Below are 48,108 nucleotides of genomic sequence, written 5' to 3'. Positions count from 1 at the left end.
TGTCTCAGTCTCTTTGCATTCAACATATTATTTAACAAGTATACTTCCTACGTATTGAGCAGTACCACTTGAGGTTGTAAAGGTAACTTCCAACACATATCTACCTGTACTTTTAGGCATTTCAAATTCTCGATTTTCATTCATTTTAAGTTCAACCTTTTGCTCTTCCTTCCAAAGATTAGCTGCTATAGTTGGGTTCGTCCAAATATCTCCACCGTTTTCTTTGTTTTCTTCAAAATCTAGAAATACTTTTTCATTTCTAGAAGCGTTAATGTCCTTTTGTGATAAGGCGAACTCCCAAATATCATCTACCGTTTTACTTACATCTCCGCTTGATGAAGCCCAGCTAATATTCGCTTCTGTTAACCTTACAGACGAAGCATTTTCTGCGTAGAGATGCGCCGTAGGTGGACCCACATCATAATCTTCAGCTATACACGCAGTGACGATAAAGATTAAAAACACTCCTATGCTTAACCAAGAAACTTTTCTCATCGTATCCCCCTGCTGCATTATTTGAGTTTTACATTCTGTATTAAACTATTCAGCGCAATTTTTTTAGTCAGCTTTTGTTAATAATTATAGACAGCTTATAGTTAGCATGACCGTTTAAAGATTCTAAAAATTGGTCCAGCTCTTGATTGGAAGGAAAATTACATTCTAATAGATAACAGCCGTCTCCGCTAATTTTATAGTTGTGAACGACGTAGTCACGCTGCGTGTTAATAAACGATAAATAAGGCTCATGATAAGGACTGGTTGTATAAATAGTGATCATTGCATGAACATGATAGCCAAGCTTTTGCTGATTTACTTTAATCGTATACTGCTCAATAATACCAGCGTCCTCTAACTTTAAGACTCTCGATGCAGCTGCTTGTCCAGTTAAATGTACCTTTTCACCCAGCTCTTTCATCGTAATCCGACTGTTTTTGGATAGCTCTTTTAGTATGGACAAGTCGGTTTGGTCTAACATAATTTCAAATCCTTTCATTAATCAAGTAAAACGGTGAAAACACTTGATTTTCACTATGTAATATTGGGTTACTTTTACTATAAACTATACGTAAATTAAAGAAAAGGAGCTAAAAACATGAAGATCCAACAAATTCGAAATGCAACTCTTGTTCTTACCTATGCAAATAAAACCTTTTTAATTGATCCTATGTTAGCGGATCAAAGTACGTACCCTCCATTTCCAAACTCTGTACGACAAGATCAACGTAATCCACTTGTGCCGCTACCAGTACCTGTAACACAATTATTAAATGTAGATGCAGTGATTCTCACTCACCTGCACTTAGATCATTTTGATGAGACTGCTAAAGAACTATTAGACAAAGAAATAAAGTTATTCGTACAAAATGAAGCGGATAAAGCTGAAGTAAAAAAAGCTGGTTTTACAAACATTGAAGTGTTAACTGAACAGACAAAATTTGCAGGCATACAGCTAATTAAAACAAAAGGTGAACATGGCCGCGGTGAGATTCTTAAGCTAACTGGGGAAGTGTGTGGAATTTTCTTTAAGCATGAAGATGAAAAAACGCTGTACGTTGCAGGTGATACAGTTTGGTATGAAGGAGTAAAAGAGAATCTCTCAGCCCACCAGCCAGACGTTATTGTTGTAAATGGTGGAGATAATCAATTCCTTGAAGGCGGTTCACTTGTGATGGGGAAAGAAGACATCCTGCATGTTCATCAGTTTGCTCCTAAAGCAACTATCATTTCCGTTCATATGGAAGCCGTAAATCATTGGACGCTATCAAGAGCTGAATTAAAGCTTTTTGCTACTGAAAAACAATTCAGTAATCATCTTCTCGTTCCAGAAGACGGTGAAGCTTACTCCTTTTAATAGATTAATGAGCCAGGTTTTTCAGAAGAACCTGGCTCATTTACACTTTTATCTAATGTCCTTCTCACATCATTTAGAAGGAAATCTCAATTACAATATGTAACTACATAGAGAAAGGATTAGATAATTTCAAAAGATCTGAACGATGGCGGAGGGAACTACATTGAATACGAATATTTTAAGCGTTATTAGCGATATCCAAAAGAAAGTTAACTTTTCTGGAAGTATTCTTATTAAAGATGAACACCATATACTGGCTGAAAGTAGCTACGGCTACGCCAATCGAGCTGACCAAATAAAAAATAGCCTTGCTACGCGATATGGTATTGCATCTGGCTGTAAGCTCTTTACAGCTATTGCGATTTGTCAGCTTGTAGAAGCAGGCGTCCTTTCGTTTGAAACAAGGTTAAAAGATTGCCTTGATATTGATTTTCCTCGTTTTGATGAAACCATTACTGTTCATCACCTTTTAACGCATACAGCTGGAATACCTGACTATTTTGATGAAGAAGTGATGGATGATTTTGAAGAGTTGTGGACAAAAACCCCAATGTACAAAATAAGAAACTTAGAAGAATTTCTTCCATTTTTTCAATATGAACCGATGAAGTATAAAGTTGAAGAGCAGTTTCATTATAATAATGCCGGTTATATCCTACTCGGCTTAATTATAGAGCAAACAACTCAGCTTTCATTTCATACATACGTAGAAAAAGAGATCCTACATAAAGCACATATGACAAGCTCTGGCTATTTTGAACTCGATGCTTTGCCAAATCATACAGCACTTGGCTACATTGACTTTCCAGACGACAAGTGGAAAACAAATATTTACTCCCTTCCTGCTAAGGGAGGTGCAGATGGCGGGGCGTTCGTAACGGTTTGTGACATGAACCGCTTGTGGAACTCTCTTTTGAATCATCAGCTACTCAGTAAGAAATATACTACGCGTTTGCTTACCCCTCATACTGAAACCAATAATGAAAATAGTTTTTATGGCTATGGGGTGTGGATAGAGAAAAGAGAAAGAGCTATTTTCAAATATCATATTATGGGTTATGACCCAGGGGTTAGCTTTCACTCTGCTTTTTATCCAAAGTGCTCTGTCACTGCAGTTATTTGCTCAAACAAATCACATGGGGCCTTTCCTATCATGAAAGCTGTTGAAGAAGAATTTTTCAACTCTTATTAAATGCTTATGTAAATAAAAAAGCTCAACGTCTAATTAACGTTGAGCTTTTACGCTATTATTGATTGCCTTGCTTTACCCATCCAGCTACTGTTACTGTACGCTTTGCTTGATGCTTCACTGTTGCTTCCACATCTTCAACCATTTTCCCATTTTGATCAACCGTTACGCTTGTTCCGTAAGGGTTCCCACCTGAACTAAAAATGACTGGATCTGTGTATCCTGGTGATGCAACAAGCGCGCCCCAGTGATGCATTGTTGTGTATAGAGATAAAAGAGTTTGTTCTTGACCACCGTGTGCGTTTTGTGCAGATGTCATCGCACTAACAACTTTGTTTGCTAATTTACCGTTAAACCACAGTCCACCCGTTGTATCTAAGAACTGCTTAACTTGTCCTGGTACATTTCCGAAACGAGTTGGAATGCTAAAGATAATTGCATCAGCCCACTCTAAATCAGCAAGTGTTACTTCTGGTACAGAAGATGTTTCTTCTACGTGTGCTTTCCAAGCTGGATTTGAATCAATTGCTGCTTGTGGAGCTGTTTCAGGTACTTTTAATACTTTTACATCTGCACCTGCTTCTTTTGCACCGTCTGCTGCCCACTGCGCCATTTGGTAGTTTGTACCTGTTGAACTATAGTAGATAACCGCTAATTTTACATTTTCCATTTTTTCTTCCTCCTTAGTCGATGTTCCAAATAATTTATCTAAAAATCCCATTTTTCTTCACCTCTATATGCGTATTCATACCGCTGTTTCATCTGGATGAGTAAAATCACCCCCTTAAGTCGGTATTCTGTTTTATTTCTAAGATGTATTGTTTCTCATTGAACTGTTATTATTCTGGTCGTGCAATTGTAAAAGTCTTACCAAGCTTAGCGTAGTCATTGCCGGCTAAGCGGCTAACAGCTTTAAGACCGTGTGGATCAATTCGCCCTTTATCATATAGCTGATCTTCAATGTGATACTGAACAACTTTTCCAATAAGCAAGTCGGTACTTGTTTCTTCACCTTCTCCTAATGAAATTGCCTGTTCAAGTATGCATTCAAAGCGAATTTTTGCTTCTTTTACCCCAGGTACCGAAATTTTTTCACTTTCGGTCAACATTAATTTAGCTACTTCAATCTCACTTTCGTCAGCCGGCAGGTTAGCTGCCGTCATATTCACCTGCTCGATATTGTCTTCATCGACGATGTGAATCACAAATTCTTTTTTCTCCATAATGTTTCTTGCCGTATCTTTCATTTCGCCGCTTTTACGCTGAACTGAAATCGAGATCATCGGCGGGTTTGCAGAGACAATATTGAAATAGCTAAAAGGTGCTGCGTTAATTATTCCGTTTGTTGACTGAGTTGTCACAAAAGCAATCGGTCTTGGAATAATGCTTCCCGTTAGAAACTTATAGTTTTCTCTTTCCGTTTGTGCAGATGGATCAATTGATAGCAATGAACTCACTCCTACTTCGTTTTACTATTTAATTCCACGGTCATAAAATGCATAAACGCCAATCTCTATATCATAATTCTCGAATTCGAGATATTTGTCGAAAAAAATATGCATTTAACTTTTGTAAGCTGTAAAAAGAAGTTGTTATTATCTTGAATTCGAGATAATTATAAAACGAATGGTTATCTTCTGTCAACATTAATTTAGCAGATATTTCTTAAAAAAGCGATAAAATAAGTAGCAAACACTTATGTTTACTACTTATTTTATCGAACTACTATCACTCTTTCTTTCCAAAAGAAAAAGTACTCACTTCGTAAAAGTAGCCTCTTCATTGCTTTTGGTAACAAGATACTTCCTAAAATTCCTGTTAATTCATATATCAGTTGTTGATTATATTTTCCAATGAAATAACCAATTGTCCCAATACAACAATCATACAATAAGACATTTGTAATCTGCTTTTTAGAAACCGAAGTAATCAATATTTTAGAAGGCGTCACAATACGCATTGGTGTCCCTCACTTCTTGTTGTTATGATGACTTCTTATCAGCAATAGTACCACCAGAAGAAAATTGTAAATAATACGTTAATAATACCGATTGCTAGAAACGCTGCGCGCCAATCGAAATGCGTAATTAACACCGCAACCAGCGGTGCACCGGGTACATTCGAAAACTTGGCAGCAGAATCAAATAATGAATTTGGTAAGCCTCTTTCATTTGGTGGAAACCATATAGATGTTGCTTTAGAAGCTGCTGGAAATGCTGAGGCGCTCGTAATTCCAATTAGAAATCTTACAAGATATAAAAGCAGCTTTCCTTGTAAAAAAGCCATCGAAATAGTAAGGAGACTCCAAAGGTGCCAACACTTTTTCCAAAGTCATAGGTTTGAAATTATACTCAGACCTAAGGCGTAGAAAAAAGCATAGGCTTCAACCTATGCTTTGTTATTTTTATTCTTTTGTAAGCTCGCTTTCTGTGACCCACTTATGATTTTTTACTTCTTGACTGTCAGTGGTAGACGTGTAATCTACCATGTATACCGTTGTTTTCTCAGCAGAATCAATCGTTGCTTCTGCACCTTCCATGCCTTCCATATGATTTGCTTCAAGAACCACTTTTGTTCCTGCTGGTATCTCTTCTTCACCCGCGTCTTTTATTTCTTCCTGAATGACCCACTTATGACCAGTTACTTTCTCTCCGCCGTTTGTAGGCGTGTAAGATACCACATATGCTGTTGTATCATATGCACCGACAATGGTTGCTTCTGCACCTTTCATCCCTGGCATATGATCAGTTGTCAGCGTTGCTTTACTTCCCAATTCATACGTTGGGCTTTTAGCTTCTTGTAAACCTTCTGGTACTTCACCTGAGCTAGAATGATTCATATGTGCATGATCTTCTTCTTTTTGCTCTTGTTTTTGATTATCTTCTGAATTCATCTCTTTGCTCTCATCGTTGTTTCCTGCACATCCGGCTAAACCAAGCATTGTCGCTAGCCCAATCAGAAATAGTGATTTTTTCATCTTCATCCCTCTTTTACAAATTTCTCATTCGCTATCTAGATTTTTACGAATGGTTTAACGATATACGTTTAGTGTAAAAAAGAAGTGTGCAGATTTTATGAAGAAACACAATTTATTGTGTGATTATTTATGAAGCGTCCCATTTATATCCTACTCCCCACACAGTTTGAAGATGTTGCTCGATTGGGAAACCAGCGCTTCTGAGCTTTTCTCTGACGTTACGCAGATGGGAATCAACTGTTCGCCCTTCAATTTCCGTATCATAGCCCCAAATGAGCATAACTAAATCTTCGCGAGGAAAAACGCGATTGGGATGCTTTAAAAATAAGCAGAGTAGCTCAAATTCTGTTTTTGTCATTGAAATGCTTTCACCAACATAAATAACTTCCCTGCTTTCTTCATTTACGTAAAGCTCCTTATAGGAAATACCTTTCTTTTCTACACCTGTTCTTCTCAATACAGCCTGTATTCGAGCCAGTAGCTCTTCTTCGCTAAAAGGCTTTGTAATATAATCATCCGCTCCACTATTTAAACCTTTTACAACATCCTCAGTTTGGTCTCTAGCAGTCAGCATGATGATAGGGACTTTAAACTTGGCTCTGATTTCTTGACAAACTGTCCATCCGTCTTTTTTGGGCATCATCAAGTCGAGCAGCACTAGCTGAATCATTGGGTTCTTTTCTAGGTACTTTTCTACTTCTGTAGAATCTTCACACTTCATGCATGAAAAACCATGTGGAGCTAGATACAGCTCTAATAAATCCAGCATTCTCACTTCATCGTCTACTAATAAAATCGTAGGCATATTAACGCTCCTTTGGCAACGAAATGCTCACGGTTGTTCCTTTTTCTGCTATGCTTGTCATCTCCACTTTTCCACCGTGCGCTTCCACAATATCTTTTACAATCGATAACCCTAAACCGTAGCCTCCATTCTTCCGAGACCTTGATTTATCTACGCGATACAATTTATCAAACACATATGGTACATCTTCACTCGGAATTCCCACTCCGTAGTCTTGAATGGACAGCTTGACGCGCCAATTGTCCTCTTCAACGCTTATTAAAATCTTTTTTGTTTCAGAATATCTTAAGGCATTATCTATAACGTTTATAATGACTTGCATAAAGCGCTCTTCATCAATTAGTACATTTACATACTTTGGACAGTTCACCTCAATATGAACATTCTTTTCGCTTAGAGCTAATTGAAATGCTTCACAAATTTTAGATAAATAGGACTGAAGCTCAACTTCTTGCTTTTCAATGAGAAACGTATTTTTATCTAAACGAGCAAGCTGAAATAAATCTTTTACAAGCTTTGAAATTCTCTCAGCCTCTTCCTCAATGACCCCTAAATATTTTGTGCGGTTTTCTTCACTTGTTTCATGGCGCTTTGCAATGTCTGCATAGCCTTTTACATACATCAGCGGCGTTTGCAATTCGTGCGAAATACTGCTCAAAAACTCGTTTCTCTCTTTTTTCAAGCGCTGCAGTTCATTCGCAAGCGCTTGAATGGATGTTCCTAACTGTCCAACCTCATCACGAGAATGAGCGCCAAGTTTTACCGTCAAATGCCCTTGGCTAATCTTTTCTGTCGCTTGCTTCATTTGTACTAAAGGTGCCGTGATTAGTTTTGATAAAGCAAAAGTTGTAACAACTGCAAATACAATTGAAATAATACCAGCTATGTAAAAGTGATGCTGGAGACGATCAATCATTCCTTTGATATCTTTCGTATCTTTAAACATATACACTGTGCCAACTTGATTATCATTTACTTCAATTGGAGAAGCTGTTGCAATATAGGGGGAAGTTTCCCAATCTCTTTGCAAAATTTTCCCCTCATAAGGGAGCTTCTTATCTCTCCACTCATTCACAGCCGCTTTTGCTCCTGTAATAAGAGGTGTTGAAGCACTCAAAACTTCCCCGTTTATGTTAGTAATGACAACATCCGTATCGGTTTCTGACTCCATTAACGCGACGTGACTAAGCGTTATGGAATCACGGTGCTGCTCTAATACTTCTCGGTGGCTATTCCCTCTTACTCTTAAACTCTCTAACTCTTCTGAGATGCGAGTGTTCGCTAACCCCGTATATAAATAGAAAAATAAACCTGCTTCAATAATTAAGATAAAAACTAAAAACAATAGTCCTAATTTAATGGATACTTTATTCACTTCTTTCACTTCCCCTGTAAATGTACATCTATTATAAAGGATAGATATGGAGAAAGTGTGCAGACTTAAGTTGAATTAAATACGAAATTAAGATTCACACCTATACTTGATGTACCCTATTAATTTGTCTAAAAAGTAAATACTGCTCTGAATTTTAATTTGGTGTCGTTCCCTTTAAAAAAGCTTTAGCTCGTCAACTATTTCACGAGAACGTGTCCAATGAAGGTAGTGATGTCCGTTCAACATCACCACTTTATTATGATGCTGCTTTGCAATTTCCTGCTCATAAAATGATAGTGTTGATTTACCGTTTGTTTCTTTCTGAAAGTTCTTAGCAAAAATTAAGACTGGTACTTTATTTGGAATCGTTAAGGATTCTGTTTTATTCACGTTTCTTTCTGTCTCATTCATTTCCATAATGATGTTTTTGTTGTATCCTTTTATGCTGGTCTTTGCCTTTATCATTTTTAACTCTCGGCTGGAATACATCCCTGGTTCAGCGATAGGTAAATAAGACTCATCATCAAGCTCAACTGCTAGACGAGCAATCCCTGTTGGAGCGACAAATCGAAAAATACTTGGCATCGTTGAGGGAGCTTCACCAAAACACCTCAGCATCTTTGGTAACGTTGGATCAATGCCAACAATGGCTTCCACTTCATCAGGATAGTGATTGGCATAATACATTGCATAAATGCCTGACACCGAATGAGACATAAGAATATATGGACCTTGTATGTCTGCTTTTTTCAATGGATTTCTTACTTCTTCAACAATATTTTCAACCGATCGTTCACTCTCTGTAAAATCACTCCAACCATAACCAAAAGGCTCCACAACTACGACTTTGTACGTATGTGATAACTCAAAAATCAACAGCTGGAGCAGGTGTTCCAAGGCCAGCTAATAATACAATTGTTTGTTTCCCTTTACCTTTTTGATAGATATGCATCTGCTTTCCCTTTACTTCTACAAGCTCTCCTAATGGTGGATATCGTTTGTCTTCCACAACAGTCAACACTTGATGCAAGGTTATCCATGTTACACACGCTACAGCTAAAGATATACTTACTCTTTTTATTATTTTTTTAAACATATAAGCCCTCCTACGATTTAACTATTAATAAAACGTTTGAAGACTCATTTAGTTGCTTATTCATGTACTCACTTTTTCTACACTAACGTTTTTTCTTTGAACAAGTACCCGTAAGCTACAAGTCCATACTGTCAAAGCTACAATAATCATTAAAGCAGCTCCTATTATAACGACCAAGCGTATGGAGATCACTTCTACTAAAATGCCAAACAATGCGGTTACAATAATAATACATAGACTTTCTACTAATCCATATAGGCTTCCAACTCGCCCCATTATTTCAACTGGAATATACGTTTGATAAAACGTATAAAATGCCGCGTTCGCAAATGCCATTGCAAACGATATCAAGGCGCATCCGCAGGCAGCTATAAAAAATGTAGTTGAATTTGTAAATAACATATACCCTCCAGCTGTTAGCATGCTCCCCATACCAAGGAGCCAAGATGTAGGAATTTTTTCAACTATTATGGTATTAAGAAGCGCACCGATAAGTACACCTCCACCAGCTATGCTAACCAATAGTCCATACTCTCCCTCTGTTAAACCTAGTTCCTTTACTGAAAAAGCAGCTTCGAGTGAATCAGTTGCGGTCATCAACACCGTCATGAAACTAAAGAGTAAATAAATAAGCATAACTCCCACTGCGTGCCGGCTAAAAGAAAATACAAGATGCCAATCCTGTTTAATCATGTAAAATGATAACCTTTGAACCTTTTGTGTAGTAAACCCCTTTGGCTCTATATTTGGCACAAACCAAAGCAGCAGCGCCGAAAGCACTAATGCGATACTGTTAATGCAAATAGCAGTTGCTGGTGTACCGACCATCACTAATAAACCCGCAACGGCTGGTCCTGTAAAAAATGCTCCTGCATCAAGAAGACTTCTAAGTGAATTGAATCTTTTACGCTTCTCTTCTGGTAAAAACTTTGTTATATACGCCATAGATGTTGGTTCATACGCTGCGCCTACAGCGGTTGTAATTCCAACCAGTACATAGATTACGAGAAGTGAATTTGAAAAAGCCAACCATAAAATAACAGCGGCTTGGATCAGGTTTAATCCAATCATTACGTGCTTTTTGTTTAAACGATCAATGAGACTCCCAGCCCATAGGTTCGTTAACATCGCAGCTGCTGCTCTAACAATATAAAGAGTTGAAACGGCTAGGGCTGAACCAGTGATTTGTAACACAACTAAGTTCAAAGCAATAAAGTAAATCCAACTCCCGATTCCTGAAATGCCAATACTTGCTAGAAGTAATAATCGTCCGCGCAATTCTGTCTTCTTCATTAATTCTCTCCTCCTTTAATCCATAAAAAAACTCGCCCCCAAGACATAATACTGTCTTGGGGGCGAGTTTTTACCGCGCTGCCACCCCAGTTTATTGACATGTCACCACATCAATCTCATCAGGTACAATCATACCTTAGCTCTGTAACAGGAGCACCCGTCATATCATCCCCTCATCGGTTCCGATATGCCTCTCTGAGACTTGATTCAACAAATTAGCTTTGACCCGTTTTCAGCTACCGGGTTCTCTGTACAAAGCTTACTTATTTACTCTTCTCTTCATCGTGTTTGAATTTTCTATATATTACCACAAACTATTAAAATATGCAATTAAAAAAAGAAAGAGAATGCGCTCTTTCTTTTTATTTATTCGCAAGTGCGCTTTGTTTTAGCGTACGCTTTTGCCACACCATCGTAATACCAAGCGTTACAAGTAATAAAACAAAACCTAGTACAAATGGATACATAATTTGCACATCAAATAAAACACCAGCAAGAGTTGGACCTAAAACGTTTCCAATACTCATATAAGCATTATTCATTCCCATTGCAAACCCTTGTTCATTTCCGGCCATTTTTGAAATAAGCGTATTTAAGACTGGACGAAGAATAGACGTTGCAAGGAAAATAATAAGCGAAATGACAAAGAATAAGCTGTAGCTCCCTGTGAATAGTGACAATAGAAATCCAAGTGCTGCCACGCCGATAAAAATGTTTAATACCGCTATTTCACCAAATATACGAACGATGCGATCTACTAGAAACAGCTGTACAATCACGCTAACAATCCCTGTTGCTGTAACCATTAAAGCAATTTGCTGTGGCGTAGCCCCATACTGTTTATCTAAAAATAGACCAAGAACTGACTCATACGCCATTAGCCCAAAGCTCATCACAAGAGTAATAACCAGCGGTATAAAATAAGGCATCTTAACAGAACGTGCTAGTTTCGAAACCATAGATTCATTATCTTGAATAGCTGCTCGTGCTGCTGTAGCTTCTTCTGTTTCACTATTTTCTAATAGCATCATTGAAAATAAAACAGCTACAAGAGATACAAGTGCTGAGACTAAAAATGGAATCTTCAAGCCAAAATCAGCTAAAAAGCCACCAAGTCCAGGCCCAATTACAATTCCTAGAGACATAGCCGCTGATACAAGACTGTTTCCTTTTGCACGCTGCCCCATCGTTGTAATATCCGCAACATATGCAAAGATAGCAGGAATAAGTAAAGCTGCACCCACTCCACCAATGACGCGAGATGCATAAAGTAACCAAATGGAATTGACTGCGTAAAAGATAAACATAGACAGCGTTAAGCCAGCAAGTCCATATATAATCATTTTTCGTCGTCCGTATTGATCGGACCACTTTCCTGCAATTGGTGAAAAAATAAGCTGAGCACCTGCAAAAATAGCAATCATTAGCCCCGCTGCAGTTCCCCCCTGATTAATTGACTGTAAATAAGCAGGTAAGATTGGAATAATGATTCCAAAACTTCCAACCGCAATAAATATATTAATCATTAAGATAATGATTTTTTTTCTTTGTTCTCCCGACATTCGAGCTGTCTCTCCTCCTATTAGAACACAAAAATAGCATGCTACAGCAGTATACTTCATGTTCATTTTTTTCTACACGTAGTATAACTTATACTGATAGACATGCTGTTGTCAATTAGTTAATTTATTCTTTTTTTCATATAATAAGCGGTAGCGCCGTTAAGAAACGAAGCGCTACCGCTTATGTATGACGGGATGCTGAACATGTATCAATTTGCTTCTCGTTTAATATGTCTAATCTTTCTTTGAGACTGCTGAAACAAATAAACAAGGTAAGAATGTAATTCGAAGCGATCACCTTGAATGAAGTCACCAAACATTAACTTTTCCTGTTTTACCATTTCTGTTTCATCTCCTCTACTGTTCAATTAACCACAAATATTTCCTATCCATTATGTTTATTTTATTAGCCATTCTTTTTCAATTAAATAATGTTGTGAGAGCAATCAGCTCTTCTGCTTTCATTATAAACGAAATCGCTTACAATGTAAAATAATAATATCAGAAAATTTAGAATAAACACAAAAAAGAGGGCATAGTAATATGTCCCCTTTTTTCCTTTTATTTAAACCAACCTTTTTCTTTAAAACGCGTAATAGCTTCAATGCGATTTTTCACTTCAAGCTTATCCAAGATGGTGGAGATATAGTTTCTTACGGTACCGGTTTTCAAAGACAGCTCTTCTGCAATTTCTTTTGTATTTTTCCCATCAGCTACAAGCTGCAGTACTTCTTTTTCGCGCTCCGTTAGCGGATTTTCTTCCGCATATACATCATCCACAAGCTCAGGAGCATAAATTCGTCTTCCTTGCATTATACTTCGAATGGAACTCGCTAGCTCTTCACTTGGGCTATCCTTCAGCAAGTAACCGCTAACTTTTGCTTTTAACGCTCGTTGAAAATAACCAGAGCGTGCAAAAGTCGTTAAAATAATCACTTTGCAATCGAGTTCTTCCAGCTCTTCTGCTGCTTCTAGCCCTGTTTTAAGAGGCATTTCGATATCCATGATGCAAACATCGGGATGATGCTGACGCGCAAGAGCTACTGCTTCTTCTCCATTCGATGCTTTCCCAACGACTTCCATATCATCTTCTAAGCTTAGCAAAGAGCCTAAAGCACCTAACAGCATCCGCTGATCTTCCGCTATAACGATTCGAATCATTTCTCTTCCTCCTTTTCCACTTGCTTACGCACGCTCGGAACTTTCACAATAATCTTTGTTCCTTCATCTGATTGAATATCTAGCGTTCCGTTTACAAACTCTAATCTTTCTCTCATACCAATAAGTCCATTTCCGTGTTGAAAAGCATCTTTACTTGCAATGCCTTGTCCATTATCTTGAATGGTAATCATAATTTCATCTGTAGATTGTACAATATTCACTTCACAGCAAGAGGCTTTACTATGCTTTACAACGTTTGTTACCGCTTCTTTTAAACACATGCTTAAAATATTCTCTGTCAGAGGAGAAACGTTTGATAAAGCCAATTCGTTATGAATAAACTCTATTTCAGCTACGCTAAGTATTTGTTCTACGCGTACGAGTTCCTCTTTTAATCGAATCCCCCTCATCTGAGACACTAGTTTACGAACTTCATTTAACGCAGTTCGTGCGGTTTGCTGAACGTCTTTTAACTCTGCTCTTGCCTGCTCTGGATCTTTATTGATCAGCTTACGTGCCAAGTCACTTTTTAATCCAATTAGGGATAGCTTTTGCCCAAGCGTATCGTGAAGGTCACGAGCAATTCGCTGTCTTTCCTCTTGTTTGACCAGCTCTGAAATTCGCTTATTTGCGTCTTCTAACTGCTCCTCTAAGCGCTCTCTTTTCTTACGGTTATAGATTGTAAATGGAAAGATGATTACGCTCATATAAATGATAATCATAACCGGAAGTTGGCGAACAAACAGCTCTTCTTGAGCAACCATATTATAGTTTAGTGAAATGGCTGTGCTGACTAAATGAATAATATAAAGCGTAATAAATGTAAGCCATTTTTGAACATTTCCTATGAAATAAGCGAGAAAAAAAGCAAAGTAAAAGGAAAAATAAACGTAGCTAAAAAGCGTCGTCATCGCGATGGATATACTAATGAGGAGAATTGTCCATACATAAATAGGCCAGCCTTTTGATATAAAAGCAATGCGATAAAAAATAAAGAAGAGAATCGTTAACAAAATACCTAACACAATCTCATTCATTGAAGAAGACTGAAAAACAAAGTAAAAAGGCAGTAAACTAAAAACTGTCCATATGTAAGGAGACATTCCCGTTATCTTTTGAAAAATTGTATCCTTTTTCTTCATGACGCAAACCCTCTTTTACTTTCATAATTAATGCCATATATGATTATCGTATCATAATCACATATGGCATTGAGTATTATTTTACATTTGCTCTAGAATATACCGCTACTCTTTTTTGTCGTTCTTCACGGCTAAATGTTTTTAGATGGTTAAAACCAACAAATTTCTTTTGATCTTCGTCCCATAAATGAAAGCGTAAAGACTCTAAGCTGGTGCGAAGTGTAATGGTCGGTACATTTTGAAGCGGCTCGGTATTATTATGAGCAGCTTCTAAGTGATAATTCGGAACCCGAGGGCTCAAGTGGTGAACATGATGGTAGCCAATGTTACCCGTTAACCACTGTAACACTTTCGGAAGTTTGTAAAAAGAGCTCCCTTCAACTGCTGCCTGCACGTACTCCCACTCTTCATCTGCCTCAAAGTACGAATCTTCAAACTGATGCTGTACGTAAAATAACCAAACACCCAGTGAACCTGAGATTAAGAAAATCGGACCTTGAACCATTAAAAATGACTGCCATCCTAGTGTTAAACATCCAACTGTCACAATAAGCGCAATCGCAACGTTTGTAATGTACGTATTGATGCGCTCAGCTCGCTTAGCTCCTTTACGATTAAAGCGATTTGTAATCAAGAACACATAGATAGGACCTATCACAAACATCACAAATGGATTGCGGTATAAACGATAAGCAATGCGACGTGAGCGAGGTGCTTCCAAGTATTCGTCTACTGTTAAAATCCACAGGTCACCGATTCCACGCTTATCTAAATTTCCGCTCGTAGCATGGTGGATAGAATGACTGTGTGCCCATTGGTTGTATGGAAACAAAGTTAAAACTCCTGTAATGGTACCAAGAACTTTGTTGTAGCGTCGATTCTTAAAGAAAGAGTTGTGGCAGCAATCATGGAAAATGATAAAAATTCGAACTAAAAAGCCAGCGGCAACCACTCCAATTGCTAAAGTTAATACATATGAAATCGCTAAGCTTTGATAAGCAAGAAACCATAAAGCAAAAAACGGAACAATAGTATTAATCAGTTGAACGACACTGCTTTTCTCATTTGGCTTTTCATAAGGTGCCATTGATTGTCTCAACATTTTTTGTTTTTGTTTTTGTTTAATCATTTGGATTTCCCTTTCACATTCATAATTTATTTAAAATTATAAATATAAAAAGAAACCATGTGTAGTAGTACATGTCACATGACAAATATGACAAATGTCATATTGGCACTCGAAAACCCTTTCATATCCTTAGCATCCATTGTGTTGGTACCTTCGTTTATTTACTTTTATTAATTGTTTGTAAACACATCAACCTCTCTAGAAGCCTGTTGTTTCCTGTGTTTTATCCTTAACATCTTTTAATGATGTGAACATTTTGTGACCGTTTGATTAAGCTTGCATGATTCTTTTCATCCACCGTCATAGCTTCAAGTTGCTCGTGTTTAGTACACCTCCACCTACTTCTATTATTCTTTTGTGTAAGATAGAATGATTCACACATTTAGCAACTAAAGTTATCGAAATCATCTTATGCAATACTAGTAACAAGAACATTCATGGAATAGAGACAAATAATATTGGAATGCAGTTAATTACTGGTTTTGCGCAATGTGCAGAGAATAAAGAAGTAAAGCAGTATTTTGTAAGAGGAAAAGAACTTGCTAAGCTCAATAAAACCAAAACCGCATTCACAAAATAGTAATCAAAAAAAGCCCGTAAGCCTTCTACATAAAGACTTCTGCGGACTCTTATTGACAAATATTCTCTTCTACATTCAACTGGTCTTTTAAATCGAAATGGCACTTGGCTGGCGCTTGTCATACGTAAAGACGTAGCGGAATCCGCATTCCTTCGCAAGCGCTATTGCTTCAGAAATATGGTCGCCAACCGTTTCAACTTTATGAGAGTCAGAACCTACCGTTAGCAGTTCTCCTCCAAGCTCTTTATATAATTTTAATACAGCTTGAGAAGGTAGGGGCTCCGCTAAGCTGCTTCGCATTCCCGAAGTGTTAATTTCAATTCCAATATTGCGTTCAATCGCTTTTGTTAAAATGTCCTTTAGCTGTGGCTTAAATTGGTCAAAGTCATAATTCCCGTGCACTTTTATTGCATAGCGCTTCATTAAATCAATATGAGCAAGCACATCGATATCAGCATACTTCACTAGATTGTAGAGTTCTTCAAAATAACCACCGTATACTTCTTCTACTGTTTTATGTTGTAAATATAAGCGGAGCTTTTTGTCATTGATGTTATGAACAGATCCTAAGATAAAATCTAGCTGAAGCGGCTCTAATACCTTTTGATACTCACTTTTTAATAAATGCGGCTCACAAATTTCAATTCCTGCTTTTATAACTAGCTTTCCTTCAAACTGCGCACGACACTGTTCAATGTCTTTTATATAACGTTTTAAATTAATATGTCCATATGTAGGAGCAAGTGGATTAAGTGAATAATGTTCTGTAAAGCAAATTTCGTTAATATTACGATGGATAGCTTCTGTGCATACCTCGTTCATAACCGCTTTTGAATCGAATGAATGATTCGTATGATGATGATAGTCCATAATGTACATGTTTCGTTCCTCCTATTCTTCTCCTGAAATCGTATCTTAGCAAAGCTTCCCGCTCTTTACAATACTACCCGTTATAGGACTAACTCAACTATTCAAACTAGACAATTAGGTGGATATTCACAAATCCTTTTATATTAAACTATTTTCTGTAAAAGTTGAGTGCATGCAAATTTATTTTCTTAAGACAAAATTGGAGTGGTACTATGAGTTCATCCTTGTTGCAGCTAAACACAATTTTTATCAGTATCCTAATTGAAGCCCTTCCTTTTGTGTTATTGGGTGTATTTATTTCTGGAATTATTCAAGTGTTTATTACAGAAGAAATGATGGCAAAAGCCATACCAAAAAATAAAGTAGGCGCTGTTTTTTTAGCAACTTTTATAGGCGCTTTATTTCCAGCTTGTGAATGTGGAATTGTACCTATTACAAGGCGATTAATGGCAAAAGGCGTACCACTATACGCTGCGATTCCGTTTATGTTTACAGGTCCTATCATTAACCCAGTTGTTTTGTTTTCTACATATGTAGCGTTTGGAAACAACTGGGCCGTTGTATGGGAGCGTAGCTCTGTGGCGCTCGTCGTAGCAATTGTAGTCGGCATGCTGCTGACGTTTCAATTTAAAACAGATCAAACGAAGCATAGCGTATGCGTTGACGTTCAGAAAAAGACATTTGGCCAAAAGTTAGTAGGAACCATCCAGCATTCCATTGATGAGTTTTTTTCAGTCGGTAAATATTTAATCATTGGAGCGCTTATTGCGGCTAGTATGCAAACGTTTATGAAAACATCCATCCTGTTAGACCTTGGGCAACAGGATTGGTCGGCTCATTTCGTAATGATGGGACTAGCATACCTTTTATCACCGCTTTATTTTTACCAATTTCCAAGCTAGATTCTAAGATTGTTGAAGCGCAGGGATTTAATTTTCCAATCTATGAAAAAAACAGCCCTTACGATCAGCATCAATTCCTGGAACCTGATGACCCTTACGTTTATCGAAACAATCAATGATAAAAAAATCACGTAACGTTTTCCATGTTACGTGATTTTTTCTTATCGACTTTTTTGCTGAGCCTCGAGTAGCTGCGTGTATAAATGCTGTACTGCCGTTGAGATCGAGTCATCATATCCCACATGATCATAATAGACAGCAATATTTTTTAACATCTCGTACGTTTGCGGGTCTAAGCTCACTTCAAGCGTAACCTTCTTTGAATCAAAAGGATTTGGCACTTCTGGCTCTTCCGCATCTAAGGACGCATGTTCCGCAATTTGAATTGCTTGTTCGACATTTTCAATTTTCCCGTACTGCTGCACCCACTTGCGCCCCATAAAAACAGTATCCTGAATAAATTGCCGATTAGTAGGCGTATCCTTAATATTAAACTGATGATTATGCACATATACAGATTGATATAAGATGACGCTAATAACTTCATCTTTTAATTTTAACTTTCTCAATTCATCAATTAAGTCCGCCACATACTTTGGAAGCGGACAAAACGTTCCCCTTACTTCTTTTATTAAATCCATTGCAATTGACTCTGTTGAATTGCGCTTAAACGCTTTTATAATATCAACCATTGCCGACTCGTTTGTCATACCTACACCACCATTATGGTTAAATACTGTCGTTAGTAAATTCAACCAAAAATTAATTATACAAATCTATTATATAAAAAATATGTGAAAGTTTGTATAGGATGAATGATTGATTATACAATTTATTGAGTAAGCACTTCGCTAATAATCCGACCGAGATCTGCAATTAGCCTCCGTCCATACTCGTTATGTTCAAGTCCATCAATTAATACCACAGCATAGCACCTTTTATGATGCGTAAACAGCACACCGCAATCGTGCGTTATTCCGCGCAAATGTCCAGGTTTATTTAAAATAAAACACTCTTCATTCAGCATAGAAGGTAGTTTATCCCGCATTCGCTGGTTAAGTAAGCTTCCTTTTAAAAAGTCACGCGAATCTTTAGAAAGAACGTCCTCTCTATAGAGTACTTTCAGACATGTAAGTAAGTCCGCTGCTGTTATGACGTTATCTCTTCCTTCCACAGCCGCTTGAGCATCCATCATCTGACGATTGAGCTGGGTGTTTTCTAACCCTAAATCATTAATACAAGCTTGTATGCGGTCTTGTCCCAAAAGGTCAATTAACATATTTGTAGCCGTATTATCAGAAAGAATGAGCATCAACAAAACTAGCTCTTTCACTGTAACGGTCGGTAAGTAGGGATACACATGTAAGATTCCATCTCCTCCTACAAGATCCGATTGTTTAACAGCGATGGTCTGCTGAACTAAAATAACGCCGGAATCAATTTGGCGACACGCTTCAACTGCAATGAGCAGCTTAATAGTACTAGCAGACGGATACACGTTTGTCGCTCCTTGCTCGATCCTTTCTTCAGGAGTTTCAAAGAGATAGCTCACTCTCCCCCTATACATGGACGACCATTGCCGAACGGTAAAACGAATTTTTTCTTCCACTAGACTCATAGTTTGCTTGCTGCAATTTCAGAGGTTAAATCTACAATCCCTTCGTTATAAAGGTGACACGCCACAAAATGATTCTCTCCAACCTCCTGCCACTCCGGTTTCATATTTGCACACGCATCCATCGCAAACTGACATCGCGTTCGAAATACGCATCCAGATGGCGGATCAATTGGGCTTGGTAGCTCTCCTTGTAGTACAATGCGTTCGCGCGCATCTTCAATATCAGGGTCTGGTATTGGAATGGCGGATAAAAGGGCTTTTGTATAAGGGTGTAATGGTTTGTTATATAATGAATTACTTGTTGTCAGTTCAACGAGATGACCTAAATACATAACGCCAATACGGTTGCTAATATGCTTAACCATTGACAAGTCATGAGCAATAAATAAATACGTAAGCCCTTTTTCTTCCTGCAATTTCTTCAGTAAATTAACAACCTGAGCCTGAACCGATACGTCCAAAGCGGAAATGGGCTCATCTGCAATAATACATTCGGGGTTTAGAGCTAAAGCCCGTGCAATGCCAATTCTTTGACGTTGCCCCCCACTAAATTCATGAGGATAGCGATTGGCATGATCACGATTCAAACCAACATCTTCTAAAAGTTCATAAACGCGCTCTAAGCGCTCTTTTTTATTAGAATATAACCCATGAACCTCCATGGGCTCTGAAATGATTTCCCTTACTGTAGACCTTGGGTTTAAGGACGCATACGGATCTTGAAAAATCATTTGCATATTTCGCTGAAACGTAAATTTCTCTTTTTCAGATAGTTTATGCACATCTTTCCCTTTATAAAGTACTTCACCGCTCGTTTTCTGATAAAGACCAATAATCGTCCGTCCTGTCGTTGACTTTCCGCATCCAGACTCTCCTACTAATCCAAACGTTTCACCTTTTTGAATGGAAAACGAAACATTATCTACAGCCTTTAATTCTTTATTTTTAGCAACAGGAAAGTACTTTGTCATATTTTTCACTTCGAGAATAGGCTGTTTCTTTGTCATTTCATTTCCTCCTTATGTCCAGTAGCGACGTATTGCGCAAATTTCATCTTCGTATTCCATTCCTTTAATAGGAATAACCTCAACAGTTTTACCCGTTTTCGGCGAATGAATGATTTGACCATTTCCATAGTACATAGCCACATGATGTACAAAACCCTTTCCTTGTTCGTAAGCAAAGAATAATAAATCTCCTGGCTTCATTTCTTCATATGCAACCCCTTTGCCACTTGTAGCCTGGTCGCTTGCATCGCGAGGAATCGTATATCCATTCGCTTTATGAAGGGAGTAGGTAAAGCCTGAACAGTCAAAGCCATATGAGCTCATTCCTCCCCATAAGTAGGGAAGGTCTAGAAATCGCTTTCCCTCCAACACGAGATGCTCTCCCGATTTTGTTGGATGCTGTTCTGTATCAGCTTGAACTACATTAACATCCTTAGTCAGGAGGAGACCTTTTCCAAGCGGCGTCTCTACTTCAACATGTTCGTTTAGGTGTTGAAGCACAGGTAAAGTCGTTCGATAGCTAAGCATCAGCTCTGTTTGATTATTAATTACTAAAAGCGTTTTTTTGGCCACTACCTGAGCATATGAGTCTTGTTTTTGTACCTCTACTGACTTTAATTGACTTGCGGGAACCCAACCAGGATACCCTGCATCATTCTTTTTAGAAGGCTGACTTGGAATAAGGACGTAGCACCAATCTCCCTCCTGCTTAATAACCTCGACCTTTTCACCAAATAAAAGCTGCGTTTGGACAAGGTTTTCGTTGCATAAAGCGAGACGTTTTTCATACGTTAAACGATATAACCACTCTTCTATATCAACAGGTGCTTCTAGTGCGACCTTATCAAGGCTGCGAGGTGATTCTGTAGATGTCCACACCGTTGCAACTGACACTGTGACAACGTATCTCTTAGCATCCATTGTATCCTCTCCCTTTATTAATCTACTTTCACGCCGGCTTCTAACTCTACCATTCGCTCATAGGTTGACATTGTTGCATACGCCCCAACAGGCACCGCAATTTGTGGCGAGCAGTGTCCGATTAAGAACCCTTTCATAATCGGCTTTTTCAAACCTTTTAACGGCTGTAATAAAGCTTCTTCTAATGATAAAGAGTTTTCTTTTTTTAACGGTTCACACTTATGAAAATCGCAAAGCATAATGCCTGCTGCATCTTCAAATTTCCCAGCAAGCTTTAACTGCGTCATCATCCTGTCAATGCTGTACGGCTCTTCTTCAATATCTTCAATAAATAAAATCTTGCCCTTTGTATCCACTTCAAACTCTGTACCGAGTGAACTTGCTAATAACGTCAGGTTACCACCAATTAGCTGGCCGCTTACCTCCCCCTGTTCGATAATCTGGAGCGGGGTAATTTGGTCAGTATAATATGTTGGCTGAGGGGTAAAAAGCTGTTGAAAAGACTGCTTTGTTTGTTCTTTTACATCATCTTTTCCGATATCAGATGACAGCATTGGCCCGTGAAACGTAATAAGTCCTGTTTTTTGAGAAATAGCCGTATGTAAAAATGTAATATCGCTATAGCCCCAGAATATCTTTGGATTGTCTTTAATGAGCTCATAGTCTAGTAAATCTGCCATTCTAGCCGTTCCGTAACCACCGCAAGCACAAATAATCCCCTTGACGTTTGGATTAGCAAAAAAAGCATTAATATCCCCTGCACGCTGTTCATCTGTTCCTGCAAGGTAGCCATTTTTTTCATAAACTGATTTTCCAACTTGAACCTGAAGTCCTAAGCTTTCTAGGTACGCAATTCCCTTTTTTAACCGCTGTTCTTTTGGTGGGCTAGCTGGTGATACAACGCCGACGATATCTCCTTTTTTTAAAGCAGAAGGTTTCATCATTTAAAAGCACCCTTTCCCTTTATGTAATGAAGAGGCTGTGCGAAATAGAGAAATTGCTCCCATTTTGCACAGCCTGCTTATTCACTACTTTATGAACGATGTTTATTTTTTATCCGCCCATTTTAACTCTAAGTAACCAACTGGATGACGAACAATTCCAGATACGTTTTCGTTTGTCAAAAATACGTAGTTATAGAAGTGAATTGGGATAATTGGCATTTCATCAAATAATAGTTTTTCAGCTTCATACATTAGCTCAAATCGTTTCTTTTCATCAGCTTCATTCTTTGCTTGTTGAATTAATTGATCATATTTTTCATTACTCCAAGCCGTACGGTTCATTGAATGGCCTGTTTGGAAGTTTTCTAAGAAATTGATTGGATCTGCGTAGTCAGCTAAAAACGAACTACGAGATAATTGGAATTTCAGTGCTTTTTGCTCTTCTTGGAATACGTTCCACTCCATGTTCGCAAGCTTCACATCAACACCTAAATTTTCTTTAAACATTTGTTGCAGTGCTTCAGCAATTTTCTTATGCGTATCATCTGTGCTATAAGTTAGCGTGACTTGAGGTAGCTTATCGTATCCTTCTTCTTTCATTCCTTTTTCTAAAAGCTCTTTTGCTTGTTTCACATCTGTTTTGACAAGATCACCGCTTGTTTCACGGAAATCAGAGCCGTTAGCATCATTAAACCCTTTTGATACAAAGCCATAAGCCGGCTCTTCTTTGTTTTTCGTTACATAGTTAACAATTTGGTCTTGATCCACAGCTAAAGCAAACGCCTTACGAATATTGACATTTTGGAACGGCTCTTGATCTAGATTAAGACGATAGAAATAAACACCTGCTTGATCTTTAATGTCTAGACTATCATCTTTTAACAACTGATCACTTAAATCCGCTGGAATTTCAGATACATCAAGCTCACCGTTTTGGTACATTTGATATTCTGTATTTGTATTTTCCACCATTGCCCAGTTAACTTTATCTAACTTCACACTTTTCGCATCCCAATACTGATCGTTTCGCTCCATAACGATATTGCTGTTATGCTTCCACTCTGTCAGCTTAAATGGACCATTTCCAACGAAACTTTTCGCTTCAGCAAACCACTTAGGGTTTTCCGTTGCTACTTTTTCATTGATTGGGAAAAATGCAGGATTTGCAATGACGCTTAAAAAGTACGCTTGTGGACTCTTTAACGTTACTTCAAACGTCTTATCCTCTACTGCTTTTACTTTTACGTCCTCAGCTTTTCCTTTTCCTGTATTAAACTCTTCTCCACCTTCAATAAAATAGCCTAGGAAAGCAGCTCGAGAGCCTGTTTCAGGGTTTAATAATCGTTTCCATGCAAATTCAAAGTCTCCTGCCGTTACGTCATCACCATTCGACCACTTTGCATCTTCACGAATATGAAATGTATAAACTTTACCATCTTCTGATACATCCCATTTCTCAGCGATTGCTGCTTCTGGTTCATGCTCTTGCCCTAATCTTGTTAAGCCTTCCATTAAGTTGTTTAACATTTGCCAAGAGTACGAGTCAAAACCAATTGGTGGATCAAAAGAAGTTGGTTCTGCACGGTTATTCATATACAATACTTTACCATCTTCCTTCTTATTACCACCTTCAGGCTCGGCACCTGAATCGCTTGTTGCCGTACAGGCAGCAAGCGCAAATACTAAAATAGACATCATCACGACAGACATAATTCGTTTCATCTTGTTCCCCCTGTTCTCTTTACCTATTTATGTATCTATAAGGCTAGCTTATAGTAGATACTAGTTTTTTGGCTCTTTCATCTTGCAGCCAACAGCTAACTGAATGCTCATTCCGAAACAAAATTTCACCAGGATACACGCGATCACACACTTCCATTGCGTAAGGACACCTAGCAGCAAATGAGCATCCAATAGGAGGTGCAAATAAGTCTGGCGGCGAACCAGCAATTGGCACGAGGTCTCCACCACTCAAATCGAGGCGTGGCACAGACTGTAAGAGACCTTTTGTATAAGGATGCTGCGGTTGATAAAAAATACCTCTCCGCTTTCCTGCTTCAACGATTTTACCTGCATACATGACGGCTATTCGGTCTGCGACTTGGGCCACAACTCCTAAATCATGCGTAATCAAAATAATGGATACACCTGTTTTTGCTTGAACCTCTTTAAAAAGCTCTAAAATTTGAGCTTGAATCGTTACGTCTAAAGCCGTTGTCGGTTCATCGGCAATGAGTACTTCCGGTTCACATACAAGAGCCATGGCAATGACAATCCGCTGTCTCATACCTCCGCTAAATTCATGAGGATATTGTTTCAAGCGCTCTTTTGGATTTGGAATTCCAACTAAATTAAGCATGTCTAGTGCTTTTTTATTTGCTGCTTTTTTTGTAATATTTTCATGCTGCATCATGCTTTCTGCAATTTGTTGCCCTACCGTAATTGTTGGGTTCAATGCAGTCATTGGATCTTGGAAAATCATTGAGATATCTGCGCCGCGTATCTTTCTCATTGCCTTTTCAGAAAGCTTTGCTAAATCCCTTCCCTTAAATAAGATTGATCCTCTTGTAATCTTTCCTGGAGGATTTGGAATCAACCTCATAATGCTTTGAGAAGTTACGCTTTTCCCACATCCTGACTCGCCTACAATCGCGAGCGTTTCGCCTTTATATAAATCAAACGACACGCCTCTAACCGCTTGGACCTCACCGCCATATGTAGCGAATTTCACAGTTAAATCTTGAACTTCTAAAACTTTTTCCACTGCGCTTCTACCTCCTTAACTTTGGATCAAGGGCATCTTGTAAACCGTCCCCTAGCACGTTAAATGCAAACATGGTGATGGAAATAAAGAAAGCCGGGAAAAATAAGCGCCACCAATAGCCAGATAAAATAGAAGATAAACCGTCGTTTGCCATTACCCCCCAGCTGGCAAAAGGCGCTTGAACACCTAATCCTAAAAAGCTTAAAAACGCTTCAGCAAAGATAGCTGTTGGAACCGTTAATGTCATTTGAACAATAATGGGTCCCATTGTATTAGGTAACAAATTTTTCTTAATAATTCTGGCTGTTTTTGTGCCAAATGTTTTGGAAGCAAGCACAAATTCATAGTTTTTTATTTGCAGAACCTGCCCTCGGACAATTCGGGCCATTCCAATCCACCCTGTCACGGAAAGTGCAAGGATGATGGTTGATAAACCAGGTCCCATCACCACCATTAGCAAGATGACGACTAGCAAGTAAGGAAGACCATATAGGACTTCAACAATACGCATCATCACGTTATCTGTGCGACCGCCTTTGTAGCCAGCAACTCCTCCATAAATAACGCCGATTATAAAATCAATTAAAGCAGCCATTACTCCAACGAATAATGAAATTCTTGCTCCATACCACGTTCGAGTAAAGACATCCCGTCCTAAATCATCTGTTCCAAACCAGTGTTCTTTTGAAGGTGGCTGATTTTGATTCGCAAATGCCGTTTGCGTGACGCTGTGGGGAGAAATCATCGGTCCCATAATGGCCATGATGACTAATAAAACTAAAAAGATTAAACCTAGCATTGCTAGCTTGTTTTTCACTAATCGTAGCCATGCATCATGCCAATAAGACAAGCTAGGACGCACAACAGCTTCAGCCTCGGTGCGATCTTTTTGCTTTGGCACAAACCATTCATCAGGAATGTTTACTGGCTCTTGTGCTTTCAAATCACTCATGCTCATCCTTCCTTTCGATGTAGTTTAATTCTTGGATCTAAAATGCCATAGGCAATGTCTACTAAAAACAGCATAAAAATTAAAATGGCGCTATAAAACACTGTCGTTCCCATAATGACCGGATAATCACGCGTGTTTATACTGTCAACAAAGTATTTTCCCATACCAGGTATAGCAAAAATCTGTTCAATAACAAACGTCCCTGTCAGTACGCTAGCAGCAATTGTTCCCAACACCGTTACAACAGGAAGCAACGCGTTTCGCAAAGCATGCTTAAATACAATCTTATAGGGGGAAAGCCCTTTAGCTCTTGCTGTTCGGATATAGTCTTGTGTTAACACTTCAATCATACTTGCACGGGTCAAGCGCGCGATAATAGCTATTGGCCCCGTCGCAAGAGCAAGCGTTGGTAAAATCATATGCTTCGGGCTCGTCCATGTAGCAGCCGGCAAAATCGCCCAATCAACGGCTAGCTTTTGAATAAGCAGCGTTGCCATAACGAAGTTGGGAATCGAGATTCCGATAACAGCAATCGTCATAGCTAAATAATCGACAATTCCATTGCGGCGTAGTGCAGCTACAATTCCAAGCGCAATACCTGAAAATACAGCTACAAGTAAAGTGACCATTCCAAGTTCAAAAGAAACGGGAAACCCGCGCCCCAGCAAATCATTTACTGTTTGAGACGGCTGCTTAATTGATGGTCCAAAATCAAACGTAACAATGGATTTTATGTACATAAAATACTGGACAATTAATGGCTCATTTAAGTGATAGTACGACTCTAGATTTTCTTGTACAGCTTCACTCGTAGCTCGCTCTTCGTTAAAAGGTGAACCTGGTATAGCATTCATTAAAAAGAAGGTTAATGTTACAATGACCCACAATGTGATAATCATTGAAATAAACCGCTTCACTATGTATGTCTTCATTTTTAATCACACTTTCTAACAAAATGTAGTTCGCATCGCAAGTTCTGTCATAACAAGCATCGCTTGATATGCTTCTAAAATATCTTTCGCTTGAAAGCTAACGGTTGTTGAATTAGGCTCAATTTTTGTACCTGGCATTAAATTGGCCCATTCCGCTTGACCATAATTATTAAATTCGATTCTCAAGGTTGGTTGGGTTGGTGGTAATAAAGGGTTGACTAAGTGTTTATTTTGAATGGCAATTTCAACTTTTTCTTGAAGTAATTGTTCTGCTTTCTTAGGAGTAAGTGTTTGTGCTGCAGAACGAGAAATGGCTTTTTTAACAATTGCTGTCGTAATGTTTGGAATGAGTGATGTCGCTTCGGTGGTTGTATAATCATCTCCTGCTACAAGTAAGATGGGCACTTCATAATATCCTGCGACGTAAGCATTAAATCCGAGCTCACCAACGGCTACGTCGTTTATATACATATTTCGCACTCCGAAAGTCATAGCATGTGACATAACACCAGGCATTCCAGCGCGTGAATGGTATCCAATAAACATAGCTCCAGCAAATGAATCATCAAGACCTTGAACCATTGAATATGGCTTAACGCTTCCTGAAATTAAAACGGCTTCAGGATGTAGGTCTTCAACTAACAGGTTATTCATACTTGAATGGCTATCGTTTACAACCACTTCTGTACATCGGCTTTTTAAAGCAGCTGTGATGACAGCATTGGCTTCTTGCGTCATAATGCGCCTACTGCGCTCATAGTTTGCTTCTTGTAAAAAGACGTTGCTTTGATCCACGAGACCAGTAATTCCTTCCATATCAATAGATACGTATAGCTTCATCTTTACACTCCCTTCTTTGTTTAAAAGAGTTAATTGTAGTAAATATTAAGAAAATTATAAAATATTTATTCAATTTTTTCAATATAATATTTATTGTTTTTGGAATAAATTGTTTATTTCTGTCTATCTCTCTATTCACCCTACATATTTCGTCAATTTTTGCACCGTTTCTTTACCTACGTCGATATACCTACAGCATTTGTTTTCTAGATTAATATAGAGATATCGCTTTCAAAACAACAATTTCGTGGTAAAATGTAAAAAGTTACTAGCTAAAACAAACTAGATTTAGACAGATTAAACATGAGGTGCATACTATGATTCGTACGTCCATTGCTTCTTTACAATGGTTTTTATTTATGATTTCTAATAGCATTATCGTTCCAATTGTCATCGCTTCTCAATTCAACCTTTCACCAACAGAATCCATTGAATTTTTACAGCGGACGCTTTTCATTCTTGGAGCATCAGGCTTACTTCAAATCTTCATCGGACATCGATTACCGATTATGGAAGGCCCAGCTGGCGTTTGGTGGGGCGTATTTTCCCTTTATGCCGGCTTAGGAACAGTTTTATTTGGTTCGGGAACGGAAACGCTTCAGGTTTTACAATTCACGATGATTACAAGCGGGATTATTGCTTTATTAATGAGTGCTTTTGGCCTTATTGATAAGCTAGCAAAATATTTTACCCCAACCGTAACGGGTACTTATTTAATTTTACTAGTAGCACAGCTAAGCGGTTCATTTTTAAAAGGGATGCTTGGCGTAACAAGCGATAACCCTACTATTAAACTTCCAGTCGCGTTAGCTTCAGCTGCTATTTTACTATTGGCTTTTTATATGCTGTCACATCCGCTACTTAACAAGTTTAGTATTATTGCAAGCATCGGCATTGGTTGGGGACTGTTCGCTCTTTTAAACTTAACGGATCAAATTACGTTTCAACCCAACCTCTTTTATATCCCTGAACCGTTTGCTTTTGGCCCCCCAAAAATAGCATGGAGCATGGTAACAACTGCTTTCTTTGTTACGCTTATCTTAATTACAAACATGCTCGCTTCCATACGCGTCGTTGAATTTGTTTATGAACGTAACGGGACAAAAACAAAAGGAAGCTATATCAAACAATCAGGCATTGCTTCAGGCATTAGTCAATTACTTGGAGGCGTTTTCTCTGGTGTCGGGGCAGTTCCAATTTCGGGGTCTGGAGGCTTTATTTCAGCAACTGGTATATACAGTCGTTTACCGTTTATCGTAGCGTCGTTCTTATTATTATTTGTGAGCATTTTTACTCCGCTCACTTCCATTATGTCTAGCTTACCAACAGCCGTGGGCTATGCTGCTATTTTCCCTGTCTTTGCGAGCATGATTGCATTAGGCATGCATGAGTTTTCCAATACATCTGCTCCTTATCAAGCCATGAAAAAAGCTGGAATTCCTCTATTCGCAGGAATTGGAGTTATGTTCTTACCTTCGGAAGCTTTTTCTACACTGCCTCCACTGGTAACGACATTCTTGAGCAACGGTTTGGTGTTAGGTACGCTCATTATTCTTGTTATCGAAGTGTACTCATCTTTTCAAGAACGCCGCCTTTCTAAGAAAAGCAGCCAATAAAAAAAGTGCTTTGCATATGTAGCTGCAAAGCACTTTTTTTATTTACTTAACACGTAGCAAACGAAGATCTTCGTCTCCTTTTGCCATCTCATAAAACTGGCCGCTTTCATCTTGTTCCAATACAAGGTGAAGCTCTTGTTCCGCTTGTTTTATATCTCCTATACTCGCTAGGTAACAAGCTAAATTGTAGCGAATAAACAGGTCATCTTCTTCCTCTAATCGCTTTGCCATAAGCTCCGCTGCAACTTGTGTCTGCCCCGTTAAATGATAGGCAATACCAAGCTCTACATACAGCAAGGTGTTCGTTTGGCCATTTTCAATTCCTTCATTGAAAATGCCAATGGCTTCATCATAACGTTCTATTCGATTATATAGCTTTCCTAATCCAGCATAAACGTTGGGATCATATTTTTGCTGCTTTAAAAGTTGTTTAAACTTTTCCTCCGCTTCTACTTCACTTCCTTGCTCACCGAGTAGAATCGCTTGATATAATAAGAAATCAAAGTTGTAAGGCTCTATATCTAATAAAAATTCGAGAAAAGATAAGCCTTTTTTTATGCTCTCATCATCATGATCGAGATTGATGATAATATGCATTAAATGATGTCCAATACTAAGGTCTTCCGTTTCTTTTAACTTTCTCTCTAACAAAGCAATAGCTTCGTCTTCCATCTGCCTTTCTTCATAAAAACTTGCTAGCGCATGCACGGCTTGTACATTTGTACGGTCTAGCTTTATAGCCGTTTCATGTAATTCAATGATCATACCGAAAAGTGCAATCATTGTTGCTTTTTCTTTAAACTTTTTAATCGTACGCTTTAGAAATGCGCTTTCCTCTTCTACATCATTAAATTCTTCGACTACTGCTTGCAGTGCGACCGCTGTATTCATATAGATAAATGCCTTTTCTTCCTTTGGGACATTTAGTTTCTTTAAATGAGTAGACAGTGTCAAAAGTTCTTTTCGGGATGGGAAGCATTCCAGCCACGTTGCATAAAACAGCTCTTCTTCCACGTTTTCTTTAATGAGGGTTAGCATAACCAACTTCGCTTCTTTAAGATTTCCTTGTTGAATACACCAATTTGCATAGTGGTGCTGTACGGCTTGTTGATTTGGACTCATCTCTAGCGCTTTTAACAAGTACTTTTCCTCTTGGTCTTTATCACCTTTCGCACCATATACATAAGCTAAACTATCCATAACCCATCCTTGAAGTGAAGGTGTGTCAACGGTTTCTAAATAGTTAATGAGCTCTGCATAGTCGGATTCTGTCTTACACAAATGTGATAAACGCTCCATATTCACATCTAATGGATCGAATTGCAGTACGGTATATAGGTAATCTCTTTCTGCTGCTTCATCTTCTTCCATTTGAGCAATTAGTATTAAGTTCTCATACGCACCGCTGTTTCGACGATCATAATACACGCTTAGCTCATACGCTTCTTTAGCTTTTCCAACTAAATCCATCTCTTTGTAAACTTCACCTAATCGATAGTATGAAAAGCCATTTGGTTCAACTCTCAGCGTCTCTTCATAAAGAGCTATCGCTTCATCATATCGCTTCTCTTCTTCTAACAGTACGCCAGCATAGCATCCATAAAGAATTTCTTTTGGATTAATTTTCCATTCTTGTTTTAAGAAGGTAACTCCTCGTTCTAATTGATCAAAATCATTCATAAATCCAACATACGATTCTAAAGCTTGATCTAAATCCGTCTCTAGGCCAGCAAGACCTTTTTCAATGAGAGAGATTCCAACCTCTATCCCCTCTTGAAGGCCGTTTTCTTTGCAAAAATGTACCAACGCATTCCCAGCGTCTAAATAAGCATCTTGATCGTACTCTTCAGCTATTAAAGCTTGTTCATACAGCTTTAAAGCTCCCGATAAACGGCCAGCTTGCAGATAAGCATAAGCAAGGCCATTTTGAAGCATTGGCGTATCAGCATTTGCAAAGAGCTGAATTGCTTTTTCATATTCTTTGTTTTCAATATAGAGATCTCCAAGAAGACGTGAGAGCGTTTCGTTGCTTTCGACTTGCTTAATTCCTTCACATAAAATAGTCTCAGCTTTTAACGAATCGTCTTTTTCATGTTGATACCAATCTGCTAACGAAATGTACGGGTAAAGCATATCAGGCTGCAGATGCTTTGCTACCATAAAGCCTCGATAAGCTTTTTGTCCTTTTTCTAAGCGCTGATCACACTTAGCGCGTTCATACCATAGAAATGCGTCTGTGCGATCATGACGCAATAACTCATCGAAAATAGTTCGAGCTTCTTGAGTCTTTCCGAGGTCATTTAAAATCAGTGCATGATTAACTTTTGAAAATGGCTCTTCATCATAAAAGCTTAGTGAAGTATGAGACAGTTCAAAAGCGTAATCAACATCGTCTTTATAGAAATATGCAAGAGCTAAATAGCTCAGTACAAGATGCTGCTCAATATCTAGCTGCAATGACCGCTGAAAATACGTAATTGCCTGCGTATACTGATCATCTTCAAAATGAATCCTACCTTTTAAGTAATAATAAAATGAACTCGTTCGTTTTTCTTTAACTTGTTGCAAGAGCTCACCTGCTTTTTGTTTTTCACCCGTTCGGAAAAACGCATAAGCTGTGTGTAGCCTAATATAGTCATTGTTTGGATACGTAGTAAGCAGTTTGTGTAACCACTCGAACGTAACTTGACGACTATCCTCTCGAAAAATGTGCTTAATGCCAAACAAAGGAGAAAAAGGAATATCTCCATGTGACTCTAGAAGCGCTATTAGCTGTTGAATATAACGCTCTTCATCCTGCTCAACTAGCTCTGTTATGCGATATAATTCTTTAAAAAAATAGTGATCACGCTCTGAAAGAAACGCAAGTCCTGCTTCTTCTTTACAAATAGCAATTGATAAATAGCCTGAGTTTACGTAAGCTCGTTCGAACTCACTATACTCAACCAGCTGAGGATTTAAAAAATTAGGATCCTGCACATAGAAAGCCTGTAGCTGATCATTATAACCATATACCACTTGAACATGTGAAGCATGCTCAAATTCTACGCTAACAAGTATTGGTGTACCGTTATGAAGCAGTTGCTTATACGTCTCTATAGTCCCTGTGAAAAAACGACAGCTATAGCCTAGACTTTCCGTATACTCCACCGCGGTTGAAAGTTTTGAACCAAGTTGGCTATAAATATGTTCAGCAATTTCATCTTGTGTCTTGGGTTGGTTAAATAAGCTAAGAATCATGCTTAAGCTTGCCGGAACGCAGTAGTTATCTTTTTGAATAATAGGTTTAATGGGTAACTTCACAGCTTGTCCATCATTCATTAATTTTGCGTACGGCGTATTTTTCAAACTCTCTTCTTGCTCTACTAATACCTGTAGCTTGCTTGCATTTTTTAAATAAAAATAGGCTTCTGCTTTGAGCTGTGTAAAATAAGAATGATACTCTTTTGTAATGAGTATTTGTTCCAAGTCATTAACAGCCTCAAGAAGCTCCTCATAGCACTGTAAATCTTTTAGTTTTCTAACTTTCTCCATATATAATGCAGGTAGCTGAGGATACATGCCCAAAGCTTCATTAATCGTATGTAAAGCTTTATCATGCTCACCTTTTGCAGCGTATAGGTCCGCCAAAAATAAAAAACACATATCAGATTTTTTATTTTCACCGATACCCTCGCTTAAATAATATTCTGCTTTTTCCCATTCGCCCGTTTGAATATAAAAATAGCCCCATTTATCAAACATTTCGGTTTCGTTGTATTGCTCGACTTTTTGCATCCATTCTTTCGCTTCATCAAACCGCTTAATTTCTAACAGAATACGTACCATTAGGAAGTAAGCCATTTCAATTTGTTTTGGTGTAACTGTATTTAAATCTGTAGTTTTTAATAATAAATCCAATTCTCGCTTTGCTTGTAGCGTCTTTCCTTCACGAACAAATTCATCATATAAAAAGACAGCCATTTGAAATGTGCCAAAATGGCGATAAGCGTATCGAGTAACCACGCTACTATATCGATACATTAACCCGTCATCTAATAGACGAATGAGCTCGTATAAATCATCGCTCGATTGAAACTCAGCAAGCTTTTTCCTTAGAGTAAGGTGTGAGGGTGCCTTTTCAAGCTGTTCTAATTCTAAGCGCACAGATTGAAGTCCATCAACAATCCGATGCTCTTCTACATAATTTTTCAATTCTTTTACTGTAATCTTCATCATTCTAGCCACCTCATCTATTCCGCAACCACATCTTTTAACAGCTCTAATGGTCACTTAACTCTTATCATATCAACGTTTCTACTGTTAGACAATTATTTATTAACAAGGTAATTAACACCATAAACTATCTAATATTAGGGACTTTTTATCAGAAAATTAATATTGTATAAAAAGCAGATTTAATATAAGAAGAACGCGTAAAAAGCGAGGTGTATAACTATGAAAAAAAACAATAAAAATTCTCATTCAATAAGAGCTAAACAAGTTACTGACTGGACGACACGTTCGATAAAGCTTTCAACCAAGTTCTCTTTGCCACCTTTAAAAATCGCCAAAACAAATATAGGTTATTATTATGCCAGAGCAGATGGACAACAGCGCATCTTTACAAATAAAGACCAATTGCCAGGCTACGGAAACAGCGGCATATTGAGCCCTGATTCGGTTTCCTATACTAATTTATTTGTAAACGGAATGCTTCAACCTCCTGCAATTTACAAAGTGGATGAAGGTATACTTGAACTTTTGTCGACAGATGTCCCTTCCGAGAACACATTAATTTTACTCCAGTTTATTACAATTTATTTAGCTTAAATTCCATAATAAAAAGAAGCAAAAATGTAGCTTTGCTTCTTTCGTATCGCTTCATTATGTTGTAACGGTTGTTGAGGAAGCCGGTGTAAAGTTAACAACCTCTACAATAACAGGAGTTCCTGTTAAAATTGATCCGCCTATTGGTACATCAACTGCTACTGAGCCTACGCCCGTAGCACCAGGTGTGTAAGTCAATAACCCTTCCATCTGTAATAAACCATTGATGTACACTTGATAATAGCTATTGTTGCTTTCTAGTGCAGGAAGTGTCGTTGCTGCTGAGCCATCATCTAAAAAAAAGTCAGCAGCATCGATTGTTAGCGTGCCTCCTCCATCCGTTTGTGCAGTCGTAACGTAGAATAACTTTGTATTAACGGGGCTTACGGTTGCAACTGTTGTAGCAGAAGCTAAAATTTTCATAATTTGCAATGCCATCTTCTTTGTCCCTCATTTCACTGATTCATCTTTTCATTCATAGTATATGGCACAGTAATACAAGTTGTGAGGGACAAACATCTATCTCTAAAATAAAATTAAACCTCAGCTTTTTTAACCTTCACGGCTTCATCTGTTGGTTTGATTGCCTTAAGGACAATGATAGCCCCAATTGCACTAACAAATAAAGACATTTGGAAAACAGCCATATCTGACCATTTCATTAACAATGTATACAATGGGGGTCCGGCAGCAACTCCAACAAAGCGCATGGAACTGTATATTGACGTAATTGTACCTCGCTCTTCTTTCTCAATACCTTCCGTAATTAAAGCATCTAGACTTGGGAGAGCAACACCTATTCCGATACCGCCAATTACAAGCGTTATGATAATCATGACGATCGAGGTATTAAAGAATAAGATGGGAAAAGAGCAAGTTAATAGAAGAAATCCAAAGAATGAACACCATTTCATCACAACTTTATTCTGACCAATTTTCTTTCCAGCAACATAAGAGGCAATGGATAGTGCAAGCAATGGAATGGCCATAACAAAGCCTTTTTTTGTATTGATAATGTCGTATCTCTCTTCTAGAATTGTTGATAAATAAAAGAGCATTCCAAATAAAACAAGCATGATAATAGCACCTAAAATAAAAATAGCTAACAGCCAGCGAATATTCTTATGAAGAGTACCCTTCACATTTTTAATGAAATCTTTAATGTTTTGTTTCTTTGTATCAGATGATCCTGACTTAGGAGTTTTCACCAAAAAGAGAACAAGTAAGATGGACAATAAACAAAGAATAGGAATAAACCAAAACGGTAAAAACCAAATAAAAGAGGCTAAGAATGAACCTAAAATGGGGCTTAATACTTTACCAAACGTGTTAGCCGTTTCAATTAACCCTAACCCTTTCGTTACTTCCTGTTCGTCCTCAAACATATCCCCTACACAAGGAATCACTACTGGCATGGCACCGGCTGAACCAATCCCCTGAACGGCTCGCCCAATTAGAATAATCCAAAACGGGCTATCCATTTGCCATGAAGCCCACCCCGTAATTGCTCCACCTATCCCTGCTAAAATTAGACTGGGAATGATGACTTTTTTTCGTCCAAAGCGATCTGATAAATAGCCAGCAATTGGAATCAAAAAAATAGCAAATATTGAGTACACGGTAATAATCATTGAGACCTGCATAGAACTGATTTTCAACTGCTTTTCAATGACTGGCAAAACAGGTATGAGCATGGAGTTCCCCAGTGTCATAATAAGCGGAACCGATGCAAGCGCAAGCAAGTCCATTTTTTTTCTACTTTCCATAGCAGCCTCCAGGTAGCGTGATGCTAAACAATTTTAAGCATTTGCCAAACAATGCATATCTATATTTTTTTGCTATTTTATCATTTCCTATTCATGCATAAATCACAATCCTATGATTTAACCATCCCTTGTGTATCAAACCTTTTTAAAAGATTAATCACTCATTTTTTATTCATAAATTATCAAAGTTCGGACAAGATAAAAGAGGAAAAACTCAAAAACCTCTTTCATTTTTCGATAAAAACTATTATATTTAAGTTGTCGTAAGACGTTAGAAGTCTGACGACAACTTGCTAAAAACATAAAGAAAAGGTGGAGAATATGAATTTCCTTTGGGGTCTATTAGGTATTGCATTTATCTTTTTGGTAGCGTTTTTATTATCCAGTAATAAAAACGCAATCAAACCTCGTACGATATTAGTCGGCTTAGCCATTCAAGTTCTATTTGGATTTATCGTCTTAAAATGGAACGTTGGCCGAGCAGCTTTAGAAAAAGTAACAACTGCTGTCCAAAACGTTGTAAACTATGCAAATGAAGGGATTTCCTTCTTGTTTGGTACACTGTCGGATGCAAGTCAGCCTACTGGGTTTATCTTTGCATTTAATGTATTAACGTTAATTATCTTCTTCTCTTCTTTAATTGCGGTTCTATATCATCTAGGAATCATGCAGATTATTATTAAGTTCCTTGGTGGCGGATTAGCCAAACTACTAGGAACAAGCCAAACGGAATCTTTATCTGCCGCAGCGAATATTTTCGTTGGTCAAACGGAAGCACCGTTAGTTATTCGACCATACTTGCCAAAAATGACAAGATCAGAGCTTTTTGCCGTTATGACGGGTGGTCTAGCATCAGTTGCTGGTTCAGTATTATTTGGATATGCAGCTTTAGGTGTACCAATCGAATATTTATTAGCAGCAAGCTTTATGGCTGCTCCAGCCGGATTAATTATGGCCAAAATGATCATTCCAGAAACAGAAAAGACGTCAACAGCTGAAGGCATTGCAATGGAAAAAGATAAAGATACGGTTAATGTGATTGATGCAGCTGCTCGCGGAGCATCTGACGGGTTAAAGCTTGCATTAAACGTAGGAGCAATGCTACTTGCATTCATCGCACTGATTGCATTGTTAAATGGACTTTTGTCTGGAATTGGAAGCCTTTTCAATCTTGAAAACTTTACGCTTGACACCATTTTAGGGTTTGTGTTTGCACCGATTGCGTTTGTTATTGGTGTCCCTTGGAGTGAGGCCGTACAAGCTGCTGGTTTCATCGGACAAAAGTTTGTGTTGAATGAATTTGTAGCGTACTCTTCTTTTGCTCCACAGATTGATCAGCTTTCTGATAAAACGGTCGCTGTTGTCAGCTTTGCACTATGTGGGTTTGCTAACCTATCTTCACTTGCTATTTTATTAGGTGGTTTAGGAAACATGGCTCCAAGCCGTCGCCCAGAAATCGCACGTTTAGGATTCCGTGCTATTCTTGCTGGTACATTAGCTAACTTATTAAGCGCAGCAATCGCAGGTATGTTTATTTAATAGCAAAAGGTGAGACGAATTCGTCTCACCTTTTTAAATCACATCATCATGATACATAAATTGTTTATCAATAATATGTTCAATGTAAATTGTCGTTAACTCACTCTTCTTAACATGAGCGACAATCAAACCTAGCGGATCTCCAATTGTAAAGCTCGTACCATTATGAAATGTAAGCAGTTTTTCATCCAAATGAAGAACGCGCTTATAGATTTTTTCTCTTTCAATATCAGTCCTTTTTTTGGATGCTTCTGTCGTTGAAAACAAAACGATAATTTCATTTCCTTTCACTTGTGTACGGTACACAGCTCTCACTCCTTATCGACAATTAACCTGATAATAAACAGAATTTTTCGATATCTATTTTCATTATACCTCTAAAACAAAGATTAGTAAATACATCCATAATATTACAGATATTTAAATCATTATGTATATCAGTGAAAAAAGCACTCTTTTTATCGCGGTCACTTTACGATGAAAAGAGTGCTCTTCCTCTGTTACAACCTTATTGCTTTGCCTCAGTTAACTGCTGCTCACAAGCTTTTAAATCCGCCATGCACTTTTGAAGAAACTCTTCGTCTACGCCCGTTGCGTTTGCCTGTGCCGCTTCTAATTCTGTGCGCGCGTTTGCTAGAGCTTCTGTTGCTTCACTAAGCTGCTGTGGACTCATGCTCATCGTTGCAGTTCCAATCATTTTTTGCGCCGATTGAATAGAGACTTGAGCTTGTTGCAAATCATTATAACCTGTTGTTACGTCTTGCTTTGAAAAGTTATCCATTCGGAAAACACCTCCTGTAGATAGGATAAAGCAAGACGAAAAAAATTATACAGAACTACTTTTTAGTTAATAGCTCTCCGTAATTTTTAATTTTCTCCCCTACCGTACACTCATTAATACAAAACGATTGGGCATACGTTTTTCCGCGCTCTTTATTAAACGTTTTTTTAACAAAGCAGTCATTGCAATAGTAATCTAAAAGCTCTGTTACCTCTTCTAATACTTGCTTTCTTTCCATGCTGCATCTCTCCATTTCAATTAGTACCTATATTCGTTTTCGGCTAGCTATCGTAACTCCTTGTAAGGCTTGTGTTGCAAGCTGATCTGCTTCTTCATTATCTTTGCGTGAAATCGGTTCATAAATTGGTTTAATTCCTAATTCTTGTAGCTTATCTTCAATGCGATCTAAATATTTATTAAAGGTTTCTTCAAAGCAAGGCCATTCACCTGCTAGCTGATTTAATACAACTTGCGAATCTCCTTTAAACGTCACTTGGATGTGATGAACTCCCATTTCTTCTAGCTGCTGTACCGCAAAATAAAAAGCCGCGTATTCCGATTCATTATTCGATTCAATCTGTTCAAGCTGCGTGTTAACTCGAATCCGCTGAGGAAATCCATTTTGTGTAAAGTAAATAACAGCACCGAGACCTGCGACCTGCATGTCGTGGTGAAAGCCCCCATCAAAATATACCGTGATGTCATGAGGTTCCGTTTGAATTTCTTCAAATAATTTTTTGGCTTCTTTTACAGTCCAACGTTGTCCATCTTCACTAATCAAATAAATTTCCTTTGCGCGTCCAGTTCGTTCCAAATCCCCTATAATGATAAACGCTTCGTTTGCATCTGTGAAATCAGAGTAAAACGTCAGTTGCTTTTGTTTGGATGATTTATAGTGCCATTCAATTTGAAATTTCATCTTTCCAGTTCCTTTCATCGGCAATTTTTAAATACCGCACGTAAACTTTTCTACTTTTTTGTATTTTATCACTCATCCTGTCTTTTCATGACAATTATTATCGTGATTTTACTGTAGTTAGCACTAAATTTTTTTATGGTACAATAGAGTTAATTTAATTGCAACTTATCTGACTGACTACGCTATATAATGGAGTGATAACAATGATAGAAGTATATATCGACGGCGCCTCTGCAGGAAATCCTGGGCCATCTGGTGCTGGAATTATTATAAAAGGTAACGGGGAGCACCACCGCTACTCTATTCCCTTACAAGTGATGAGTAATCATGAAGCTGAATTCTACGCCTTAATAAAAGCTTTAGAACTTTGTTTAGAAAAACAGTATACGATGGTTTCTTTTCGAACAGATTCGCAAATTGTAGATGCGGCTATGAACAGAGAATATGTAAAAAATAAAGCTTTTCTTCCTCTCCTCGAAAAAGCCCTAACGCTCTCCAAACAAATAGATTTATTTTTTATTAAGTGGGTTCCAAGCAGCGAGAATAGCGGAGCTGATCAACTTGCTAGAGAAGCTATTCATCAAAAAGAAGCAGGACTATAAGCTCCTGCTTCAAATCATTCCGGTCTGTTTTAATACTTGCATTGCCTGTTTTCTCGTCTTCACCTTTTGTGCGGCAAGTTGCTCTAGCAGCGCAACAAAAAAGCTACCATCGAATTCCTTTTGCATTTTTAAGGTCCATTCAATGGAGAAAATAACCATTTCATCCGGCATTTTTGTATATTGCTGACCAAATGCAATAAAGCCCTTTGCATCTTCTTTTAAAGAAAAGCCTTTTTCCTCAAGATAAAGAAGGTATTCTTCTAAGGAGTTTACCATTTTTGTCACGATCCGATCCCATCCTTTATAAAGGTTCCTTCTTTATCTTAGCGTATTTATAAAAATTTGACCATTATTTTTCACCAAACAAATAGCCAACTAATCCTATGGTTACACCTAGGAGAGCACCTGCAAGTACTTCTGCCGGCTGATGCCCTAGCATCTCTTTTAGCTTTTGTTCAGTTAAGTCATGAAAGCCTTTATCAGGAAGCCCGGCTAACTTTTCAATTTCTTCATCTAACGTATTTACCTTAATGGTAATTTCACCAGTTTGTCTACGAATCCCTTGTGCATCATACATAACAATAATTCCAAACACGGTTGCAATCCCAAATTCAATGCTAGAAACGCCTTTGGTTAAACCTACATAGGTAGCCAAAGAAGAGACCCCGGCAGAGTGAGAGCTAGGCATTCCTCCCGATGCTCCAATCATTGATACGTCCCATACACCTGTTTGATATTTTTTAATGGGAATTTTTAATGCTTGTGCCAACAATATTGAAGAAAGTGACAAGCCAATACCTTTGTTCAACATGCTCACCTCTTTTACTATTGTGTAAAAAAGAAAATGCCGGAAACATTCACTCGCATCATGAATGTTTCTGGCATTTTCGACGCTCACTATGACTTAGTGATTGTTTTTCTTAGAAGCTTTCTTTTGTGCTTTATTATTCATCTTTGCTGATTCTACTTCAGCATAAGAACCAAATTCTTGGTTATATTGGTTTTTTTTAGAAATTTTAGAAACTTTAAGCTTTTGGTTAGAAGAATTGTTTTGATTTTGTTGTACATTAAATTCAGATGCAAATTCTTCAGCATGTGCACCGTTTGCTTTTTTAGCAGCTTTCGCTTTTTGAGCTTGGTTAGCTTTGAACTCAGAAGCAAACTCTGTGTTATGTTTTTGTTTTGCATTGTTATTACGTTGTGCATTTGCATTACCTGATTTTGTACGTCCCATTACAATCTCCTCCTTTGTTTGTACCTCGTTGGTACATTCATTAGTATGGATTTGTTTTGAAATCAAACACTGCGAAAAATAAGGTAACACCGGGAGCTAATGGGCAATTTCCCTCTTGTTTTCAATTCAATAAACAAGCGAAAGCCGCCATTAGAAGGCGGCTTTCATTTGTTTAATTATTTAAGCGTTGAACGTATTCTTCGACCATTTCTTTCGTTACAAATTGACGTGTTGGTACAATTCCATTATTTTTTGCAAGCTCATTAATTTGAGCCGTCACAGCGTTAATCGTATCCGTTGAAAATTCTTGGCCTTCTTTACATAAAAGCACCGTTGCTTCAATTGCTTGCTCACGCATTGTATCTAGTCTGACAAATGCTTTAACAAGTTCATGCTGTTTCTTTGAATGTTCTGATATTGCTTTGTGTACGCTCATTTTTGTTCCTCCATTATGTAAGCTGTTGTGCTAAGAATAGGTTAATGTCTTCGAGGCTAGCGTCTTTATCCGGCAAATTAACAAGTTCGTTTTTAAAATGAGGGAGCTTTTTTTCAAGCAAAGCTTTTATTTCCTTTATCTCACTACTTGTTATGTGTACGACTTGTTTTTTAGCACCGCTAAGCTTTGTAATCACCTGCGCTAAAGGATCAGCTTTAAAGCCGTTAACAAGCTTAAAAAACGACGTAGGCGGTAATTCCCTACCCTGAATTAAAACGGTTAATGCCATGTATGCCCTAGCCATATGAAGAACAACTTTTATATCCTCTATTGTAACAGAAGATGTCAGATTTCTTTTACTATTTTGATGCAAAAGTTTAAAATAATGAAACCCTAGCGCTTTTAGCGAATACTGTTCCTTCATCATAAAACAAATCTTTTCACGAAACCCTTTCACATTACGATAGCAAACCGATGAGTGTATCCATTCATAAAGAGAAGGATTCGATTTTGTAAAGAGATGCAGTGCTTTATAAACGTCCCACCCTTGAAGATCATAGTTTTTATCTATGCTTGTAATAACGTCTTTAGGTCGATGTAACTCAAGGTAGCGTGCGGACTCATATTTATAAATAAATCGTACATCATAATCACTAGAAGGCGTATGTAATTCATACGCCCGGCTTCCTGCTTCACACGCAAACAAAATCGTGATATCATGCTTTTTCTCAATTGAATCCAACAGTTCTTCGATATTATCGTTCATCTTATGTCCTTTCATTTTGATGAGCTACGACGATGACATTTAGCGTATCAATTGTATGATTTAGCGCTTCAATTGGAAAATCTGCATTAACCGCTGTTTGAAGCTGCTTATAATAATCATACCATTCTTCTAAAAGCGTCGGTTTATACGTTAAAACAAACATGTGAATTTGTTCATTGTAATGATTTTGTAGCTTTATTTGCTCACTGCACACATAATCATCAAGCAGCGGCTCAATTTTAGCTTTTAATCCTTCATGCATTTTAGCTTTTTCATTTTTCTCAAAAAAGCTTTTGCTGTTTTTATAAAGAGCCAAATCCTTCTGGAATAGTTCAAGGTTTTCAAACGAACAGCGACTAACCAGAGTGCTGCCGCTTTCCACATTAATATCCGGAAGAGCAGGGTGGAATGTTGGTTCGTAGCGCTGCAGCTGCCTCATATTCGTTTGATTCCACTCTTTTGTTAAGCGTTGAATAAATGTTTCTAAACGCAGCGTTGTGGCTTGAATTTCTTGGGTGACATCAAATGCAACTGCTTGTAAAAGCTGGTCAAGACATGCAGCCAACTGTTCTTTCTTATTTCCTTTATCATCTCTAAGCGTTGCCGGGTTAAACGATTCCTTAAAGAAATCATCATAGCGTTGCAAGACACGCTTTTTCACATAGAAGAGAAGCTCATTGCTTTCCCTTTCGAGCTGCTGCTCTTCATACGTAAATGTCATTTCTGAAACCTTAGCAGAAATTTGTTGATCCTTAATATGAAGAGATTGCAAATAGCGCTGCTTTTCAACCGCAGACTTTGTTTGAACATCTTTAATTTCATTCGTGACGGCAAGTGCTTGATTAAGCTCTTCGTATACAGACGCAACTGCTAGCTGAGTTAGCTCATCTGTAATGAAGTGATAAAATGGTTTTTGGAAAGCCTTAAACATTTTATCTTCTCGATTTGCTAGCGCCTGCAAGCTTGAAATTGGATAGAGGCGTGGAAAGCGAATACCATACTCTTCAAGCTGTGTTTTTACATAATTTTGTACAAGACCTAGCTCTTCATCAGATTGAGCTAAATCAGCTGCATTCAGTAAAAAGAACATTTTGTCTAGTGTAAATACATCTTTTACACGACCAAGCTGAATTAAAAATTCACGATCTGCTTTTGAAAACGCATGATTATAGTACGTAACAAACAAGATAGCATCAGCATTTTTAATATATTCAAACGCAACGCCCGTATGGCGAGCATTGATAGAGTCGGCCCCTGGCGTATCGACAAGCGTAATTCCTAGCTGAGTCAACTCACAGTCATAATATAGGTTAATATGCTGGACAAAGCAGGCCTTCTCTTCCTTAGCTACGTACGCTTCAAATTCTTTAATCGTAACGTTTACTTCAGACCCCATTACGTCCTTAACATCCTCATAGCCTTTTATCACTGCCTGTAGAAATGAGAAATGCAGCTGGTTTTCTTCTTTTACAGTTAATTTTGGCAATAATTCGTTTAGCTCTTCTACGTTTGCAATAGTATATTTAAACAGTTCCAAGGAACTGTTAATATCAGCTAATAGCTGATCCATCGTTTTCATCAGAACTACGACTGTTCGATGAGGGTAGTCCTTTGTAGGAGGCATAATTTTGTTAATCGTCGCCGTTGTAGGATTCGGTGAAACAGGCAGTACTTTTTCACCAATTAACGCATTGGCAAAAGACGACTTTCCAGCGCTAAAAGCTCCAAATAGTGCCACTGTGAACGTTTGGTTTGCAAGCTTATGACGCTTTTCCTTTAAGCGACCAACAACCTTTTCAAGCTGTTTGAATGTAGAAAGCACCTTTGTCGACTCATCAATATCTCGAATAACCGCATCGACCTTTGTTTTTGACTGAACTTCTTCCTCTACAGCAACATTTTGTTCTGATGTGACTGTAATAGGAGCTGCTTTTACCTCAACCATTGTTCCCACTTCGATTTCTTCTTGTAATAAGTCTAACAGCTTCACCATTTCCAAAGGTTCAAGAGGCCTTAAGATATTTAGCTTTTGTTTTAAATCTTGCCGCAAGGTTTGAAGATGCTGAGTAGATTTTTGAACTCGTTCGTAGCCCTCAATAATTCGTTGCTCCGTAGCTAACGACTGTTCAATGTTTTGGAGTATTCGTTCTTCTTCTTCTTTCTTTACTTGTTCAATTTGAGTATACAGTTCGGAAAGAATACGATTGGTATTTTTCTTAATTGCATCTACTACATCCTTTGTATAGGTAAGGACATATTCACCATTAATGGTTGCTCCTGTTTTCACAGCATCCACTAAGTCATGTGGCTCAAACGGTACTTCAAACTGCTGAACGCTAGCCAACAGAGAAGAATCTACGAGCTCTTCATCTTGAATGAGCTGCTGCATGTACTGCTGCAAGTGCCACTGTAGCTCTGTTTGAACACGCTCTTTCAAATCTTCATAAAAAACCGTTAGCCGCTCTTTTTTTTCTTCTTCTGTTTTCTTTTTTGTAAACCATACGCCCACTTTAAAATCTGGCTTGGTTGTTTCTAAGAATGCCTTTGCTTTCTCTCGCATCTCATAGGGAGCTAAATTCGCATTGTTCATAATTTTAGCTGTTTCGTTTTGATACGTCGTATAAAACGCTGTGCGTTTATGTAAAATCATTTCTCGCTTCGCTATAAGCTCAGCCGCTTCTTCTTTTGCATTTTGATATTCATTTGGACGAAGCTGTGAACGAATATCATCATATTCAAGAAGGCTCTCTTCTTCAGTGCTTTCTGCAAACTGCATGTGATCTTCTACTACCATTTTCATGGAATCCATAATATGTTGACCGCGATTTTCTTTTTTCTCCATCATCGTGTGCAAATGCTTCTTTAAAACAGCCAATTCGTTATAAGGATATTGCTTATCTTTTAAAGATGTATAAAAAATCCCTTTTGGTCGTACATTCCATTTTAAAAACGCCTCTTCTACAGATTCCTTAAACTCTTGGAAAGTAAGCTGATCATCTCGATGCTTATCAACTTGGTTAATAATTAAGAACAGCTCTTTATTGGCATCCTGTAGCTCTTTTGTAAAATGAAAATTAAGCTCTGCCTGTACATGATTGTAATCCATCACGTAAAAAATAACGTCCGCAAGATGAAGAGCAGACTCTGTTGACACACGGTGAGCATCATCTGTTGAATCAATTCCAGGCGTATCCATTACAACAATTCCTTGTGGAATTGCTTCCGTTTCAATCGAGAGATGAATGGACTCTACTTCATCACCATCAACACAAAACGATTTAATTTGTTCATACTCATATGGTGCTTCATAACGTACTGGCTTTTCTTTTCGATAATAAACGGTTGCATGCTCCTCGCCAGCCTTAACAGACACCAAATTAGCACTTGTCGGAATTGGACTTGCGGGCAAAATTGTTTGGCCCATGAGTTCATTAATCATACTTGATTTCCCTGCTGAAAAATGACCACAAAACGCAATAACAAACTCTTCTTTTTCTTGTTTTCTTAATAACTGAATAATTTTTTCCGCTTGCTTTTCATCTCCAGCATTTATAAAAGCCTCATGTAAATGATAAAGAGAGGATTGTAAAGTTTTATACCTTTGATGCTGAACGCTTACTTGAGACATCACTTTCGACTCCTTTTGTTAGGCACTTACAATCGTGCACTTACTCCATTTCTGCTACTTATTCCTCTTTTTATTTTACTTGATTTTAAAGCGTTTTCCTATAAAAAACTGAATTTTCCACTTCCGTTTACTTATGCAAAAAAGCAAAAAAAACTGCCAAACCATTGGCAGTTTTACGTTTATTTATATTCAAAAAATTATACACGCTGCGCTTTTTCAATGTTTTTCATGACATACGTTGCCATACCCGTACACGTTACGAACGCTCCAATTACAAAAAGACTAACCATTATGTCCACCACCGTTTCTTATTGATGAAATTGATAATCTTTATCAGCTACTTACAGTCTATCACGAAAGATAATCATTTTCAATTAGTTTTCTGATTTTTTTAACTGTGGCATAAAACGTAGCTTTCCATCCATGGCTACCTCATAGTCTGTATGTAACTTCAGCGCTTCTTCTTCTTTTACAATCCGAACTGATAGCATCCACATGTTTAATAAACTGAACACTATAAGCGTTAGATACGCTTGAAATAAAAACGGAATTAGAAGAAACTCTAGCGTGACAACCGTATAGTTTGGGTGCTTAATGTATTTGTAAGGGCCCTTTAATACAACGGGAGCTTTTGGCATTACAATAATTTTAGTATTCCAATACTTCCCTAATGAGGTGATAGCCCATACTCTTCCCAGCTGCACCATTAAAAATAAAGCCGCAAATACCCAAAAAGGCGATGAAAATGGATAGTCTATAAGCTGGATTTCTACAAACAACGCCACAAAAAAAGCAACATGCATGGCTACCATCCATTTGTAATGATCTTTTCCCGCTTCATATCCACCGTTTTGTTTCATCCAGGCTTCATTGCGCTTCGCAATTACAAGTTCTCCTAAACGTTGTAAAATAATCAATGCAAAAATGACATCAATAAGCATGTTATTCCCTCCATTGAAGTAAGACGAGCTCTGAGCTAAATCCTGGCCCAAGCGCAGTTAACACGCCGTATTCTCCACTTGGAATTTTCTCTTTCATAAACCGATCCAATACGTATAAGACAGTTGCTGATGACATGTTTCCATGATGCTTTAACACATGAAGTGAATGGTCAATCATTGAGCTTTCAAGCGAAAGCGTAGATAGATAAGCTTCTAACACCTTCTTCCCCCCAGGATGCGCCACAAAATGTCGCAAGTCTTGCGTAGTTAGACCATGACTCGCCAGGAATGTCTGAACTTGATCTCCTAACCAAGAATCAATAATTGTAGGAATGTCTTTTGAAAAAATAACATATAAACCGTTGTTTCGAATATCCCAACCCATAACATCCTTAGAGTCTGGCATTAAAGTAGACTGAGTATGTAACGTTGATGGCAGCGTGTCCAATTGTGAAGCGCTTATGTCTGCTTCATCTCCTGCAATTAAAGCAGCTGCTACTCCGTCAGCAAATAAAGATGTACCAATTAAATTGCTTTTTGAACGATCATTACGCTGAAACGTCAGGCTACAAAGTTCAATGGAAAGCACAAGTACCTTTGCTTTCGGAAACGCTAAGCAATACTCATGTGCTCTTGACACACCTGAAGCTCCTCCTGCACAGCCTAGACCCCAAATTGGAATACGCTTCGTGTGAGGGGAAAAGGGAAGCTCGTTCATAATTCTTGCTTCAATGCTCGGTGTTGCAAGCCCACTAGTGGAGATGTAAAAGATTGTATCAATTTCTTCATAGGGAATATTGTCTGAGAGATAAGCTGAATTTGTTAAGCAATTTTCAACAGCTTTTACGCCAAGTTCAATTGCAGACTCAATAAATGCATTATTTTTCTCTTCAAACGTGTGGTCTTCTTGAAACCAATCCATTCCTTTGGCAAAATGCCTTGTTTCAATCTGACCATTTTCAAATACCGTTAACAAACGATTAATATCTCGAAATGACTCGGCAAATAGATCCTTTGCAAACTGTGCTGTATCCGATTGCTTTAGCTCATATGGAGGTATACAAAATCCAGTTGACATAATTTTAGGCACCGTTCTCACCTCTTTAGTTCGTTATGTATACCTTCTGTAATTTTTTAGAAATTTATTCTTTATGAAAAAT

General features: G+C 38.0%; 47 protein-coding genes, 4 pseudogenes and 1 other annotated feature. Of the genes and pseudogenes, 8 read left to right on the top strand and 43 right to left on the bottom strand.

What is annotated here, in order from left to right:
- Positions 1–27: 27 nt before the first annotated feature.
- Together BFL01S_RS03120 and BFL01S_RS03115 are read right to left on the bottom strand one after the other, a co-directional pair.
- The gene (locus BFL01S_RS03120; RefSeq protein ID WP_025910331.1) at positions 28–495 is read right to left on the bottom strand and encodes a hypothetical protein; all 468 of its coding nucleotides are present in this window, start codon (positions 493–495) and stop codon (positions 28–30) included.
- 67 nt (positions 496–562) lie between these two features.
- Entirely contained in the window at positions 563–976 is a 414-nt protein-coding gene (locus tag BFL01S_RS03115) for an Lrp/AsnC family transcriptional regulator (RefSeq protein WP_061784837.1), read from the bottom strand.
- Between the two features lie 117 nt (positions 977–1,093).
- Between BFL01S_RS03115 and BFL01S_RS03110 the strand changes: the two genes are divergently transcribed.
- Positions 1,094–1,852, top strand: a complete 759-nt coding sequence (locus BFL01S_RS03110) for an MBL fold metallo-hydrolase (protein WP_061784836.1) — start codon at positions 1,094–1,096, stop codon at positions 1,850–1,852.
- Between the two features lie 163 nt (positions 1,853–2,015).
- Positions 2,016–3,044: a serine hydrolase domain-containing protein gene (locus BFL01S_RS03105; protein ID WP_156474892.1), complete on the top strand. Its 1,029-nt coding sequence runs from the start codon at positions 2,016–2,018 to the stop codon at positions 3,042–3,044.
- A 55-nt stretch (positions 3,045–3,099) separates the two neighbouring features.
- Here BFL01S_RS03105 and wrbA read toward each other — a convergent pair whose 3' ends face one another.
- The 15 genes and pseudogenes from wrbA to desA form a co-directional block, all read right to left on the bottom strand.
- Positions 3,100–3,711, bottom strand: coding sequence for an NAD(P)H:quinone oxidoreductase (gene wrbA / locus BFL01S_RS03100; protein ID WP_061784839.1), 612 nt, complete (start codon positions 3,709–3,711; stop codon positions 3,100–3,102).
- Between the two features lie 169 nt (positions 3,712–3,880).
- Positions 3,881–4,489: a flavin reductase family protein gene (locus BFL01S_RS03095; protein WP_061784834.1), complete on the bottom strand. Its 609-nt coding sequence runs from the start codon at positions 4,487–4,489 to the stop codon at positions 3,881–3,883.
- Between the two features lie 266 nt (positions 4,490–4,755).
- Positions 4,756–5,001, bottom strand: coding sequence for a hypothetical protein (locus BFL01S_RS03090; protein ID WP_061784833.1), 246 nt, complete (start codon positions 4,999–5,001; stop codon positions 4,756–4,758).
- Between the two features lie 44 nt (positions 5,002–5,045).
- Positions 5,046–5,351 (bottom strand): annotated as a pseudogene (locus tag BFL01S_RS03085) (MFS transporter); the annotation flags it as partial.
- Positions 5,352–5,445: 94 nt separating this feature from the next.
- Complete coding sequence (locus tag BFL01S_RS03080) at positions 5,446–6,018, bottom strand: YdhK family protein (RefSeq protein WP_025910321.1); 573 nt, start codon at positions 6,016–6,018, stop codon at positions 5,446–5,448.
- Positions 6,019–6,145: 127 nt separating this feature from the next.
- The gene (locus tag BFL01S_RS03075) at positions 6,146–6,823 is read right to left on the bottom strand and encodes a response regulator transcription factor (RefSeq protein ID WP_061784831.1); all 678 of its coding nucleotides are present in this window, start codon (positions 6,821–6,823) and stop codon (positions 6,146–6,148) included.
- A gap of 1 nt (position 6,824) precedes the next feature.
- Entirely contained in the window at positions 6,825–8,198 is a 1,374-nt protein-coding gene (locus BFL01S_RS03070) for a sensor histidine kinase (RefSeq protein ID WP_061784830.1), read from the bottom strand.
- A gap of 174 nt (positions 8,199–8,372) precedes the next feature.
- On the bottom strand, positions 8,373–9,095 hold the full coding sequence (locus tag BFL01S_RS03065; protein WP_235859193.1) for an alpha/beta fold hydrolase: 723 nt from the start codon (positions 9,093–9,095) through the stop codon (positions 8,373–8,375).
- Entirely contained in the window at positions 9,064–9,294 is a 231-nt protein-coding gene (locus BFL01S_RS20950; protein WP_224840117.1) for a hypothetical protein, read from the bottom strand. Before BFL01S_RS20950 ends, BFL01S_RS03065 begins: the two co-directional genes overlap by 32 nt.
- Positions 9,295–9,354: 60 nt before the next feature.
- Complete coding sequence (locus BFL01S_RS03060) at positions 9,355–10,587, bottom strand: MFS transporter (RefSeq protein WP_061784829.1); 1,233 nt, start codon at positions 10,585–10,587, stop codon at positions 9,355–9,357.
- A 55-nt stretch (positions 10,588–10,642) separates the two neighbouring features.
- Positions 10,643–10,879 (bottom strand) — a binding site (T-box leader).
- A gap of 70 nt (positions 10,880–10,949) precedes the next feature.
- Positions 10,950–12,149, bottom strand: coding sequence for an MFS transporter (locus BFL01S_RS03055; RefSeq protein ID WP_061784828.1), 1,200 nt, complete (start codon positions 12,147–12,149; stop codon positions 10,950–10,952).
- Between the two features lie 209 nt (positions 12,150–12,358).
- The gene (locus BFL01S_RS21210; RefSeq protein ID WP_257788887.1) at positions 12,359–12,490 is read right to left on the bottom strand and encodes a hypothetical protein; all 132 of its coding nucleotides are present in this window, start codon (positions 12,488–12,490) and stop codon (positions 12,359–12,361) included.
- Between the two features lie 220 nt (positions 12,491–12,710).
- The gene (locus tag BFL01S_RS03050) at positions 12,711–13,310 is read right to left on the bottom strand and encodes a response regulator transcription factor (RefSeq protein ID WP_025910316.1); all 600 of its coding nucleotides are present in this window, start codon (positions 13,308–13,310) and stop codon (positions 12,711–12,713) included.
- The gene (locus BFL01S_RS03045) at positions 13,307–14,452 is read right to left on the bottom strand and encodes a sensor histidine kinase (RefSeq protein ID WP_061784827.1); all 1,146 of its coding nucleotides are present in this window, start codon (positions 14,450–14,452) and stop codon (positions 13,307–13,309) included. The genes BFL01S_RS03050 and BFL01S_RS03045 overlap by 4 nt, the downstream gene beginning before the upstream one ends.
- Before the next feature lie 76 nt (positions 14,453–14,528).
- On the bottom strand, positions 14,529–15,581 hold the full coding sequence (desA, locus tag BFL01S_RS03040; protein ID WP_025910314.1) for a Delta(5) desaturase DesA: 1,053 nt from the start codon (positions 15,579–15,581) through the stop codon (positions 14,529–14,531).
- Between the two features lie 436 nt (positions 15,582–16,017).
- Between desA and BFL01S_RS19835 the strand changes: the two are divergent.
- A pseudogene (locus BFL01S_RS19835) lies at positions 16,018–16,161 on the top strand (DUF3231 family protein); the annotation flags it as partial.
- Positions 16,162–16,248: 87 nt separating this feature from the next.
- On the opposite strand, the gene BFL01S_RS03035 reads toward BFL01S_RS19835, so the two are convergent.
- Positions 16,249–17,040: a histidinol-phosphatase HisJ family protein gene (locus tag BFL01S_RS03035; RefSeq protein ID WP_061784826.1), complete on the bottom strand. Its 792-nt coding sequence runs from the start codon at positions 17,038–17,040 to the stop codon at positions 16,249–16,251.
- 203 nt (positions 17,041–17,243) lie between these two features.
- Between BFL01S_RS03035 and BFL01S_RS03030 the strand changes: the two are divergent.
- Positions 17,244–17,903, top strand: a pseudogene (locus BFL01S_RS03030) (permease); the annotation flags it as partial.
- Between the two features lie 191 nt (positions 17,904–18,094).
- On the opposite strand, the gene BFL01S_RS03025 reads toward BFL01S_RS03030, so the two are convergent.
- From BFL01S_RS03025 to dppA, 10 genes are all read right to left on the bottom strand, one after another.
- Positions 18,095–18,643 (bottom strand): calponin homology domain-containing protein, encoded by a 549-nt coding sequence (locus BFL01S_RS03025; RefSeq protein WP_025910306.1) that lies wholly within the window; start codon positions 18,641–18,643, stop codon positions 18,095–18,097.
- Positions 18,644–18,765: 122 nt separating this feature from the next.
- A complete protein-coding gene (locus tag BFL01S_RS03020; RefSeq protein ID WP_061784825.1) occupies positions 18,766–19,485 on the bottom strand; it encodes a serine hydrolase in 720 nt (239 codons plus the stop codon).
- Positions 19,486–19,547: 62 nt separating this feature from the next.
- On the bottom strand, positions 19,548–20,558 hold the full coding sequence (locus BFL01S_RS03015) for an ABC transporter ATP-binding protein (RefSeq protein WP_025908189.1): 1,011 nt from the start codon (positions 20,556–20,558) through the stop codon (positions 19,548–19,550).
- Between the two features lie 12 nt (positions 20,559–20,570).
- Complete coding sequence (locus BFL01S_RS03010) at positions 20,571–21,479, bottom strand: C40 family peptidase (RefSeq protein ID WP_061784824.1); 909 nt, start codon at positions 21,477–21,479, stop codon at positions 20,571–20,573.
- A 17-nt stretch (positions 21,480–21,496) separates the two neighbouring features.
- The gene (locus BFL01S_RS03005) at positions 21,497–22,423 is read right to left on the bottom strand and encodes a S66 peptidase family protein (RefSeq protein WP_061784823.1); all 927 of its coding nucleotides are present in this window, start codon (positions 22,421–22,423) and stop codon (positions 21,497–21,499) included.
- A 102-nt stretch (positions 22,424–22,525) separates the two neighbouring features.
- Positions 22,526–24,145, bottom strand: coding sequence for a peptide ABC transporter substrate-binding protein (locus tag BFL01S_RS03000; protein WP_025908192.1), 1,620 nt, complete (start codon positions 24,143–24,145; stop codon positions 22,526–22,528).
- A gap of 43 nt (positions 24,146–24,188) precedes the next feature.
- On the bottom strand, positions 24,189–25,187 hold the full coding sequence (locus BFL01S_RS02995) for an ABC transporter ATP-binding protein (protein ID WP_061784822.1): 999 nt from the start codon (positions 25,185–25,187) through the stop codon (positions 24,189–24,191).
- A gap of 7 nt (positions 25,188–25,194) precedes the next feature.
- The gene (locus BFL01S_RS02990; protein ID WP_035320101.1) at positions 25,195–26,139 is read right to left on the bottom strand and encodes an ABC transporter permease; all 945 of its coding nucleotides are present in this window, start codon (positions 26,137–26,139) and stop codon (positions 25,195–25,197) included.
- A 2-nt stretch (positions 26,140–26,141) separates the two neighbouring features.
- Positions 26,142–27,071, bottom strand: a complete 930-nt coding sequence (locus tag BFL01S_RS02985) for an ABC transporter permease (RefSeq protein ID WP_025908195.1) — start codon at positions 27,069–27,071, stop codon at positions 26,142–26,144.
- A gap of 15 nt (positions 27,072–27,086) precedes the next feature.
- Positions 27,087–27,911, bottom strand: a complete 825-nt coding sequence (gene dppA, locus BFL01S_RS02980; protein ID WP_025908196.1) for a D-aminopeptidase DppA — start codon at positions 27,909–27,911, stop codon at positions 27,087–27,089.
- 320 nt (positions 27,912–28,231) lie between these two features.
- Here dppA and BFL01S_RS02975 point away from each other — a divergent pair, with 320 nt between their 5' ends.
- The gene (locus tag BFL01S_RS02975) at positions 28,232–29,527 is read left to right on the top strand and encodes a purine/pyrimidine permease (RefSeq protein WP_025908197.1); all 1,296 of its coding nucleotides are present in this window, start codon (positions 28,232–28,234) and stop codon (positions 29,525–29,527) included.
- Between the two features lie 42 nt (positions 29,528–29,569).
- Here the strand turns inward: BFL01S_RS02975 and BFL01S_RS02970 are convergent, their stop codons facing one another.
- On the bottom strand, positions 29,570–33,745 hold the full coding sequence (locus tag BFL01S_RS02970) for a C39 family peptidase (protein ID WP_082802683.1): 4,176 nt from the start codon (positions 33,743–33,745) through the stop codon (positions 29,570–29,572).
- A 219-nt stretch (positions 33,746–33,964) separates the two neighbouring features.
- Between BFL01S_RS02970 and BFL01S_RS02965 the strand changes: the two genes are divergently transcribed.
- Positions 33,965–34,339 carry a DUF4183 domain-containing protein gene (locus BFL01S_RS02965; RefSeq protein WP_061784820.1) on the top strand — a complete coding sequence of 125 codons (375 nt, stop codon included), beginning with the start codon at positions 33,965–33,967 and terminating at the stop codon, positions 34,337–34,339.
- A gap of 54 nt (positions 34,340–34,393) precedes the next feature.
- Here the strand turns inward: BFL01S_RS02965 and BFL01S_RS02960 are convergent, their stop codons facing one another.
- Together BFL01S_RS02960 and bcbE are read right to left on the bottom strand one after the other, a co-directional pair.
- Positions 34,394–34,774: a DUF4183 domain-containing protein gene (locus BFL01S_RS02960; protein ID WP_061784819.1), complete on the bottom strand. Its 381-nt coding sequence runs from the start codon at positions 34,772–34,774 to the stop codon at positions 34,394–34,396.
- Between the two features lie 98 nt (positions 34,775–34,872).
- Entirely contained in the window at positions 34,873–36,102 is a 1,230-nt protein-coding gene (bcbE, locus tag BFL01S_RS02955; RefSeq protein WP_061784818.1) for a bacillibactin exporter BcbE, read from the bottom strand.
- 321 nt (positions 36,103–36,423) lie between these two features.
- On the opposite strand from bcbE, the gene BFL01S_RS02950 reads away from it, so the two are divergent.
- On the top strand, positions 36,424–37,641 hold the full coding sequence (locus BFL01S_RS02950) for a NupC/NupG family nucleoside CNT transporter (protein ID WP_025908202.1): 1,218 nt from the start codon (positions 36,424–36,426) through the stop codon (positions 37,639–37,641).
- Between the two features lie 33 nt (positions 37,642–37,674).
- On the opposite strand, the gene BFL01S_RS02945 is transcribed toward BFL01S_RS02950, so the two are convergent.
- The 4 genes from BFL01S_RS02945 to BFL01S_RS02930 form a co-directional block, all read right to left on the bottom strand.
- On the bottom strand, positions 37,675–37,947 hold the full coding sequence (locus tag BFL01S_RS02945) for a hypothetical protein (RefSeq protein ID WP_035320105.1): 273 nt from the start codon (positions 37,945–37,947) through the stop codon (positions 37,675–37,677).
- Positions 37,948–38,149: 202 nt separating this feature from the next.
- The gene (locus BFL01S_RS02940) at positions 38,150–38,422 is read right to left on the bottom strand and encodes a DUF2564 family protein (protein WP_025908203.1); all 273 of its coding nucleotides are present in this window, start codon (positions 38,420–38,422) and stop codon (positions 38,150–38,152) included.
- 55 nt (positions 38,423–38,477) lie between these two features.
- Positions 38,478–38,660: a zinc-finger domain-containing protein gene (locus BFL01S_RS02935; protein ID WP_025908204.1), complete on the bottom strand. Its 183-nt coding sequence runs from the start codon at positions 38,658–38,660 to the stop codon at positions 38,478–38,480.
- Between the two features lie 27 nt (positions 38,661–38,687).
- A complete protein-coding gene (locus tag BFL01S_RS02930; RefSeq protein WP_061784817.1) occupies positions 38,688–39,341 on the bottom strand; it encodes a ribonuclease H family protein in 654 nt (217 codons plus the stop codon).
- A gap of 203 nt (positions 39,342–39,544) precedes the next feature.
- Here BFL01S_RS02930 and BFL01S_RS02925 point away from each other — a divergent pair, with 203 nt between their 5' ends.
- Positions 39,545–39,943 carry an RNase H family protein gene (locus BFL01S_RS02925; RefSeq protein WP_025909386.1) on the top strand — a complete coding sequence of 133 codons (399 nt, stop codon included), beginning with the start codon at positions 39,545–39,547 and terminating at the stop codon, positions 39,941–39,943.
- A 9-nt stretch (positions 39,944–39,952) separates the two neighbouring features.
- On the opposite strand, the gene BFL01S_RS02920 is transcribed toward BFL01S_RS02925, so the two are convergent.
- The 8 genes and pseudogenes from BFL01S_RS02920 to BFL01S_RS02885 all read right to left on the bottom strand — a co-directional run bounded on the left by BFL01S_RS02920 (position 39,953) and on the right by BFL01S_RS02885 (position 48,038).
- Complete coding sequence (locus tag BFL01S_RS02920; RefSeq protein ID WP_242529579.1) at positions 39,953–40,219, bottom strand: DUF6123 family protein; 267 nt, start codon at positions 40,217–40,219, stop codon at positions 39,953–39,955.
- Positions 40,220–40,292: 73 nt separating this feature from the next.
- The gene (locus BFL01S_RS02915; protein WP_061784838.1) at positions 40,293–40,751 is read right to left on the bottom strand and encodes a divergent PAP2 family protein; all 459 of its coding nucleotides are present in this window, start codon (positions 40,749–40,751) and stop codon (positions 40,293–40,295) included.
- Positions 40,752–41,051: 300 nt separating this feature from the next.
- Positions 41,052–41,177 (bottom strand): annotated as a pseudogene (ypzF, locus tag BFL01S_RS21490) (protein YpzF); the annotation flags it as partial.
- A gap of 172 nt (positions 41,178–41,349) precedes the next feature.
- Positions 41,350–41,613 carry a YpbS family protein gene (locus BFL01S_RS02905; protein WP_025909382.1) on the bottom strand — a complete coding sequence of 88 codons (264 nt, stop codon included), beginning with the start codon at positions 41,611–41,613 and terminating at the stop codon, positions 41,350–41,352.
- Between the two features lie 13 nt (positions 41,614–41,626).
- Positions 41,627–42,379 (bottom strand): DNA polymerase beta superfamily protein, encoded by a 753-nt coding sequence (locus tag BFL01S_RS02900; RefSeq protein WP_061784814.1) that lies wholly within the window; start codon positions 42,377–42,379, stop codon positions 41,627–41,629.
- A gap of 1 nt (position 42,380) precedes the next feature.
- Complete coding sequence (locus BFL01S_RS02895) at positions 42,381–46,007, bottom strand: dynamin family protein (RefSeq protein WP_061784813.1); 3,627 nt, start codon at positions 46,005–46,007, stop codon at positions 42,381–42,383.
- Positions 46,008–46,381: 374 nt separating this feature from the next.
- Complete coding sequence (locus tag BFL01S_RS02890) at positions 46,382–46,948, bottom strand: isoprenylcysteine carboxyl methyltransferase family protein (protein ID WP_061784812.1); 567 nt, start codon at positions 46,946–46,948, stop codon at positions 46,382–46,384.
- 1 nt (position 46,949) lies between these two features.
- The gene (locus tag BFL01S_RS02885; protein WP_061784811.1) at positions 46,950–48,038 is read right to left on the bottom strand and encodes a type III polyketide synthase; all 1,089 of its coding nucleotides are present in this window, start codon (positions 48,036–48,038) and stop codon (positions 46,950–46,952) included.
- Positions 48,039–48,108: the final 70 nt, after the last annotated feature.

This window comes from Priestia flexa NBRC 15715, assembly GCF_001591565.1.
GTDB lineage: Bacteria > Bacillota > Bacilli > Bacillales > Bacillaceae_H > Priestia > Priestia flexa.
Note: the sequence above shows the minus strand (reverse complement) of the source record. Positions and strands in the feature narration are given on the sequence as shown.

What these genes read in the sequence shown, in the direction of transcription:
- BFL01S_RS21210 (WP_257788887.1), bottom strand. Translation starts at nt 12,490, where the DNA reads ATGGTAAAACAGGAAAAGTTAATGTTTGGTGACTTCATTCAAGGTGAT.
- BFL01S_RS03115 (WP_061784837.1), bottom strand. Translation starts at nt 976, where the DNA reads ATGTTAGACCAAACCGACTTGTCCATACTAAAAGAGCTATCCAAAAAC.
- BFL01S_RS03090 (WP_061784833.1), bottom strand. Translation starts at nt 5,001, where the DNA reads ATGCGTATTGTGACGCCTTCTAAAATATTGATTACTTCGGTTTCTAAA.
- BFL01S_RS03075 (WP_061784831.1), bottom strand. Translation starts at nt 6,823, where the DNA reads ATGCCTACGATTTTATTAGTAGACGATGAAGTGAGAATGCTGGATTTA.
- desA (WP_025910314.1), bottom strand. Translation starts at nt 15,581, where the DNA reads ATGATTAAACAAAAACAAAAACAAAAAATGTTGAGACAATCAATGGCA.
- BFL01S_RS02985 (WP_025908195.1), bottom strand. Translation starts at nt 27,071, where the DNA reads ATGAAGACATACATAGTGAAGCGGTTTATTTCAATGATTATCACATTG.
- BFL01S_RS02900 (WP_061784814.1), bottom strand. Translation starts at nt 42,379, where the DNA reads ATGAACGATAATATCGAAGAACTGTTGGATTCAATTGAGAAAAAGCAT.
- BFL01S_RS03080 (WP_025910321.1), bottom strand. Translation starts at nt 6,018, where the DNA reads ATGAAAAAATCACTATTTCTGATTGGGCTAGCGACAATGCTTGGTTTA.
- BFL01S_RS03045 (WP_061784827.1), bottom strand. Translation starts at nt 14,452, where the DNA reads ATGAAGAAAAAGGATACAATTTTTCAAAAGATAACGGGAATGTCTCCT.
- BFL01S_RS02970 (WP_082802683.1), bottom strand. Translation starts at nt 33,745, where the DNA reads ATGATGAAGATTACAGTAAAAGAATTGAAAAATTATGTAGAAGAGCAT.
- BFL01S_RS03055 (WP_061784828.1), bottom strand. Translation starts at nt 12,149, where the DNA reads ATGTCGGGAGAACAAAGAAAAAAAATCATTATCTTAATGATTAATATA.
- BFL01S_RS20950 (WP_224840117.1), bottom strand. Translation starts at nt 9,294, where the DNA reads ATGTTTAAAAAAATAATAAAAAGAGTAAGTATATCTTTAGCTGTAGCG.
- BFL01S_RS02905 (WP_025909382.1), bottom strand. Translation starts at nt 41,613, where the DNA reads ATGAGCGTACACAAAGCAATATCAGAACATTCAAAGAAACAGCATGAA.
- BFL01S_RS02890 (WP_061784812.1), bottom strand. Translation starts at nt 46,948, where the DNA reads ATGCTTATTGATGTCATTTTTGCATTGATTATTTTACAACGTTTAGGA.
- BFL01S_RS03060 (WP_061784829.1), bottom strand. Translation starts at nt 10,587, where the DNA reads ATGAAGAAGACAGAATTGCGCGGACGATTATTACTTCTAGCAAGTATT.
- BFL01S_RS02965 (WP_061784820.1), top strand. Translation starts at nt 33,965, where the DNA reads ATGAAAAAAAACAATAAAAATTCTCATTCAATAAGAGCTAAACAAGTT.
- bcbE (WP_061784818.1), bottom strand. Translation starts at nt 36,102, where the DNA reads ATGGAAAGTAGAAAAAAAATGGACTTGCTTGCGCTTGCATCGGTTCCG.
- BFL01S_RS03005 (WP_061784823.1), bottom strand. Translation starts at nt 22,423, where the DNA reads ATGATGAAACCTTCTGCTTTAAAAAAAGGAGATATCGTCGGCGTTGTA.
- BFL01S_RS02925 (WP_025909386.1), top strand. Translation starts at nt 39,545, where the DNA reads ATGATAGAAGTATATATCGACGGCGCCTCTGCAGGAAATCCTGGGCCA.
- BFL01S_RS02920 (WP_242529579.1), bottom strand. Translation starts at nt 40,219, where the DNA reads ATGGTAAACTCCTTAGAAGAATACCTTCTTTATCTTGAGGAAAAAGGC.
- dppA (WP_025908196.1), bottom strand. Translation starts at nt 27,911, where the DNA reads ATGAAGCTATACGTATCTATTGATATGGAAGGAATTACTGGTCTCGTG.
- BFL01S_RS02895 (WP_061784813.1), bottom strand. Translation starts at nt 46,007, where the DNA reads ATGTCTCAAGTAAGCGTTCAGCATCAAAGGTATAAAACTTTACAATCC.
- BFL01S_RS03050 (WP_025910316.1), bottom strand. Translation starts at nt 13,310, where the DNA reads ATGATTCGAATCGTTATAGCGGAAGATCAGCGGATGCTGTTAGGTGCT.
- BFL01S_RS02935 (WP_025908204.1), bottom strand. Translation starts at nt 38,660, where the DNA reads ATGGAAAGAAAGCAAGTATTAGAAGAGGTAACAGAGCTTTTAGATTAC.
- BFL01S_RS02930 (WP_061784817.1), bottom strand. Translation starts at nt 39,341, where the DNA reads ATGAAATTTCAAATTGAATGGCACTATAAATCATCCAAACAAAAGCAA.
- BFL01S_RS03015 (WP_025908189.1), bottom strand. Translation starts at nt 20,558, where the DNA reads ATGACAAAGAAACAGCCTATTCTCGAAGTGAAAAATATGACAAAGTAC.
- BFL01S_RS03035 (WP_061784826.1), bottom strand. Translation starts at nt 17,040, where the DNA reads ATGTACATTATGGACTATCATCATCATACGAATCATTCATTCGATTCA.
- BFL01S_RS03010 (WP_061784824.1), bottom strand. Translation starts at nt 21,479, where the DNA reads ATGGATGCTAAGAGATACGTTGTCACAGTGTCAGTTGCAACGGTGTGG.
- wrbA (WP_061784839.1), bottom strand. Translation starts at nt 3,711, where the DNA reads ATGGAAAATGTAAAATTAGCGGTTATCTACTATAGTTCAACAGGTACA.
- BFL01S_RS02940 (WP_025908203.1), bottom strand. Translation starts at nt 38,422, where the DNA reads ATGGATAACTTTTCAAAGCAAGACGTAACAACAGGTTATAATGATTTG.
- BFL01S_RS02950 (WP_025908202.1), top strand. Translation starts at nt 36,424, where the DNA reads ATGAATTTCCTTTGGGGTCTATTAGGTATTGCATTTATCTTTTTGGTA.
- BFL01S_RS03120 (WP_025910331.1), bottom strand. Translation starts at nt 495, where the DNA reads ATGAGAAAAGTTTCTTGGTTAAGCATAGGAGTGTTTTTAATCTTTATC.
- BFL01S_RS02960 (WP_061784819.1), bottom strand. Translation starts at nt 34,774, where the DNA reads ATGGCATTGCAAATTATGAAAATTTTAGCTTCTGCTACAACAGTTGCA.
- BFL01S_RS03025 (WP_025910306.1), bottom strand. Translation starts at nt 18,643, where the DNA reads ATGACAAACGAGTCGGCAATGGTTGATATTATAAAAGCGTTTAAGCGC.
- BFL01S_RS03000 (WP_025908192.1), bottom strand. Translation starts at nt 24,145, where the DNA reads ATGAAACGAATTATGTCTGTCGTGATGATGTCTATTTTAGTATTTGCG.
- BFL01S_RS02990 (WP_035320101.1), bottom strand. Translation starts at nt 26,139, where the DNA reads ATGAGTGATTTGAAAGCACAAGAGCCAGTAAACATTCCTGATGAATGG.
- BFL01S_RS03110 (WP_061784836.1), top strand. Translation starts at nt 1,094, where the DNA reads ATGAAGATCCAACAAATTCGAAATGCAACTCTTGTTCTTACCTATGCA.